The organism is Pseudomonas sp. FW300-N2F2 (assembly GCF_017351655.1).
Taxonomy (GTDB): domain Bacteria; phylum Pseudomonadota; class Gammaproteobacteria; order Pseudomonadales; family Pseudomonadaceae; genus Aquipseudomonas; species Aquipseudomonas fluorescens_AA.
Genome location: NZ_JACNDQ010000001.1, coordinates 2,912,196 through 2,969,866 on the forward strand (window position 1 = coordinate 2,912,196; position 57,671 = coordinate 2,969,866).

The window sequence follows — 57,671 nt, forward strand, 5'->3', positions numbered from 1 at the left end:
CATCGAGCGTCTGCGCAAGGAAATGCCCAAGGTGCCCGGCGGCCAATTGATGCTGATGGCCGACCAGGACCTGCAATTCGGTGGCGGTCGCGAGCAGACCACTTCGCAGTATTCCTACATCCTGCAAAGCGCCGACCTGGCGACGCTGCGCACCTGGTACCCCAAGGTCGTGGCCGCCTTCCGGGCCTTGCCGGAGCTGACCGCCATCGACGCCCGCGACGGTGGCGGGGCGCAGCAGGTGACGCTGGTGGTGGACCGCGACCAGGCCAAGCGCCTGGGTATCGACATGGACATGGTCACCGCGGTGCTCAACAACGCCTACAGCCAGCGGCAGATTTCCACCATCTACGACAGCCTCAACCAGTACCAGGTGGTGATGGAGGTCAATCCCAAGTATGCCCAGGACCCGAGCACCCTCGAGCAGGTCCAGGTGATCACCGCCGACGGCGCGCGGGTGCCGCTGTCAGCCATTGCCCATTACGAGAACAGCCTGGAGGACGACCGGGTCAGCCATGAAGGCCAGTTCGCTTCCGAGGGCATTTCCTTCGACATGGCCGAAGGCGTCACGGTGGAGCAGGGCACCGCGGCTATCGAGCGGGCGATTGCCAAGCTCGGGATGCCCGAGGATGTCATCGCGAAAATGGCCGGTACCGCCGACGCGTTCGCCGCCACCCAGAAGAGCCAGCCGTTCATGATCCTCGGCGCGTTGCTGGCGGTGTACCTGGTGCTGGGCGTGCTGTATGAAAGCTATATTCATCCGCTGACCATCCTGTCCACCTTGCCATCGGCCGGGGTCGGCGCCTTGTTGTCGATCTACGCACTGGGCAGCGAGTTCAGCCTGATCTCGCTGTTGGGGCTGTTCCTGCTGATCGGCGTGGTGAAGAAAAACGCCATCCTGATGATCGATCTGGCGCTGCAACTGGAACGTGCCGGGCAGACGCCGCTGGAGTCGATCCGCAGCGCTTGCCTGCTGCGATTGCGGCCAATCCTGATGACCACGCTGGCGGCGATCCTGGGGGCCTTGCCACTGCTGCTCGGCGCCGCCGAAGGCGCGGAAATGCGCCAGCCGCTGGGCCTGACCATCATCGGTGGGCTGGTGTTCAGCCAGGTGCTGACGCTCTATACCACGCCGGTGGTTTACCTTTATCTCGACAAGCTGCGCCATCGCTTCAACCGCTGGCGTGGCGTGCGCACTGATGCTGCCCTGGAAACTCCGCTATGACCGATCGTTCGCCTTTCAATCTTGCCGCAACGTTGGCGACCGCCCGTGGCTCGCGGGTGCTGAGCCTGGTGCTGTGCGTGGCGATGCTCAGCGCCTGCGCCGTCGGCCCGGATTACCAGCGCCCTGCGGCGGCCGCCCCGGTGCAGTACAAGGAGGCCCAGGGCTGGCGCCAGGCCAACCCCAGCGATGCGCTGGCCCGGGGCGCCTGGTGGGAGCTCTACGGCGATACGCAACTCAACGGCCTGGTGGACAAGCTCAACGCCTCCAACCAGACCGTGGCCCAGGCCGAAGCCCAGTACCGGCAGGCCCGGGCACTGGTGCGCAATGCTCGTGGCGCGTTTTTCCCCACCGTGGACCTGACCGTTGGCAAGACGCGCTCCAGCCAGGGCACCGGCAGCAGCAGTTCGAGCTTGAGCAGTTCCTCCAGCGGCATTCGCGACACCTACAACGCCCAGGCTGGCGTCAGCTGGGAGGCGGACGTGTGGGGCAAGTTGCGCCGCACCCTGGAAGCCGACGAGGCGAGCGCACAAGCCAGTTTCGCCGACCTGGCGGCGATGCGACTGAGCCAGCAATCGGAACTGGTGCAGAACTACTTGCAGTTGCGGGTGATCGATGAGCAGAAGCGTTTGTTGCAAACCACCGTCGACAACTATCAGCGCTCGCTGAAAATGACCGAAAACCAGTACCGTGCCGGGGTCTCCGGCAAGGACGCGGTGGCCCAGGCGCAAAACCAGCTCAAGACCACCCAGGGCGACCTGATCGACCTGATCTGGCAGCGAGCCCAGTTCGAAAACGCCATCGCCGTGCTCATCGGCCTGCCGCCGGCGGAGTTCAACCTGGCCGAGGTCCAGGACATCCCAACACTGCCGCAGATCCCGGTGGCGCTGCCCTCGCAACTGCTCGAGCGCCGGCCGGACATCGCTTCGGCAGAGCGCTCGGTGATGGCCGCCAATGCCAACATCGGCGTCGCCAAGGCCGCGTATTACCCGGACCTGACCCTGAGCCTCAGCGGCGGCTACAGCAGCAGTACCTACGACAACTGGGTGAGCGTGCCGAACCGCTTCTGGTCGGTAGGGCCGCAACTGGCGATGACGCTGTTCGATGGCGGCCAGCGATCGGCGGAAGTCGACCGCACCGTCGCGGCGTATGACCAGACCGTCGCCACCTATCGCCAGACCGTGCTCGATGGCTTGCGCGAGGTGGAGAACTACATGATCCAGCTCAAGGTGCTGGAAGACGAAGCCCGCGTGCGCCAGGAAGCCCTGGACGCCGCCCGGGAATCCTTGCGCCTGACGCAGAACCAATACCGGGCCGGATTGATTGCCTACCTCGACGTGGTCACTGTCCAGGCCACCGCGCTGAGCAACGAGCGCAGCATGCTGAGCCTGCAACAGAGCCGCTTGATTGCCAGCGTGCAACTGATTGCGGCGTTGGGCGGTGGTTGGGATGGGCAGTTACAGGCGGGCGAGTAGCCGCGGGTATTTCAAAGGGAGTGTCTCCATTGAAAACTCCTGTGGGAGCGAGCTTGCTCGCGATGACGGCAGTACATTCGCCATCTCTGCAAGCTGAGCCACCGCTATCGCGAGCAAGCTCGCTCCCACAGGGGGGATTCTCGCGCTGTAAGTCCCGCTTTTGGCCGATGCACTGCCTACGTCCTGTCGCGATGGCTTGGTATAGTTCAGGCCTCTTTTCAGCCGGTAAAGGATCACTGCCATGTCGCAATACCAAGCGTTCAACGTCGAACTTGCCGACAACATCGCCCATGTGCAGATCAATCGCCCGGAAAAGATCAATGCGATGAACGCTGATTTCTGGCGCGAGATCATCGAGATCTTCCAATGGATCGATGACACCGATGAGGCGCGGGTGGTGGTGCTCAGCGGTGCCGGCAAGCATTTTTCCTCAGGGATAGACCTGATGATGCTGGCGGGCGTGGCCAACGAGCTGGGCAAGGACGTGGGACGCAATGCACGGCTGTTGCGGCGCAAGATCCTGCAACTGCAAGCCTCGTTCAACGCCGTGGACAATTGCCGCAAGCCGGTGCTCGCGGCCATTCAAGGCTATTGCCTGGGCGGTGCCATTGACCTGGTCGCCGCGTGCGACATGCGTTATGCCGCCGAGGACGCCCAGTTCTCCATCAAGGAAATCGATATCGGCATGGCTGCCGATGTTGGCACATTGCAACGCTTGCCCCGGATCATCGGGGACGGCATGCTGCGTGAACTCGCTTATACGGGACGCACCTTCGGTGCCGAAGAAGCGCGCAGCATCGGCCTGGTCAATCGTGTCTACAGCGACACCGCCAGCCTGCTCGACGGCGTGATGGGCATTGCCCGGGAAATTGCCGCCAAGTCGCCGATTGCCGTGACCGGCACCAAGGCAATGATCAGCTACATGCGCGACCACCGCATTGACGACGGCCTGGAATACGTCGCCACCTGGAACGCCGCCATGCTGCAATCGACCGACCTGCGCGTGGCCATGGCCGCCCATATGAGCAAACAGAAACCCGAATTTCTGGATTGACTGACCATGATTTCACGCTGGACCACCGCAGTACTCGATACCGATCTTCCTGGCGGCTGGGCCGTGGCCCGTAGCCCGGAAGGCTTTCTGTTCGATGACAACGGCGCGCTGTTCCCCCGCGAGTGGCTCAAGCGCCAAGACCTGTCGATCCTCGCCGAACACGGCATCGGTCACCTGGATGGCGAGCCGGTCTACCTGTTGGAGTTGCACAGCCCGCTGGACATTCCCGGCTGCAACTGGAAAGGCCTGCGGGCGTTCATGCTCGAGGACGACCACACGCTGTACAAGGTGTTGGGCTATGCGGCGCAGATCGGCACCTGGGCTCGGGAGCATCGCTTCTGTGGCAGTTGCGGCAAGCGCATGAGCCAGATTCCGTTGGAGCGGGCCATGTATTGCGACGCCTGTGACCTGCGTCACTATCCGCGGATTTCACCGAGCATGATCGTGTTGATTACCCGCGGCGATGAAGTCCTGCTCGCCCGTTCGCCGCGTTTCGTAACAGGCGTCTACAGCACCCTGGCGGGGTTTGCCGAGCCCGGCGAGTCGGCTGAGGATTGCCTGATACGGGAGGTGCGTGAAGAAGTCAGTATCGAAGTGAAGAACATCCAGTACATGGGCAGCCAGTGCTGGCCGTTCCCCCATTCGATGATGCTCGGTTTTCACGCTGAATATGCCGGCGGCGACATCGTGCCCCAGGAAGATGAAATCGAGGACGCCCAATGGTTCAACGTCCACGACCTGCCACCGTTGCCGGCCTCGCGCTCGATCGCCCGCTACCTGATCGACCTTTATGTGGCGCGGCGCTTAGGCCACGCTGAACCAGTGCTGCCAGGCTAGGCGCACGGTCAAGCCCAGCACCACGGTGATGAACACCGGGCGGATGAACTTCGCGCCGCCGCTGATGGCGGTGCGAGCGCCGAAGAACGCGCCGATCATCACCGACAGGCCCATGCTCAGGCCGATCACCCAGTCCACCTGTCCGGAAAAGATGAACACCGACAGCGCCGCGATGTTGCTGACGAAATTCATGCTGCGCGCCACGCCACTGGCTTTCACCAGGTCGATGGGGTAGAGCAGCAGGCTGCTGACCGTCCAGAACGCACCGGTACCGGGACCGGCCACGCCGTCATAGAAACCCAGGCTGAAGCCCTGGGGCGACTGCCAGGTCTTCTTGATCGGTGCGTCGCTGTCCAGAGGCGCCTTGGGCGTGCCGCCAAACAACAGGTACAGGCCGCAGGCGAAGACAATCACCGGCAGCATCTTGTTCAGCCACTCGGCAGGCAGGTAATGGGCGACGATGGCGCCGGTCAAGGCCCCGACCAGAGTGCCGACGAGGGCGTGGGTCCATTGCCTTGGGTGGAACAGCTTGCGCTTGTAGAAGGTGAAGCTGGCCGTCGCCGAGCCGAAGGTCGAGCTGAGTTTGTTGGTCCCCAGAACCAGGTGAGGCGGCAAACCTGCGGTCAGCAGCGCCGGTGTGGTCAGCAGCCCACCACCACCGGCGATGGCATCGATGAAACCGGCAATGAAGGCGACAACGGCAAGGATAGCGAGGGTAGTGAGGTCAACGCTGAGTTCGAAAGGCATGGAATGGGCTTATTTGGCAGGTCGCAGAAGGGCTGCGGGAAGGCCGGTATGTTACCCATAATGGTGCAGGGCTGCGACTGTCTCTAAGGCCTGTGACGTTCCCCGTGGCGAGGGAACTTGCTCCCACTGGGTTGCGCAGCGACTCCAAAAGCCTGCCACCTTCCACCTGGCACCCCAATGCAACTGTCTGGCGGAAGCTGGCCGTTGGACGAATTTTTTTTGAAATCAAGGGGTTGTCAGCCTAGGCAAATGAGTACATAATTGCGCCCATCGAACGCACTGGGACGTAAAAAATCTCAATGTTTTCAAGGAGATAGCGCTGAGTCAGTGGCTTGTTTCCTGATCAGGTTTGTACCGCGGTTGATGTGGCTGCATCGCATCAAGCGTCTTGAGGCCGAATAGCAAAATGGTTATGCAGTGGATTGCAAATCCACCTACGCCGGTTCGATTCCGACTTCGGCCTCCACTTTTAAAAAGCTCTGTAGATCTATGATTTACGGAGCTTTTTTATTTTCGAAGCATTGAAAGGTTTTGTCTTGAAAAGGGCATAAGCTACCTTGCTTCACAGGGGAGGGATGTATATATTCCCCCTCTTGCTGCACCAGCCAGGACTTCGGCCATTGGATTTTGCCGACGTTCCCATGGCTAACCGCGCTACCGCCCGAATGGCGAAACTGGTAGACGCATGGGACTTAAAATCCCCCGCTCGTAAGGGCGTGCCGGTTCGATTCCGGCTTCGGGCACCATCTAAAATCAAGGGTTTGCGAGCGAAAGCTAATGCAAACCCTTGTTCGTTTCGGTTTCCCGCTTGTACCGGCTCATCACAACCGCCGGCGAAACGCCTCGAGAATATCCCGCATGCCCTTTTTCATTTGCAGTTGGGCAATGGTATCCAACGGGTGCCAGAGGCAATCGCTGATTTCATTCTGTGGCCGGGCCGCCGCCGAGTCGCTGACTGACGCTTCGAACACGTGATGCTCGGTTTGCCCATCATTGATTCGCATCAGGTAGAGCAGGTTCTCGACGTCCAGGCCAGTTTCCTCCGCCAGTTCCCGGATGGCGGCTCCTGCATGGGTTTCCCCGCGCTCGACAGTACCGCCGGGTAGCGTCCAGCGGCTATTGGCTTTGCGAACCAGCAGGACGTGGCGATTGTCCTCACAGATGACGGTCGCTCGAATTTTCATGGTGGTGTTCGATCCGTGACTGTCATTAAACTGAAATATATCTGCAATATTTGAGCATGGCATTAGTCGCTCGTTCAAATATCGCTTTCAGGGTCCTATCCTTACGACCACGACAAGGTGGGAAACACTAGTTCATTTGAGTCTGTCATCGCTCCCGTCGATCTTCCCTACCGTCAGCGCCAGGCTTTCGACCGGCTATCGCCTCAAAGGGAATCAGCTTCGAAAAAAAGAATCCATGTTGGGTGCAATGGCTGCCCCCGGTAGGGGCAAGGACAGACAGATGACCACCGTTGAAGACTTCAAGATCAAGTCCCACGAACTCCTGGTGGAGCTCGATATGGCAACAGCGGAAATGATGAAGCTCATATGTGTCCATCAGATGAGCGGATCGACTTGGGATGAGGCGGTTCAGCGTCAACATGAAGCCTATGAGCGGTGGGTCGCTTATCTGAATGAGCGGGGGTAGCGCAGCCATGCACGCGCCATGGGCGAAAATTCTTTGATTTGCCCCGGTGACTATCCATTTCGAGGCGCAAAAAATGGCCGCGCTCCATCAGTTTTCCAACCGGTAGAACTCAAGGGAAACCTCTGACGTAGCGTGTCAGCGGAACTTGGGCAGCGGTGGGTCGGCGGGCTTGAGTGACGTCAGCGCGCTCTGGATCGACGGAGCGTCTTTTTCGATGTCGTTGAGCCGGTCGCGGATACGCACCGCGGTAGGGTGCCCACCTTGGTGGTCGACCCAATCGGCGATTTCCTTGCAGGCTGCCGTGAGCCTGGCCTGACGTGATTCCAGCAGGGTGAGCAGGGTGGTGATGGACTCTTTTTCGGACATGTCACACCTCCATTCAGGGTTGATGAGGCAGCACGAAACCCGCCAGGGGCGGGTCATGCTGTGGTTTAAGCGTAGTTGAGTTATTTCGGATCTGTCGAAGAATCCGGCGCCCGGCCAGACAACCGGCGCGCCGGAAGCGGTACACGTTATTTCAGCCGGACTCCTTGACCCAGGTCGGCGCGACGCTCGCCCGCCAGCGTACATCGGTAATGCCGTATTTTTCCGCCAGGGGCTTGGAAACCCGCTTGACCTTCTCCCTGCCGAATTTCGGTATACGCCCGACTCCCGCGTCGCAACTGGCCCAATGCCAAGCCTCGGAGTTATTCATCACTTCTGCGCGAATAATGAATGACTTGGGTTCGCCATGGAGTATGTAGTCAATGATGTAAAGCGATGGCCCGCCCATAAATCCTCCCTAATATAGTCCTATACGGATGGATGCAAAGGCATTCGGAAAATTCCATCGAATTTCCAGACGGTCGAATTAATACCGCTCAAGCTCAAGCGCGGGGCAACAAAAAAATTGCGAACAGCCATTGTTTACTGCAAGGAACCAAACCCGGTTACCCTTCTCCAAGGTGGGCTTCAACACCGTCGGCCAGGGATCAAAGGCGAAGCAACGCGGCATCAACTAAAGGCAAAACATGAAAAAAATCGCCAGGGTCCTGTTCATCGCAGCCCTCGCCATCGGTTTATCGGGCTGCATTGGCGCCCCCATCGAACTGACGCCGCAAACCGAACAACGCTTGCTCGCACAACCCCCGATCCGTTTCCTGCTGACATTCGATGATGGTCCCAGCGCCTCGTCTATCTGGAACCCTAGCCTGGAGGTGCTGGACGCACTCGCAGACAACCCGGTACAGCCCGGCATCAAGGCCGTGTTTTTTCTGCAGACCCGCGGGCCGCGGGCCGGCGGCAGTGATATAGGCCGCTCAGTGATGCGTCGGCAGCAGCAGGAAGGTCATGTGCTGGGTTTCCATACGGCGACCTACTGGCACACCAATCATCGGTTCCTGAGCCCTGATGAGCTGGAGCAATCACTCACCCGCGGCGGGAGTGATATTGCCGCCATGACCGGCGCGGCACCGTCCCTGGTCAGGCCACCTTTCTGGAGTTTCGACAGGCGTACCGCAGCTGCCTACCGGCAACATGGCCTGCACATCTTGTTGACCGACCTGAGCGCCAATGACGGCAAGGTCTGGGGCATCACGATGAGCCCTCGGCGGCGGATCAACCTGACCCGACAACTCTCCGAGGTGCGCGAGCGCATCGCCGCCGGACAATTGCCAGCGGTGGATGGTGTCATTCCAGTGGTGGTGACCTTTCACGACATCAATCGTTATACCGCCCGACATGCCCGCGAATACCTGCAGATCCTGCTCGACAGCGCCCAGGCCACCGGCATGAGGACCGCCGCCAGGCCGTTCTATGATGACCACCAGGCATTGGAGCGAGCGGCCTTGGCCCGGACGGTCGATCACAGCGCAGAGCCCGTCCATCTGCCGGGATTGTGGGACTGGTTGTGGGATTCGGATTCCCACTGAAGGCACCACGGGTGCAGTCGGCTTCGCGACGTCCGGTCGGCAGCCGTGGGTAATCAGCGTGTGCACCCTTGTTAAAGTCGGAGGTGATCATGAGTACTGCGATGATGACGAAAATGCACATCAACGGTTATGACGTGCTCAGCGTAAACAGCGGCCCATGGAGAGTCTGTACCCAGGCGGACCGGTTGGGCTCCTTTGCTTCCCGGGAGGAAGCGCTGGCCTACGCGGCGGCATTGCCGACCCGGAGAAGCCGTAGCGGCCGGCCTGGGAACACGAAATAGGGGGTAGCGAGCCTGCTCGCGATGCGGTCAGTACATTCAAAATCTGGGTGACAGCCACACCGCTATCGCGAGCAAGCTCGCTCCCACAGGAGATCTCTGGTGGGCACACTCTTGATGCGCACCCGGGAAAACTGTGGGAGCGAGCTTGCTCGCGATCTCGGTGGGTCAACCTGCAACCTTCGCTGATCGGGCGTGCGCCAACTCCAACGGGATCTCCAGGGTAAACAGCGCGCCTTGCCCGGGGCCGTCGCTATGGACATGGAGGCGGCCGTTCATTTCAACCGCCGCCAGGGCGCAGCTGTGCAGGCCAAAGCCATGACCGTCCTTGCGGGTGGTGAAACCATGGTTGAAGATGCGCGCCAGGTTCTCGGGGGAAATGCCTTCTCCGCGGTCCTTGACGCTCAGGCACAGCTGGGTTTCGTCGAGGATACGGATCCCCAGGGTCATTTCACGCGGATGTTCGCTGATATGCGACATGGCGAATTTGGCGTTGCTGATCAAGTTGATCAGGATCAGCAATAACCTGTGCTTGTCCCCCATGATCGCGGGTACGTGCTGGTAATCCTTGATGACGGTGACGTGGTGCCGGCTCAGGGCGCCCGAGTTCATGCGCAGCGCATCTTCGAACAGGTCGCTGACATTGAGCGGTTCGATCAGCCTGGCAGCCCCTGCATAAGTCTGTTGAGTCGTGACGATTTCCTTGATGTGATCGATGCTCTTGGTCAACTGTGCCAATTCATCGATCAGCAGTTTCTGTTCGGCGGCAATGGAGTCGACCAACTCGTTGAAGTAACGCGGCAGCAACCGGCCTTTTTCATCAAGGGTAATGAACCGGCCAAGGTCCTCGGCATGTTCGTTCATCATGTTGACCGCTTTCGTGAGCCCGAGCGTCTTGCTGCTCCTCAACTTGCGGGTCACCAGCTCGGCGGAAATATTGACGCTGTTGAGTACATTGCCGACGTTGTGCAACACATTCGTCGCGATTTCGGCCATGCCCGCCATTCGGGCCGCATCCACCAGTTCGCGTTCGGCTTCCATCAACTCACGGGTACGCTCCTGCACGCGCTCTTCCAGGCGTTCGTTGGACGATTGCAACGCTTGGTTGATCTGATTGATCACGGCATAGCTGCGAACCAGGCGCACCGCCAGGTAGATCATCAGCAGTGCCATCAGGCCGGCGCACACGGCCAGGTAGATGTGGTATTGACGGTCGGTTGCGGCAGTCCTGCGCTGTGTCTCGTTCAACAGCTCATTGATGTTGTCCAGTTCCTGGGCAACCGGAATGACGCTGATGCGGTCAAGCAGGTCATTGACCACCGGTTGCTCCTGGACAATGGTCTTGACGTGCTGGATGAGGCTGATGAAGGGCGCCTGATAGGCGGCGGGCAGCTGGTGAACGTACGGCTCCAGCTCAGTCAACTTGCCTTGTATTTCCCGGGCTTTGTCCGTCGTGACATAAAGCCCGAACTCCAGTGTCGTCAGGCTCAACTCAAGCACATTGGACGCCACGGTCAGGCGCTCCGTGGGGCTTTCGATATGCATGTCCTTGAGCAGCGTTTGAATCTGGTCTTCGGCCTGCGGCAGCGCATCCAGGGACGTGCGCAGCCGGGCGTTGTGTTGTTCGAATTGCTCCACCAGCAAGGTCTTGTTCTTGACGGCATCCACATAACCGTTGCGCCGGGACGCCCAAAGCGCCGCCAAGGGGCCGGAGTTATTGAGGCGTTCCAATTGCTGCCAGCGACTGTCGGCCTCCGGGGGCGGGGCCAGTGACAGGTTGTTGTTGATGCCGATCTTTTTCCTCAGGATCTTGCCGTTCCAGTTCGCGTCGGATTGTTTGAGTTGACGAATGAAGTCGCGGGACTCGAAGTAGGTCGATGAGTCGTACGTGTATGACTTGATCAAAAAGAATATCAGTGCGGAAAACACAATAAGCGCGACGGCCAACAGGGCGGGCCATTTATATTTTTTGATAAGAGTGGTCACGCGACTCTCCTGTCCAGGGTGCTTATCGAATGCGTCGGTGAATTGCCGAGGGGAGGGAGTTGCTCAAGGCATGAGCCGAAGGGGAGGCGAGATAAACGTCGTACGGTGGAGCGTGTCGGTCTGCTTTTGCCTGGGTACACGTTGAGCTCCCTGCTAACGATGAACGTCGGGTTCATTGCCGAGTGTAGCGCTAACGAGAGGGGCGGTGCTTGGTGAGGGCGCTTCGGGATGAAGCAGGCGCGGCCAGGCAGGCCGCGCCAGGGGGATTACTTGATGTCGATGAAGGGCATGGCGCTGTTCGGCAGCACGGTGGTGGGCAGCACGCCATTCCAGCGCTCGGCCTTGGTCAGCTCCACCAGGTTCTGGTTGCTGGCCAGGGCCTGGGCCCGCGCCTTGATGGCCTCGGCTTCGGCTTTGCCGCGCAGCTCGGTTGCCAGTGCGTCTGCCTTGGCCTGGGCCACTTGCGAATCGGCTTCCGCCTGGGCCTGGGTCACCCGGATCTGCGCCTGGACCTGCTCGGTGGCGAGTTGCTGTTCGCGGGTCTTGACCTGGACTTCCGCGGCCATGCGCGCTTCGATGGCTTTTTCGTAGGCATCACTGAAATCGATGTTTTCGACCTGGACGCTGTCGATGATCACGGGCCCGGTAATGGTGGCCTTGATGGCCGTGGAAATATCGTTGACCAGTTGGACGCGGTTCTGCACGGCAGCCACGGCGTTGAACTTGCCAAAGACGTTTTCCACCTGGGTCGGCACCTGGCGGCTGATCATCCGGTCGCGGATGCCTTCAAGGTCCTTGAACTGGGTATAGACCTTCGCCACATCGGAAGGGGCGATATGCCAGGACACGGACACCTTGAGCTGGGCGGATTGTTGATCCTTGCTGTAGGCCTGCAGGTCTTCGTAAGCGGTGACTTGGCTCTGGACGCTGATCATGCGTACGGATTCGATGAAGGGCGTCTTGAAGGACAATCCCGGTTCAACCACCCCGACCAGTGCCCCGTTGCGCAGCAGCACGCCGCGCTCGGTCTCGTCGACCGTGTACCAACTGCCGAACAGTACGCACAACAAGACGATGCCGATGATTGCAGCACCGATGGAGCCGATGGTTTTACTGGTCACTTTTCTTTCCTTGATTGGCTTGGGAGGGTTTGCCATAGCGGTGTCCAATGTTGAAGCTGCAATTGGCGTTCTGAATGCCAGACACGAAAAAGCCCTGAATAATCAGGGCTTTAACGTTAGAAGATGGCGGAGGCGATGGGATTCGAACTCATGGACCTGTTACAGTCGACGGTTTTCAAGACCGTTGCCTTAAACCACTCGGCCACACCTCCGTATTGCGTTGCGGGCGCCATAATACCCGAATGAAACACACTGTCAAACTCTCTACGTAGCTTGTTACAGAGCGTCTGTTATGATCCTTGCCACTGAATGTTTCAAAACCGGAGGAGTGTCGCCATGCGCGAACAGGATTACGCAGTGAACAACAGCGTGCAGGCTGAGCAGCTAGAGGTTAGCCGCGTCCTGCGCAACACTTATGGCCTGCTGGCACTCACACTCGCTTTCAGCGGTGTGATGGCCTACGTCGCACAACAGATGCGGGTGGGTTACCCGAACATCTTCGTCGTGCTGATCGGTTTCTATGGCCTTTTCTTCCTCACCAACAAACTCCGTGATTCGGCCTGGGGCCTGGTGTCGGCTTTCGCCCTGACCGGCTTCATGGGCTTTTTGCTCGGCCCGATCCTCAATCGCTACCTGCAAATGCAGGGCGGCGCCGAAGTGGTCAGCTCGGCCTTTGCAATGACCGCCCTGGTATTCGGTGGCCTGTCGGCCTACGTGCTGATTTCCCGCAAGGACATGAGTTTCCTCGGCGGTTTCATCACCGCAGGTTTCTTCGTCCTGATGGGGGCCGTGCTGGCCAGCTTCTTCTTCCAGATCAGCGGCCTGCAACTGGCGATCAGCGCCGGCTTCGTGCTGTTCTCGTCGGTCTGCATCCTGTATCAGACCAGCGCCATCATCCACGGCGGCGAGCGCAACTACATCATGGCGACTGTCAGCCTGTATGTATCGATCTACAACCTGTTCGTCAGCCTGCTGCAGCTGTTCGGCCTGATGGGTCGTGACGACTGATTGCATCCACGATGAACGAAAAGCCCGCTTCGGCGGGCTTTTTTTCGCCCGTGTTTTGAGTTGTGGCCAATGGCCAACAAAAAATCTGAAACAGATGGCACCTTTGAATAAATGATCTACACCTAGGAAATGGAAGCGTATTGCCATGGGAGGCAAGAAGTGGATCGCTTGGTTACCTACCTGAACTTCCCCCATTACGTATTCGGCCACCGAGCCCGGTCTGGTCGTGGCCGTTCGTTGGGATTGAGAGGCTATCAAGGCGACTCCGCAGGACCGTGAGCAGGCTTGGGCATCGTGCTGCAGCCTGATAACAGAAGGAGGCCCTGCACATCGGCCAGGAATCCGATGCGATAGCAGGCGTTTCCCTATAAGGAGATATTGATGAAGCAGCCTCAAGGAAAGATCATCGCGTGGCTGGCCCTGACGGGGGCATTGTCCACCGCTAGCGTCCATGCCGGAGTCTTCCCCGATTTCGGCTACGCCCCGCCCAAGAGTGCATACTCCGGAGCGCCGTTCCAGCTCAGCCAGGATTATCCGAAGGTGGCCCCGGGCGCAGCGTCGGTACCGGCATTCTTCCAACATTTGCCCAAGACATTCTCCAATGACTTTGAAACCTGGCGCCCGTACATGGAGGAAGTGAAAAAGTATTGCTTGGAAGGCAATACTGAAATTGGCTGGAAGGTACAGAAGAACAAGGTTCGCCAGTGGTATCACATGCCTTGGCAGCATTACGGTCCCAACGGTCGTGAAGGCATCAGCGGGCTGACCAAGGAGGCACCGATTCAGCCCGGGCAACTGGCAAGTACGCAGACCGACAGCGGGCAGACCTACGCAGTGGGGATCTATAACGATATAGGGGCCTACACCATCGGCCAGGTCTGGAAAGACCCGGATAATCCAGACCCAAGCCATACCTCCAAACCCAAGAGTTTTGCCAACGGCACGGTGGTCTGCAAGGCGCTGTTCGCCGATATAGACGTCAAGACGGTGCCGTTCCTGGCGAACCCATTGCTCTGGAACGCCTACACCGCCGAAACCTTCACTTCGACCAAACGGCACGTCACTAAGGTGGCGTTGATTCAGATGGACATTGCCGTGCGCGACACCCGTGTGAGCGATACCGGCTGGCTGTTCGGCACGTTCCAATACAACGGCGCCAAGACCGGCAAGGCGAACTGGAACAACCTGGTGCCGGTGGGGATCATGTGGGGCAATGATCCCAAGGTAACCGGCAACGACTTTACCAACCCCAAGCCGGTGGTCACCAAGATCAACCCGGCCCTGAAACAGACCGCGATCAACGCCAACACCCAGGAACTGCCACCGACCCACCTGGGTTGGAACGGGCGACTCAATGGGCCGGTGGACAACCCCCAGGCGTCCTGCCTGAGTTGCCACATGACCGCCGAGTACCAGCAACTGGCGATCATGAACCCGACGTTCCAGGCCAACCCGCCACCTGTGGGAGGCGATGTCTGGATGCAATGGTTCCAGAACATTCCAGCCGGCCAACCGTTCAGCCCGGGCACGCAAAGCACGGACTACAGCCTGCAACTGTCCGGAGCCCTGGCCAATTTCTATGATTGGAAGTGCAACCACAGCGGCGTCTATGCCGATGGCGTCAATGCCTGCACCAAGCTCCAGACGCTCAGGTTGATCAAAGCGAGCAACGCGCCTGAGGAACAAGTGCACAAAGTGCAGCGCAGTCCCGAGTTGGAAGAGCTCGAGTAACACGCTTTCCCGGCCTCGGGCGATCCGAGGCCGGTTTCCACTCACGCCATCGGCGGCAACCGCCGCTTGACCGGGGTCTTCTTGACGATGGCCGTACTGGTTTCGGCGTGGACATTGAGCTTGTCCAGCAAGGTATCCAGCTGTTCCATCGAGCGCACATGCAGGCGCGCGATGAAACAGTCGTCGCCGGTGACCTTGTCGCATTCGGTGAATTCAGCGATGGCCTGGATCTGCCGCTCCACTTCCTGCAACTGTCCCGGTAGCGGGCGGATGCGCACGATGGCCTGGAGTTGATAGCCGAAGCACTTGGGGTCCACTTCGACGGTGTAGCCCCTGAGCACGCCGCGTTCCTCGAGCCGGCGAAGACGTTCGGCGACACTGGGGGAGGACAGGCCGCTGAGGTTTGCCAGGGCCTTGAGGGAGCGTCGGGAGTCTTCCATCAGGGCGCTGATGAGGATCTGGTCAATGTCGTCAGTCATTTCAGCTCCATTAGGCGAATGCGTGAAGTTGCCTTGATAAAAAAGGTTGAAACCCAGTTTAGCCTTTTTCAAGCCATGGAGAAGGCCCCGGTCGGCTCGGCATACTGTGCCCACTTGCTGAAGGAGCCTGAAGATGGACAAGACCTTGCGCCGTGGTTCGCTGGAAATGACCGCCGCCATGCTGATCTCCGGAACCATTGGTTGGTTCGTGCTGGTTTCCGGTTTGCCGGTGCTGGATGTGGTGTTCTGGCGCTGCGTGTTCGGTGCCGTGACTTTGCTGCTGATCTGCGCCGGTTTCGGCTTTTTGCGGCCCGGCATCCTCACCCGTACCACCTTTCTACTGGCGGTGCTCAGTGGTGTGGCGATCGTCGGCAATTGGGTATTGTTGTTTGCTTCTTATTCCCGAGCTTCGATTGCCATCGGCACGGCGGTGTACAACGTCCAGCCGTTCATGTTGGTAGGGCTGGCGGCGTTGTTCCTGGGGGAGAAGATCACCGCGCAAAAAGTGTTCTGGCTGGCGGTGTCGTTTCTCGGAATGCTGGCCATCGTCAGTGCCCATGGCGAGCAGGGGCAGGGCGGCGGTGACTATCTGCTGGGCATTGCGTTGGCGTTGGGGGCTGCGTTGTTGTACGCCGTCGCGGCCTTGATCATCAAGCGCCTGACGGGCACGCCACCCCATCTGATCGCCTTGATCCAGGTCAGCACCGGCGTGTTGCTGTTGGCGCCCTGGGCGAACTTCTCGGCGTTACCGCAACACGCCCAGGCCTGGGCCAGCCTGTTGACCCTGGGCATGGTACACACCGGCGTGATGTACGTGCTGCTGTACAGCGCCATCCAACGGTTGCCGACCGCGTTGACCGGGGCTCTGTCGTTCATCTATCCGATCGCGGCGATCTTCGTCGACTGGTTCGCCTTCGGCCATCGCCTCGAACCGCTGCAATGGCTGGGGGTGGCGGCGATCCTGCTGGCGGCTGCCGGCATGCAACAGGGCTGGGGCATCAAGTGGCGTCGCCCAGCCCTGTCGTAGCCCTCCGGGCGTGGATCAGAAGATGTAGTCCGTGGTCAGGAAGTTGGAATCCCGCTCACGGATGATGTCGCTGATCAACGCCTTGTTGCTCTCCTGGAACTTGGTCGCCACCAGCGTGCGGATGGAAAAGGTGCGCAGCGCATCGTGGACGGACAAGGTGCCCTCGGCCGAGTTCTTCCGGCCATTGAACGGGAAGGTGTCCGGGCCACGCTGGCACTGGGCGTTGATGTTGATGCGGCCAACCTGGTTGGCGAAGGTGTCCACCAGCTTGCCGACTTGTGCCGGGTCGGTGCCGAAAATGCTGAGCTGCTGGCCGAAGTCGGACTCCAGTACGTAATCGACCACGGTGTTGAGGTCGCGGTACGGCACGATGGGCACGACCGGGCCGAACTGTTCTTCGTGGTAGACCCGCATCGCCGTGTTCACCGGATACAGCACCGCCGGATAGAAGAACGAATTGCGCGATTCGCCACCGTGGGCATTCTTCACTTCCGCGCCCTTGGCGACCGCATCGGCGACCAGTGAATGCAGGTAGTCGACCTTGCCCGCCTCGGGCAGCGGCGTCAGCGCCACACCAGCTTCCCACGGCATGCCGGGTTTCAGGCCGGCCAGCTTGGCATTGAATTTCTCGATGAATGCCGGTGCGACGTCTTCATGGACAAACAGGATTTTCAGCGCCGTGCAACGTTGGCCGTTGAAGGACAGCGAGCCGGTCAGCGCCTCGCTGACGGCGTTGTCCAGGTCCACATCCGGCAGCACCAGCCCGGGATTCTTCGCATCCAGCCCCAGGGCGGCACGCAAGCGGTGCGGGCGCGGGTGGAGTTTCTTCAGGTCGCTGGCGGCTTTGTTGGTGCCAATGAAGGCGAAGATGTCGATCTTGCCGCTGGCCATCAGCGCGCTGACGGTTTCCCGGCCGCTGCCGTAGATCACGTTGATCACACCCGCCGGGAAGCTGTCGCGGAAGGCTTCGAGCAGCGGCCGTACCAGCAGCACACCGAGTTTGGCCGGCTTGAACACGACGGTGTTGCCCATGATCAAGGCCGGGATCAGGGTGGTGAAGGTTTCGTTCAGCGGATAGTTGTAGGGCCCCATGCACAAGGCCACGCCCAAGGGAACGCGACGGATCTGCCCGAGCGTGTCCTGTTCCAGCTCGAAACGGCTGGAGCGGCGGTCCAGTTCCTTGAGGGCATTGATGGTGTCGACGATGTAATCGCAGGTGCGGTCGAATTCCTTCTGGGAGTCCTTGAGGTTCTTGCCGATCTCCCACATCAGCAACTTGACCACGGCTTCGCGCTGCTCGCGCATGCGCGCCAGGAAGGTTTCCACATGGCGGATGCGCTCGGCGACGCGCATCGTCGGCCACTGGCCCTGGCCGCGATCGTAAGCCCGGACGGCGGCGTCCAGGGCGGTGAGGGCGGTCTCGGCATCCAGCAGGGGCGTGCTGCCGAGAATCACTTGTTCATCACCCAGCTCGCCGGTCAGGTAGACGGGGCTGCGGACGACGGCCAGCGGCCCTTGCCAGGTTTGCAGGACGCCGTCGACCAGGTATTCGCGCTGCTCGATCCGACCTTCGAGGCGGTAGGCGTCGGGGATGTCGGCGGCACCGGGGAACAGGTTGGCGAGGAAGGGGGCTGTGGTCATGTCGTTACTCCATCAATGAAATGAGCCATGGGCGAACGGCTTGCAGGCATGAAACGCTTTTAGCGTTATACGCCTTAATGGAGGTGTTTTTTAAGTGGCAGCAGATCGCTTGCGCCGGACGACGTCGTAAGAGCTATGTAGGACCTATGTAGGAGCTGACGAGTGAAACGAGGCTGCGATCTTCCCCCCAGACACTTGAGTACCCAGCGAAAGATCAAATGATCGCAGCCTCCGGCAGCTCCTGCACAAGGAGATCGACTACAGAGTTGACGTCACCAGCGCATCCGCACCCCCATGCTGGTAATGATGCCGTTGAGATCGTTGTCGTCGACGTCACTGCTGTAATCGGCGCTGACATACAGGCTGACCGCCGGCGTGACACGGGCCACCAGGCCCAGGCCGACTTCGACGGTGGAGGATTTTCGGCTGCTGCTGATCTTGTCGACCTTATCCAGGGACACCGTGCCGGCGCCCTGGACGGTGTGCCACAGGTTGGTTCGCAGGTAAGGCTCCACACCGAGGCCGTTGACCTGGTAGTTACCTTTGAGGCGTGCGCCAACGCGGCCGCTCCAACTGCTCAATTCATCGCCGGTGCCGCTCTCGGCATTCGGCGTATCGAGGGTGACGCGCTGGTTGATCAGTTGCGCCTGGGGTTCGACCACCCAGTGGGTGCTGATGCCAATAGGGAAGCCACCTTCGACCGACAGCGTCACCGCATGGCCTTCGGTGGCCTGGCGCTGGCCTTGTTCGGTGCGGCTGTAGCCGTTGACCCGGCCGCCGCTGGCGCTCAGGTCGACGTGCCAGCCCGCGGGGCCGGTCAGGCTCCAATAGGCGCCGAGGCTCGAACCTTTCAGGTTGAGGGCATCTTTGTCCGGGTCGGCCAGCGCGGGCATCACCAGCAGGCCGCCACCGGTTGAAATGATCTGGTGTTGCCCACTGATCAGTCCCATGCGCTGGGTATGACCGTCGCCGTGGCGCAACGTGAACAGGGCGGGGCTTTTGCCGGAAGGAGGTTCACTTCCAACAAGTGCGGTATCGAGGTGGGTGGATGATGTTCGGTCGTACCAGGGCTGCACGGTCTCCTCGGCAGGCCAGGCCTGGACCTCCATGGATGAAAGCAGCAGCAACGATGTCGAGACGGTATGGAAAGTGGTGGTGAACTCTTGTGGACGGAGAGAAGTTTTCATGGGGGCCTGCCTTGCAATCGCATGCGTTTCTCGCTTTTTCTGGCGTCTCTCCTACCCCGAATGAGGGGCGACCGAATGGATTGGGGCAAGCCTCTGGCGGCCCGTCCTGACGGGTTCCAGAGGCCTGCCCCTGACTGTATTTCCGGGGGTAGTATGGTGTAGTCAAGAAGACTGATGGCGGCGCGTCAAGAAAATGAACGATGAATGGCATGGGGAAATCAGCGCTAATAAAGCGCTGATTTCAATTGGTTATTGTGGTGGATATTCGGGCGTCAAGCCTCTGTCGTAGACCCTGCCTACCAACTGATCCGAAAACCGACGTTGCCCATGACACTGTGTTGCTGGTTGCTGTCGAGGTTTTGGCTATAGTTCGCGCCGGCGTACAGGGCGACGCTGGGCGCCAGGCTCACGGTGACGCCAATCCCGAGGTCGCCGGTGGAGGCGCGCTGCTGGGTCTCGACCCGTTCGGTGTCGTCGAATATCACCGAGTCGGTGCCGGAAAACGTATGCCAGAGATTGGCGCGCAAGTACGGTTCCACAGGCATGCCGCTGACCTGGTAGCGGCCCTTGAGCCGCGCACCGAGGCGGCCGGTCCAGGCACCGTCGGAATCGAATTCGACCTTGGAGACCCCATCGTTTTGCGTATCCAGGGAGACCTTTTGGTAGATGATCTGGGCCTGGGGTTCAAAGTCCCAGCCAGTGGTCACCTTAAAGGGGTAGCCGGTCTCTGCCGAAGCGGTCAAGGCGTGCCCGCGATTGTCGATTTTCAGGCCGCGCACGGAACGGTTGTCGCCGTTCAATCGCGTGCCCATCACCACGGTGTCGACGTAGCCGCCGTTGGGGTCGGTGAGCGTCCAGTAGAGCCCGTAGCTGTCGCCGTCGAGTTCGATCTTGCCGGCGTGCCGGCCTTCGAACCCCAGGTTGAAGCCTTTGACATTGCCGTTCAATTCCGTGTGCCCGACGAAGAAGCCAATGCGCTGGGTCTGGCCGCCGGACAGAAGCGAGCTGTACAAATCGTTGCCCACCTGGAACCCCTTGATCGACCCATCGAACTGCGGCGTCACCGTACCGGCCCAGGTTTTATCCAGGTCTACGCCATAGGCCCGGCCCCAACCCGCGCCGAACGCGCCGGTTTCCGTGAGCAGGCGCTGTTCACCCTGACGGTCATGGAACGTACCGAGGGCCATCAACGTCAATTGCGCCGCCGCCGGAGGCAGTACCGACCAGGTCGGCACTTCCGGGCGATACAACGGGATGGGGGCCGCGCCGGGCACTGCGGTTGGCAAGGGCGGCAGCGTCGGGACGGGGGGCGCGCCCGGCGCGGGAGGCGCCGTCGGGATGGGCGCCGCTACTGGTCCGGCGACCACGGTGGAGCGCAGGTACCAGTTGTTTTGATTACCGCTCACGCCGCCTTTGAACAGGCGGTAATCGAACGCGCCGGCCGAGACGGACTGCGCCAGGGAAAAGGCATCGATGTTACTGACCGCGCCTCCCTGGGCCTGGACCACTTCGATGCCATCCTGAGTCGTCAGTGCGCCCGTGCCGCCCAGGTTCGTGACCGTGATGGCGGTATTGCCGGTGAGTGTCCCGCCATTGACCACCAGTTTGTCGCTGGCGGAGCCATCGGCGCCGACGGCCGTTTGCACGTGCAACTGGCCGTTGTCGCCGACGTAATTGCCCTGGACGGTAAGTGTGTCGTTGGTGCGGGTGTTGCCCTGGGTAAGGTCTATCGTGCCGGCATTGTTGAGCGTCGCCAGTTGACCGGCAGTAAAAGGGGCGATAACGCCTTGGGTCGCCGTCAGCGTACTGCCGCTCTCGATGTTGAGCGTCCCGGTGCCGGTGACGCTGTCACCCAGCGTCAGCGTGTCGTTAAGGTCCAGTTGCGAGCCTTGGGTGAGGTTGACCGTTTCCCAATTGAGGTAGCGGGCGCCGGTGCTGGAGGTGCTGCCTTCAAAGGTCAGGACGTCTTGGCCCAATCCGCCATTCACGCTGGGGGTGATGCTCAGTCCGGTTTCGTCGAGGTTGCTCAACAGCGCCGTGTCGCTGCCTTCGCCCATCAGGATGGCCGAGTGAATGAGGCCGCCGCTCCACTGAAACTGGTCATCGCCGGCACTGGCCCGGACCTCGCCGAGGATTTCGCCGCCGCTGACGGTAATGCTGTCGTTGCCGCCGCTGACACTGACATTGCCGCCGATGCGTCCGGCGGAGAGGATGATGGTGTCCTGGCCGAAACCGGTCACCAGGTTGCCGATGATATTGCCGCCGGACATATCGAAAACGTTGTCATCGAGCTTCATGTCGACCCGGCCGATGGTACCGCCCGTCATCTTGGCGATGTCGCCGTCTTCGAATGCATCGAAGATGGTGCCACCGGTCATCAGGAACTCATCGAGGCCGTCGCCTTGAGCCAGGGAGAGGATCCTGCCGCCGTTCATGACGAAAGAGTCGGCTTCCGAGCCTTGCTCGACATCACCGTCAATCACGCCGTTGGCGTTGATCTCTATGGTGTCGACGCCGGTGCCGAACGTGACATCCCCGGTAATGACGCCGCTGCCGTTGGCGGGCATGGTCAGGCTGTCGTTGCCTGAAAGGTCCGTCAGCCCGGGGCTGGTGCCGCTGTCGCAGACATAGGTGTCATCGCCTGCGGTTGGCGCCAGTGTGCAGGCTGCCATGGCGGCGGGTGCGGGTAACAGGAAGGGAGCCGATACCCACAAAGCGTTGAACAGCCGATTGAATCCTTTATCGTGCCGAATCATGTGCTATCCCTCTGCATCGGCATCCCCATGGACACCGGTTTCAGCATCGGTTGCACAACAGATGGCACACAGGGCCTGGCAACGCTCGCTGTATGGAATGGCACGCTAGCAACGAATAAAGGGCGTCGCTACTGTCAGAACTTACAGGTCCACGGGCAGCAAGCCTGGGGAAGGCCCGCTCTACAAATGCACTTCCACCGAAAGCGGCAGATGATCGCTCAGGTGGGTCCAGGGTTTGTTGCCCAGTATTTGCGGGGAATGACTGCTGGCGTTGCGCAGGTAGATGCGGTCCAGGCGCAACAGCGGGAAGCGGGCCGGATAGGTCCTGGCGGGGCGGCCCAGGTGGTGCTCGAAGGCCTCGTGCAAGTAACCTCGACGGGCGAGGGCGAGGTTGCCGCGCAGTTGCCAGTCGTTGAAGTCACCGGCAATGATCACCGGGGCATCCTCGGGGAGCGAATCGAGCAATTGGCAGAGCAGTTTGAGCTGTAACTGGCGATGGCTTTCCAACAGGCTCAAATGCACGCAGATTCCGTGGACCGCGGCGTGGCCTGGCACATCCAGCACGCAATGCAACAACCCGCGCCGCTCGGGGCCGGTGATGGACACGTCGAGATTGCGGAACTGGCGGATCGGGTACTTGGAAAGCAAGGCGTTGCCATGGTGGCCATCGGGGTAGACCGCATTACGGCCGTAGGCGAAGTCGCTCCACATGCTGTCGGCGAGGAATTCGTACTGGGACGTCTGGGGCCAGTTGTCATAGCGTGATGCGTGGCGGTCATGTTCGCCGAGCACTTCTTGCAGGAACACCAGATCGGCGCCGGTACTGCGCACCGCTTCGCGCAATTCGGGCAGGATGAAGCGCCGGTTGAGGGCGGTGAAGCCCTTATGAGTGTTGACCGTCAGGACCCGCAGCCGATGAACCGCCGCAGGCGCGTCCGATGGCATTGGTTCGACAGCTCGCCAATCGGGATCTTGAGTCACGTTCACTCCTGAATCAGACGTACTTGTTCATGCGACTGATCCAAGGCATCGGCAGTTCCGGATTTTTCGTGTCCCTGCCGGGTTCGTCGAACCTGGCCTGCCGCTATCGCGAGCAAGCTCGCTCCCACAGGGGGAGGTGCAAATCCAATGTGGGAGCGAGCTTGCTCGCGATAGCGGTGTATCTGAACCACCGCCATCGCGAACAAGTCCAGTTCCTACAGGCAGGCGTTCAGATGAAGACAATCTCATAGGGCAAGCCCATCCGGTCAAGGATGACCCTGGGCAACAGCGGGGCGATGCCGCTTGCCGGTTCGCCGCTGAGTTGGCTGACGTAGGCGTGCATGGCGTGACGTTTGCGGGCGGTGGTCCAGACGTCGAGGCGCAGTTTGCGGGCCCGGTGCCAGGGGATTTTATTCTGCTCGCGGACCGGCCAGTGCCAGGCCCATACCGGCAGCTCGTTGAACGCCACTCCGATCCTGTCGGCGGCCAATGCTCCAGCGCGTCCGACAGTGTCGTGGTCGCTGTCGCCGTCCTGGCGCCAGGTGCTGAACACCACGTCACCGGGGCGCAGGTGACGGGCAATAAACGTGGCCAGTTCGGTTTCGTGTTCGGCCAGGTTTTTTTCCGGAAAACCGCCGCGCACCCATTGCAGGCCATGGGCAGCGATGCCCAGGCGATGCAGGGCGTCGACGCTTTCCTGGGGATGAGGGCGGTGCGCACGCAGGCGTTCGTCGTTCCACAGCGGTGAGCCGGGGTGGGCGAGGGCGCCATCGGTGACCGAGATCAGCAGCATGGGCTGGTCCAGGTTGTTCAGCAACTGCAGCAATCCGCCACAGGCCCCGATCTCATCGCCCGGGTGTGGGGCAAGGATGACGGCGCGAGCGCCGGCGGGAATGAGTGTCTGGGTACTGATGATCGGAATATCGGCCAGTTGCGCGGCACTGTTCCAGATTTGCGGGTGCTGCCGGCCAGGCAGGCGAGAGGCGGGCTTCATAAGCGACATCCTTGTGTGTATTCAATCTTTCAGCCATGCACCGGGCCTACTGTCCGATGGCGCCGATGGGGCATGACTGCGATTCACAGCGCTCCGAATCCTGGAGACTACCGCAGGGGGAAGTATTGACCATGTCAGCCGATCCGTCTCGTGACATGTGCATCTGAGCTGCATTTTTTTCTTGAAACTGGACGGTGTGGAATAAAAAACCGCGTCCTTGCGGTTCCTTATGGCTGTTTACAGCAGGTATTTCAATCCTCTTCTTCGCGTTGCAGTTCGAATAGCAGCAGCGAGCGTCCGGTGACGGAGTATTCGGAATCGAAATCGAAGCGCTCCTGCCCACGAACGGTCGGCTGGTTGGTGTCGACCATGCAGGTCCAGAAACTCCCCTCCGGGACTTCCGGCAAGCGGAAGTTGACGATGTCATGATGCGCGTTGACCACCAGCAGCAGCGTCGCATCGCCCCCTTTGCGCCGAATACCGGTTTCCTGGGCGCGGCCATCCATCAGCATGCCGAGACAGCGACCATGGCTGTCCTGCCATTGTTCGATGGTCATTTCGCTGCCGTCCGGGGCCAGCCAAGTCACGTCCTTGACGCCGATGTCCTCGTTGTAATTACCCACCAGAAAGCGTCCGCGTCGCAGGATCGGGTAGGTCAGGCGCAACTTGATCAGGCGCTTGACGAACTTGAGCAGCGTCGCGCCATCCTCGCTCAGGTCCCAGTTGACCCAGCCAATCTCGCTGTCCTGGCAATAGGCGTTGTTGTTGCCGTGCTGGGTACGGGCAAACTCGTCGCCGGCGACGATCATCGGCGTGCCTTGGGCCAGCAGCAGGGTGGCGAAGAAGTTGCGCATCTGCCGATGGCGCAGCGCATTGATTTGCGGATCATCCGTCGGGCCTTCGACACCATGGTTCCAGGACAGGTTGTTATTGCTGCCGTCCTGATTGTTCTCGTCGTTGGCTTCGTTGTGCTTGTCGTTGTACGACACCAGGTCATGCAAGGTGAAACCGTCGTGAGCAGTGACGAAGTTCACCGAGGCATACGGCCGTCGGCCACGCTGGTTGAACATCTCGCCCGAGGCGGTCATTCGGCTGGCAAAATCGGCGAGCTGGCCGTCATCACCCTTCCAGAAGGCGCGTACCGTGTCGCGGAACTTGTCGTTCCACTCGACCCAACCCGGCGGGAAGTGTCCCACCTGGTAGCCCCCGGGGCCACAGTCCCAAGGCTCGGCGATCATTTTCACCTGGCGCAGTACCGGATCCTGGCGGCAGGCGACGAGGAAGCTGTGGCGCTCGTCGAATCCGTCATGGTAACGGCCGAGAATGGTCGCCAGGTCGAAGCGGAAGCCATCGACGTGCATTTCCGTGGCCCAGTAGCGCAGGGAGTCGGTGACCATCTGCAGCACGCAGGGATGGCTCAGGTCCAGGGTGTTGCCGGTTCCGGAGTCGTTGATGTAATAGCGCTTGTCGTCGGGCATCAGCCGGTAGTAGGAGGCGTTATCGATGCCGCGCATGGACAGGGTGGGGCCCTGTTCGTTGCCCTCGGCGGTGTGGTTGTAGACCACGTCGAGGATGACTTCCAGGTTGGCCTCGTGCAAGTGGGCGACCATCTCCTTGAACTCGGCGATCTTGCCGCTGGCCAGGTAGCGCGGGTCGGGCGCGAAGAAGGCAATGCTGTTGTAGCCCCAGTAATTGGTCATGCCTTTGTGCAGCAAGTGCTGGTCATTGACGAAGGCATGGATGGGCAGCAGTTCCACCGAAGAGACACCGAGCTTGCGGATATGCTCCAGCACATCGTCGACCATCAGCCCGGCGAATGTACCGCGCAGGTTTTCAGGCACCGACGGGTGACGCATGGTGAGGCCGCGCACATGGGTTTCATACAGGATGGTCTTGTCCCAAGGTACGCTGACGCGCTGGTCGTGGCCCCAGGTGTGCGCGGGGTCGATGACTTTGCACTTGGGAACGAACGGGGCGCTGTCGCGCTCATCGAAACTGAGGTCGCCGTCGGGGTGGCCGATGGTATAGCCGAACAGGGCTTCGGACCACTTCAACTGGCCGACCAGTTGTTTGGCGTAGGGGTCGATCAGCAGCTTGTTCGGGTTGAAGCGATGACCGTTCGCCGGATCATATGGGCCATAGACCCGGTAGCCATAGATCAATCCCGGGTGGGCATCCGGCAGATAACCGTGGTAAATCTCGTCGGTGTACTCCGGCAGCTCGATGCGTTCGAGTTCGACTTCGCCGGCATCATCGAAAATGCACAGTTCGACCTTGGTGGCATTGGCTGAAAACAGCGCGAAGTTGACCCCGAGGCCATCCCAGGTTGCACCCAGTGGAAAAGGCAGCCCTTCACGAATCCGCGAAGCCTCGATAACGGGCGGCGGCGTGGTTTTGTTTGGACGGGTCATAGTTGCTCCTGCAAAAAAACAGACAGATACAGCGATGCGGTTCACTTGAAAGGGATGGCATCACCCTTCACCTGTGGCGAGGGGTATTTATCCCGTTACGTGGGACAAAGTTGCTTCTCTGTGAGAGCAAGACTGGCCCGCGACGAAGCGATGCGTTCCTCCGGACATCGAGGCGCCTGTTTCGCGAGCAAGCCTTGCTCCCACCTGACGAGGAGATCGATAGGACGAATCAAACCGCCGGCGGCTTGCGCGGTGCTCGAGGTTTTTTGTCGGCGGCCTTGTTCGCCGGTGGCACGACCGCTGCGGTCGCCGCGGAAGGCTTGGCCGCTGGCTTGACCTTGGGCGTGGTGCTTTTCGCGGCGCTCTTGGCCGTGGTGCCCTTGGTTGCAGCAGGCTTGGCGCCATCGGTCTTGCTGGCCGCCGATTTACTCGCGGCCTTGGGTGGCTTGCTCGGCGCCAGCGCTTCGGCTTCAGCCAGTTTGCGCGCCATCTCCCAGTGGCGTTTTTCCTGCCCTGCAGGCTTACCTTCGGACTCCCAGATCTGATAGGCGAATTCGCGAATGCGTTTATCGTCGGTACTCATCGCAGTGCTCCTGATTCAACTCAAGGTTGGATAAAGACATTGACCGGGAAATCCCCCAGCGCGGTGCTGATCAGCAGCTCCCTTTGGGGTGTGACTGTTGCGCTTGAAAAAAGTCCCTTCAGTTTTTCATCCTTGGCGGCGAACGGTAACGATACGCGGGTATCGCCCCAATCCGACGCAGCCACCAGCGGCACGGCACTGTTTTCCAGCAAATGCGCCGCATGGACAGGTACGACAACGATCGCCCGATGTTGCGAGTCCTCACGCATGAAGGCCAGTACCCGATGGGCCTGCTCACCGAGCACTTCCAGCGGTTGGTAGCGGCCCTGGCGCCACAACTGCGGATACTCGGCTCGCACGGCCAGCGTCCGGGCGATCAATGCCTGTTTGATCCGGCCGTCACGCCAATCGCGTACCAACGCGGCTGGGGTGTTGTCGGCCTGCATCGCTTCGCGGCGTGCCTGGAAATCCACCGGGCGGCGGTTGTCCGGGTCCACCAGGCTGAAGTCCCAGAACTCGTTGCCTTGGTACAGGTCCGGTACGCCGGGTACGGTCATGCGCAGCAAAGTTTGCGCCAGACTGTTGAGGGCACCCGCCGGCGCGACGGCCTGGACCGCCTCGGCGATGGCACTGCGCAAGGGCAGCCCCTCATCGCCCAGCAGCAGGCGTTCGAGGAACATCTGGGTGGCTTGCTCATAAGCGTCGTTGACCGCCGCCCAGCTGCTTTGCAACTTGGCTTCGCGCAGAGCCTTGCGTTGCCATTGCCACAGGCGCTCGTTGTAGGCGGCCAGCGCCTGGTGGTCCTGGAGGTCGAGGTCCAGCGGCCAGCTGCCGAGCAACGCCTGGTACAGGATCAGTTCATCACTGGCCGAGGGCGCCGCCGGGTCGCTGTGCAGCGAAGGCGAGAGGATGCGCCATTGTTCCACGCAGGCGGCGTACCAGTCGGCGCGCTCGCTGAGCACGGCCAGCCTGGCGCGGGTGTCTTCGCCGCGCTTGTGGTCGTGGGTGGCGGTGGTCATCAGGTTGTCGGGAAAGTGCTCGAGGCGTTCGACGCACACCTGGTGGAACGCCTGCGCCGGGGCGCTGAAACGCTCGGTGTCATAGCCCACGTCATTGCGCGACAGCAGCACCGCCGAGCGATAGAGAGCGGTGTCCTCCACGGCCTTGGCGGCGGCCGGCGAGGTCAGTTGCTGGAAGCGTACGCAGGCGTGGCGCAGGCGTTTGCGCTGGCTGCCGCGGGGGCGTTGCCGCCAAGGCATTCCACCGAGCCAGCCGGCCAGGCAGTCGAGCACCGGCCAGTCGGCTTCGCTGAGGGTTTGCCGGGCGCCTTCCAGGGCCTGATTGAAAAACACCTCGTCTTCAGCAGAGCGTCCCAACGGCGTGATGTAGGTGCGATACACCGGGAAGTGCACGACCAATTCCTGCAAGGCCCGCCGAATCGCGCCCAGGGTCAGGTCGCGGGTCATCACATCGTCCCGGGCCACTTGCAGCAGGGCCTGGGCAACGCTTTCGAAATCCCCGGCCAAGGAGCCATTGAGTATCTGCTGGCGAGCCAGGCGGGCTTCTTCGATGAAGTGCGCCGACCGCTCACTGTGCCGGCTCCAGAATTCGGCAAGGGGGGCGGCACCGGCCGGGTCATGCTGCAACAGCGAGACCTGGTTCATGAACTCGTAACCGGTACTGCCGTCGATGTTCCAGTCCCGCCGCAATGTCTCGCCATCGCCGAGGATCTTCTCGACGAATATCGGCAGGTGCCGGGTCGGCGACAGCGAATTCACGCGTCGGCGCAATTTGCGGCAGTAACCACGAGGGTCGGCAAGACCGTCGATGTGATCGATCCGCAGCCCATCCACCAGCCCTTCGCCGATCAATTCGAAGATCTTGGCATGGGTGGCTTCGAATACCGCCGGACGCTCGACCCGCAGCCCGCCCAGTTCATTGACATCGAAAAAGCGCCGCCAATTGATGTCGTCCGCCGCGGTGCGCCAGCTGGCGAGCCGGTAGCTCTGGCGCTCCAGCAACTGATGCAGGCGTTCGAAACCCTGGGGCTGGGTAGAGTCGTAGCCAGCCAGGTTGGCCTCGATGGCGGCCAGGATGCCCGCGGGTGCCGCCAGATCCCGCAACTCCGTTTGCAGCGGGCGAGCGAGGGCGTGGGCATCGGTCTGGTAATTCAGCGTGGTGAAGCGCTCAGCCAGGGTCTTGAGCGATTCGGCCTGTTCGACGGGCAGGGTTTCGGCGGGTTTGAGCAGCTCGCCGTAGTGCATCGGGCAAATCGGGAAGCGGTGTTCATAGTGCTCGACGTAGAAGCTGCCGTGGGTGGCATCGAAGCGCAGTTGCAAGGTGCCTTCCTGCAAGGCCACGCCGTAGTCGCTGCCCAGGAACGGCAGCAACAACTGGCCTTCCATCAGCGGGTCGGGGGAATGCCACTGGATGTCGAAGAACTCGCCGTACGGGCTGAGTCGACCCCATTCCAGCAGATCCAGCCACCAGGGATTGTCATTGCCGCCGACGGCCATGTGATTGGAGACGATGTCGAGGATCAAGCCCATCCGGTGCTCGCGCAAGGCTGCAACCAGACGCTTGAGCGCGGCTTCGCCACCCAGCTCGGGGTTGACCAGGGTCGGATCGACCACGTCGTAGCCGTGCATGGAGCCGGCCCGGGCCTTGAGCAGCGGAGAGGCATAAATGTGGCTGATGCCCAGCGCAGCGAAGTACGGCACCTGGGGTATGGCATCGTCCAGGGTGAAGCCTTTATGGAACTGCAGGCGCAACGTTGCCCGCAGAGGTTGGATCAATGGCTGTTTCATCGGTCACGCTCGTTCGCCTGAAGTCTGGCGCAGGCGAGTATTTCCAGACGCCGGGCGGCGTCCGGGTGATCCAGCAACGCCTGGCTCTGCTGGGCCAGGCGGCGGCGCCAATTGGGATGGGTATCGATGGTGCCGGGCAGGTTGGCCTGTTCATCGATCCCCAGCGCATCTTCGAGCGGCAGCAACACCAGCGGTGCGCGGGTGTGACCGAGGAAACGCACGCTGGCATCCAGCACCTGGTCGGTCTCGCGGTGTTCTTCGCGAAAATTCTGCGGGTCCTGATTCAGCACTTGGCGCAGACCTTCGCGTTCGCGCTCGCGGTGCTTGCGCCAGTCGATTTCGGTGTGGGAGTCGATCAGGTCCAGCCGGGCGTTCCAGTCGATGTCGTGACCGTGCCACCAGCCGTTGAGCGTTGGCAAGTCATGGGTGCTGGTGGTGGCGAGGGCGTTGTCCGGCCAGTCGAGAATGGGTTTGAAGTGGGTGTTGTCCTGTTCGAACAGCAGCACGCGCATGCCGAGGATCGAGCGGGCGCTGAGTTTGTCCCGCAAGCCATCCGGCACGGTACCGAGGTCTTCACCCAGCACGATGGCCTGGTGCCGATGGGATTCCAGTGCCAGCAAGCGCAACAGGTCGTCCACTGGGTAATACAGGTAGGCACCGTCGCTGGGTGGGGCGTCGTTGGGAATCACCCAGAGCCGTTGCAAGCCCATGACATGATCGATGCGCAAGCCACCGGCGTGGGCAAAGTTGGCCCGCAGCATTTCAATGAAGGCGCGAAAGCCGTTGCGCACCAGGCCTTCCGGGGAGAACGCCGAAATGCCCCAGCCTTGGCCGGAGCGATTGAGAATGTCCGGCGGCGCGCCCACGGTCAACGAGGCGAGCAGTTCGTCCTGCCGGCTCCAGGCCTGGCTGCCAGCGCCATCGGCACCTACCGCCAGGTCGGCGATCAGGCCGATGCCCATGCCGCTGGATTTGGCAGCGCTCTGGGCGCGTTCCAGGCAGCGGGCGATCAACCATTGGCAAAAGGCGTAGAAACCGATTTCGTCGGCATTTTCTTCGGCGAAATGGGCCAGGACCGCGCTGCGCGGATCGCGCCATTCTTCCGGCCAGTGCCGCCAGTCGAGGCTTTCGCCACGGGCGGCGCGTTCGGCCTGCAAGGCCTCGAAGCGGCAATGGTTTTCCAGGGCTTCGCCGCTGGTGTGGCGGAAACTGCTGAAGTCTTCATGCAGCGGGTGCGCGCCCTGGCTGAACCCGTCGTACAGGGCGCGGAGGATTTTCTGCTTGGCCTGGGCGGCGACTGGCCAGTTGATGAGCGGCTGCTCTTCCAGGCTGCGCAGTTGGTTGGTCAAGCCGGTGGCGTCGATGGCGGTGCGCAGGGCGCGTTCGCCGAGAATAGTGCCGGGGGCGGCGTACAGGCTGTTGAGGAACAGTCGGCTGGACGGCGAGTAAGGGCTGTAGCGCCCGGTGTCGCTGCTGAACATCGCATGCATCGGGCTGATGGCAACGGCGTCGGCGCCGCGTTCGCCGGCCACCCGCACCAGTTCCTCCAGGGCCTGGGTATCACCGAAACCGCCGTCCCCAGGGCGTCGCAGGGCATACAATTGTGCGCTCAGGCCCCAGGCCCGGGGCGTCGGGTCGTCCACCGCATCGGCCACGCTGTAGCAGCGGGCGGGTGCGACGGCCAGGGTGAAATGCTGGTCCCGGATGTGGACATGCTGATAGCCCACCGGGACCATGCCCGGCAGCTTGCCGTCGGCATCGAGGTTCAGATTCAGTGTCGCGCCGTCTTCGAGTTTGATTTCGCAGGGGGTCCCTGGCTCGAAGTAGCGGCTCAAGTCCAGGCTGGCCCCGACATCGGCGGTGATCAGCGGTGGCAGTTGATGGTTCTGTTGATCTTCCTGCAGCTGCAGCAGGCTGGCGTCGATTTCCTGGGCACTTCCTGCGGGGTGGCCCAGGCCCGTGAGGACTGAGCGCAAGACCGCCGCCGAGACCTTCTGGGCCCGGCCATTGGCATCGATCCAATCCACCGCCAGGCCCGCTCGGCTGGCGAGGATTTCCAGTTGCGCATCGCTCATAGGCGCTCTCCAGTGATGTTGGGCAAGGTTGTCGCCTGCGTCAGACTGACCAGCGCGCTGTAGGGCGCAAGGACGCCCTGTTGCAACAGACCCACGACCTGCTGCGGATGTTCGAAAAGAATGCGTGCCTCTTCCGGGGCATGGTGTGCGACGGGCTGGTCGCCAAGGTTCAGGTCGATGCGCAACACACTGCCATCGCCCAGTCGCCAGCGTGCGCTGACAGCACCATGGCCCAGCACATCGGCCCCCAGGGCCTGGGCACCGGGCAGGCGCGGGACGATCTCTTCACGGCGGATTTTCAGCAGTTGACGATACAGCGCCTCGCTGGCCTGCTGCTCCACGCGTTGCGATTCCAGGCTTGGACGTGAAACCTCGAAGGTGCTGGCCGCGTTGGGGTCGGGAATCCGCTCGCGTTTCTGCGGATCGGCAAAGGCACTGAACGCCTTGAACTCGTTGCGTCGGCCTTCGCGCACGAGTTCCGCCAGTTCGCCGTGATGACTGGTAAAGAACAGGAACGGTTGTTCGGCTGCCACCTCATCGCCCATGAACAGCAGCGGGATCATCGGTGACAACAGCAACAAGACTGTCGCCGCTTGCAAGGCCTGGGACGGGGCGAGCTGATGCAGGCGTTCGCCCAGGGCACGGTTGCCGACCTGGTCATGGTTCTGCAGGAACAGCACGAATGCGCTCGGTGGCAGGTGACCGCTGGGTTCGCCCCGGGATTCGCCGTGGCGATTGGTGTGGCCCTGGAAGACGAAACCCTGGCTCAGGCAACGTGCCAGTTGTTCCGTCGGCTGCTCGGCATAGTCGGCGTAGTAGGCGTCGGTCTCGCCTGTCAGCAGTACGTGCAAGGCATTGTGGCCATCGTCGTTCCACTGGGCGTCGTAGCCCTGTTCCAGCAGGGTGGCCTGGTTGTGTTCGTTTTCCACGGTCAGCCAGACATGCCGGGCCGGGTCCACCTGTTCGCGCACCCTGGCCGCCAGTTCCTGGAGAAAGTCCGGAGCTTCGATGGCGTGTACTGCGTCGAGGCGCAGGCCGTCGAAGCGGTATTCAAGCAGCCACATGAGCGCATTGTCGATGAAGAAGTCCCGCACTTCCCGGCGGCGGAAATCGATCGCCGCGCCCCAGGGCGTGTGCTTGTCTTCGCGAAAGAAGCTCTTGGCATAGCGGTGCAGGTAGTTGCCGTCGGGGCCGAAGTGGTTGTAGACCACATCCAGGATGACGGACAGCCCATGGCCGTGGGCGCTGTCGATCAGATGCTTGAGCTGCTCAGGCGTGCCGTAGGAGGCTTGGGGCGCGTAGGGCAAGACCCCGTCGTAGCCCCAGTTGCGATCGCCGGGAAACTGCGCCAGCGGCATCAGCTCGATGGCGGTGACGCCCAGCCCGGCCAGGCGGGCCAAATGCTGTTCGACACCGTTGAAACCGCCCAGGGCGCCCACGTGCAATTCGTAGATCACGGCTTCGTGCCAGGGACGGCCACACCATTGGGTGTGTCGCCAGGGGTAGGCATGGGGGTCGACCACCACGCTGTGACGGTCGATGTCGCCGGCCTGGGCGCGGGAGGCCGGGTCCGGCACCTCCAGCTCGCCATCGATGTTGTAGCGGTAGCGGGTGCCGGCGGGGCAACGGGTCTGGATCATGAACCAGCCGTCGGCCTGGGGCAGTAGCGGTATCGAATCTCCAGTGTCGAGCTCGACACTGACAAAAAAGGCATCCGGGGCCCAGAGGGCGAAGCGGGTGTGCTCGTCATCCAGCATGACCGCCCCGTGGGTCCATGTCTCAGGCGTCCTTGACGTCATTGTTACCTCATTGTCTGGCCGATTTTCCCAGTGACTTCGCCACCAGCTGTTCGTAGAGTTCGGCGTAGGGTTCCACGGCCTGGCACCAGTTGAACGGTGCCGACATGGCCCGGCAGCGCATGGCGTTGAGCAGGCCGGGGAACTCGAAGACCTTGAAGGCCCGGCTCAAGGCCTGTTGGTAGCTCTCCACGGTGGACTCATCGAACAGGAAACCGGTGACGCCATCTTCGATGGTGTCCGCCAGGCCTCCGGTATTGCGCGCCACCGGCAGCGAGCCGAAACGTTGGGCGTACATCTGGCTCAAGCCGCAGGGCTCGTAGCGCGACGGCATCAGCAGGAAATCGCTGCCGGCGAACATCCGCCGCGCATCGGTTTCGTTGAAGCCGATGCGCACGCCGATGCGGCCGGGGAAGCGCAGTGCCAGTTCGCGCATGGCCTGTTCTTCCTCCGGCTCGCCGCGGCCGATGATGGCGATCTGGCCGCCGGATTCGACGATGAACTCGGCGACCGCTTCGGTCAGGTCCAGGCCTTTCTGGTAGACCAGGCGCGACACCACGGCGAACAGCGGGCCAGTGGAGTCGTCGAGGCCAAACAGTTCACGCACATGGTTGGCGTTGACAGCCTTGCCTTCCCAGTCGCCCATGGCGAACTGACGGAACAGGTGGGTGTCGGTGGCCGAGTCCCAGCTTTCATCGATACCGTTGGGGATGCCGCTGAGCAAGCCTTGTTGGGTCTTGGCAGCCAGGAAACCGTCGAGTCCGCAACCAAACGCCGGGGTGGTGATCTCCTGGGCGTAGGTGGCGCTGACTGTGGTGATATGGCTGGAGTAGGCCATCCCGGCCTTGAGAAACGACAGTTTGCCGTAGAACTCCATGCCTTCCTGTTGCAGGGCGTGCTCGGGGATGCCCAGTTCCGGGCAGGACGCCAGGCTGACCACGCCCTGGTACGCCAGGTTGTGGATGGTAAACAGGGTCGGGGTGCGTTGCCCGCGCCAGTGCATGTAGGCCGGCGCCAACCCTGCTGGCCAGTCGTGGGCGTGGACCAGGTCCGGGCACCAGTGGATCTGTGCCAGGTTGGCGGCGATGTCGGCGGCGGCCAGGCCCAGGCGGGCGAAGCGAATGTGGTTGTCCGGCCAGTCGCGACCGTTGTTGGCACCGTAGGGAGAGCCTTCGCGGGCAAACAGTTCCGGGCAGATGAGTACGTAGATCACCAGGCCGTCGGCCATGTCCATGCGCCCGATCTTGCAGGGCGGCAGTGCTGCGTGGCCGCCCAGTTCGCCGACGATGTGGATCGGATTGCCGCTGTTCATCACTTGCGGATAGCCAGGGATCAGCACCCGGACATCATGCAGCCCGGCCATGGCCCGAGGCAGTGCCGAGGACACATCGCCCAGGCCGCCGGTCTTGACCAGGTCGGCAATTTCCGAGGTGACGAACAAGACTTTCTTGCGATTGGGATTCTGTCGAACGACAGGAAGCAGTGCCTTGCCGCCGGTGACCAGCACCGGAGCCGTCGGCGATTCGGCCGCCGGCGGTAATTGAGAACGGACTTGTTGTGGTTCCAAGGCAGCACTGATCATAAATATCTCCCATTTTCTCGATCTGTTTCCGGCAAGCGCCAGAGCTGTTGTTTCATTGGCCAAATCCTGCGGCCAGGCGCACAAGCGCTACGCAAGGAAAGCGACGGCTACCCAAACGCGACGAAGCGAATCAGCTGAAGGAGCTGTTGCAATGACCAGTGCAAGGACTGCACCAGTCGCTGTTGCCCTACCTCTAACCTGACCTGTCGCCGTTGCGAAAAGTTTCGACTTTTTTCCGTCTGGATGACCGGTCGGTTTTCTCCCCGGTTTGGCAGTCTAGGTCATATCCTAGAGCGGCGCGTCTCGGTTCGTCGCATTGTCCGACAATCACGTTTTTTGGCGGCAATGTCTTACACGACGAAGGGGAGTACGCACCGACGAAGTGCAGTTTCCTGCAAAGAAAAAAGTGTAGGGGGAGGGCGTTGGTTCATTGGCGTGCGCGATGGAATGGCGTGATGCACCATTGGAGGGCGGGCGGGGTAGAGGCGTTTTGATGGCTAATAACATCCTTGGAGGCACGCTATTTCCTGTGGGAGCGAGCTCGCGATAGAGGTATGTCAGTCACAAACCTTGTAACTGATCCTCCGCCATCGCGAGCAAGCTCGCTCCCACAGAAAAAGTGGGGATGCTCCTCCGGGGTCAGCCCGCCGGCGTCAGCAACCGAATCGGCTGGCCCGCCGCCCAGGCCAGCAGGTCTTCGATCATCAGGGAGTAGAACTGCTGGTAATTCTGTCGGCTGACATAACCCACATGAGGCGTGGCCAGCACGTTCTCCAGGGTGCGGAATGGATGGGCCAGAGGCAAGGGCTCCTGGGCGAAGACGTCCAGGGCGGCACCGGCCAGGCGCCGGTGCTGGAGGGCGTCGATCAGGGCGGTTTCATCGACGATCGGCCCGCGGGAGGTGTTGACCAGCAGCGCCTCGGGTTTCATCCAGCCCAGCGCCTGGGCATCCACCAGGCCGCGGGTGCGTTCGCCGAGCACCAGGTGGACCGAGAGAATATCGGCCTGTTCGAACAACGCCTGCTTGCTGACGTAGGTCACGCCCACTTCGGCGGCCCGTTCGGCGCTGAGGTTCTGGCTCCAGGCGATGACTCGCATGCCGAACACCTGGCCGAACTGCGCTACCCGTGTACCGATGCTGCCCAGGCCGAGGATCGCCAGCGTCTTGCCGTGCAGGTCACCCCCCAGGCCTTGTTGCCACAGACCGGCGCGCAAGGCGTTGGCTTCCTGCACCAGGTTGCGGGCCAGGGCCATGATCAGCGCCCAGGTCAGTTCGGGCGCGGCGTGCTTGTAGCTGTCGGTGCCACACACCTGGATGCCCAGCTCGGCGGCGGCCTTCAGGTCCAGGGCGGCATTGCGCATGCCGCCGGTGAGCAGCAGCTTGAGATTGGGCAGGCGCCGCAGCAGGCCTTCGTCGAACACGGTGCGTTCGCGCATCACGCAGATCACCTCGAAGCGCTGCAAGCGTTCGGCGAGGGTGTCGCGGTCGGCGGGATAGTCGTGGAGAAAGGTCACTTGGCCGACGCTGTCGAGCACCGACCAGTCCACCACACCGCGTGCCACATCTTGCCAATCGTCTATGACTGCTATTTGCACCGCCATGGAACACCTCGTCAGGGAATGGGTTTGTCCAGCCAGCCCAGCAGGGCCTTGTGGAACCGATCCGGCTCTTCCATCTGCGGGGCATGCCCCAGATTGGGGAACTCCACCAGGGTCGAGCGGGGAATCAGCCCGGCGGTCTGCTTGCCCAATACCTCGTAGTGGCCCAGTCTGGCCTTTACCGCAGGCGGCGCGATGTCGCTGCCGATGGCGGTGGTGTCGGAGGTACCGATCAACAACAGGGTGGGTACGGTCAGGTCCTTGAACTCGTAATAGACCGGCTGGGTGAAGATCATGTCGTAGATCAGCGCCGAGTTCCACGCCACTTGTGTATGGCCCGGGCCCTTGTTCAAGCCGGCGAGCATGTCCACCCAGCGGTCGAACTCAGGTTTCCAGCGGCCGGCGTAATAGGTCGTGCGCTCGTAATTGCGAATGCCCTCGGCGGTGACTTTCAGCTCACGGGCGTACCATTGGTCCACGGTGCGGTAGGGCACGCCCAAGGCTTTCCAGTCTTCCAGGCCAATGGGATTGACCATCGCCAGGCGCTCGACCTGATCGGGAAACTGCAAGGCGTACCGAGTGGCGAGCATGCCGCCGGTGGAATGGCCGAGGACGATGGCTTTCTGTACGCCGAGGGCCTTGAGCAAGGCCTGGGTGTTGGTCGCCAGTTGCTGGAAGCTGTACTGGTAATGCTCAGGTTTGCTCGATGTGCAGAAGCCGACCTGGTCCGCGGCGATGACCCGGTACCCGGCTTCGCTCAGCACCTTGATCGAATCGCCCCAGGTGGCGGCGCAGAAATTCTTGCCGTGCATCAGCACCACGGTGCGGCCATTGACCTTGCCCTGGGCCGGCACATCCATATAACCCATCTGCAACGATTGGCCCTGGGACTGGAAGGCGAAGTGCTTGAGGGTATAGGGGTATTCGAAGCCCTCCAACTGGGCGCCGTAGGCCGGGCCTTCCGGCGGGCTGGCGGCCTGGGCGAGCAAGGGCAGGGCGGCGCTGAGCAAGAGGCTGGGCAACCAGCGCGTGGGGGTTCGGGACATGGTCAATCTCCTTGTGGCCGCCGCCGATCCTGGCGCGACCCGATTATGGCGACATTAACCACAGGCAACCGAACGGCCCGAATGTTCAACCCATCCAGCCCAGCGTGGCCAGGGCGAGGACGCCATAGCGCAAGCCTTTGGCAACGGTCACGATCAGCAGGAAGCGGCGCCATGGCTCGCCCATTACCCCGGCCACCAGGGTCAACGGATCGCCGATGATCGGCAACCAACTGAGCAGCAGCGACCAGCGGCCGAAGCGCTGGTAATGCACGCGAGCCTTGTCCAGGTGTGTCGGGCTGACCGGAAACCAGCGCCGGTCCTTGAAGTGTTCCAGGCGCGTGCCCAGCCACCAGTTCACCAGCGAACCCAGGACGTTGCCGAGCGTGGCGACCCCCAGCAACAGCCAGACAGCATAGTGCTCGCTGAGCAACAGGCCGACCAACAAGGCCTCCGATTGCAGCGGCAGCAAGGTCGCCGCGCCAAATGCCGCCAGGAACAAGCCGATATAGGCTTGGCCCATCAGTGGGCGGGGTAATCCGCCACCACGGTTTGGGTCCCGTCTTTTTTCAGGCCGATCACTTGATAAGCGTCGCTCATGCCGTCCATTTCCATGCCGGGTGAGCCCATGGGCATGCCCGGTGCGGCCACACCGAGCAAGTCATCGCGCTTGCTCAGTGCCAGCACCTGGTCGGCCGGGACATGGCCCTCGACGAATTTGCCGTTGATTTCGGCGGTGTGGCAGGAGCGCAGGTTTGGCGCCACGCCGAGGCGTTGCTTGACCGAACTCATGTCGGCTTCGACATGGTCGTTGACCTTGAAGCCGTTTTCTTGCAAATGCGAGATCCACTTTTTGCAGCAGCCGCAATTGGCGTCACGGTGCACATCGATGGTGACCGGTTCGGCGGCCTGGGCCAGGGTGGTCATGAACAGGGCGCTCAAGGCGAGCAGGTGCAGGGGATTGGCCATGAAGGAGGTCTCGTGTCGAACGGTTTGGCGCAAGGATAACAGAGTAGCGAGCACGAGCTGACAGGGGGCTGAGGCGGGGATTACAGAATTGTCAGGTTGGGAGGGCGAATGCAGTCCTGTGGGAGCGAGCTTGCTCGCGATAGCGGTTTGTCAGTCACTACTTTGTAGCTGATCCGACGCTATCGCGAGCAAGCTCGCTCCCACAGGGGGATGGTGAGGTTTTAGCGAACCTTGAACCGCCCCATGATCGCATTCACCCGTGTGTTGGCTTCCAGCAGTTGCCGGGTGTTGGTTTCGCTGGCCAGGCCACTTTCCACCAGTTCCTCAACCATGTGGCGGATTTGCACCATGCTGCGATTGATCTCCTCGGTCACCGCGCTTTGTTGCTCGGCGGCCGTGGCGATCTGGGTGCTCAGGCTGTTGATCTGGCTAACCGAGCCGGCCATTTCGTCCAGGCCCGAGTTGACGCGGGCGGTCGCGTCGGCGGCCGACTGGCAACTGGCCTGGGTGTTTTCCATGGCCGAGACCGACGAACTCACGCCTTGGGTCAGGCGGGTCAGCATTTCGTTGATTTCCGAGGTGCTGGCCTGGGTGCGGGCGGCGAGGGCGCGGACTTCATCGGCCACCACGGCAAAACCACGGCCTTGCTCGCCAGCACGGGCGGCTTCAATGGCGGCGTTGAGCGCCAGCAGGTTGGTCTGCCCGGCGATGGCGCCGATCACACCGAGGATCTCGGTGATGCGCTGAGCGTCCTGTTGCATGCTCTCGACCTTGCGGGTGGCGCTGGCCACTTCATCGATCAAGGCCACCACACTGTTGGAGGCCTCACCGACCACCACGCGGGAGCGATCGGCATGCTCGTTGGCGCGTTGGGTGAACGCCGCAGTCTCGGCCGCGTTTTGCGCGACGCTTTCAGCCGTGGAGCTCATCTGGGTGATGGCGGTCACGGTCTGGTCGGTTTCCGAGGCGTGGCGCATCAGGATTTCGCTGGTGTGGGCCGAGGTCCGCTGCAGATCGCCCAGGCTCGACGCCATGGCGCCGGTGGCCTGGGTGACTTCACCGATCATGCCTTGCAGGTAAGCGATGAAGCGGTTGACCGAGTGCCCGATCGCCCCCAGTTCATCCTCGGCCCGGATGGTGATGCGTCGGGTCAGGTCGGCATCGCCAGTGGACAGGGCGTCGATGTTGCCTTTGAGGACCTTCATGCGATGGGTCAACTGGCGGATCGCGTAAAGCTGCATCAAGACCAGCAGGATCACCATCGGGATCTGCAGCAGGCTCAGCGTGCTCAGTACATCATCGCGCTGGGCCGTGATCAGGCGAGTCGGCAATGCGGTGGCAAGGAACCACGGCGAACCTTCGATAGGGCGCATGAAGAAGGTACTGGCCTCGCCCTTGTTGTCGAACTCCACACGTTGCAGCGGCTGATCGCGCTTGGCCAGGCCCGCCTTGACCTGGGCGGCGAATGGCGAGGTGGCCGCCAGTTCACTGATGTTCTTCAGCACGATCGGACCGCTGATGCGCGAACTGTTGCTGATGATCTTGCCGTCGCCTTCGACGATCAGCATCTCGGCGCTCAGGTCGGCTTCCTTGCGTGCCACCAGCTCATTGAAGAAGCCCAGGGTCACGTCGATGGTGGAAACACCGTAAGGCACGCCGTTTTTCTGGATGGCCATGGCGCAGTTGGTGCGTGGTTCGGCGCTGGCGTCGTCTTTATAGGCCGCGGCCCAGGCGCATTTGCCCGGTGGGGTGGCCATGCCGCCCTTGTGCCAGGGTTGTTCGTAATAGTTGGGCGCGGCGTCACTGTTCCAGAAGGTATTGACCACCAGTTTGCCGGACGCATCGCGGTGCCAGAACGTGCTGAATTTACTGCGTCCCTCGGCCCGCTGGTTGGGCAAGGGCCAGATCCCGCCGCCGAAGACTTTCAGCTCGCCGTACTGGTCCACCAGCCCCGGCAACACTTTGTCGATGGCATCGCTGTCGAGCAGCGGGATGGTCTGGGTAATGCTGCGTTGTTGCGCCTGCACCTTGTTCAGTTCGCCCTGGATCTGCTCGGCAACCTCGGCGATGCGGTTAAGTGCCACTTGCTCTTCCGTCTGGCGCAGCTTGGGCGCGACCAGGTAACTGATGCCCACCACGGTCAGGAGGGACAACACCAGCATGAAAATAACCAGAAACAGGGTATAGCGAGCCTGGATCGTTCGGAGTGAGGGCATACGAGGAATCCTTGCACGAAGGCGATTTTCTGGAACTGGCGAATGGGCAGTTCCGTATATATCGGCCTGGCGGGACGCAGCTTTAGGTGTCGGTAGCCAAGGAATAAAACGAGCGGATTGCACGAAGACGCGCCTTCGGCTGTACCATGGGGCCCCGTTGGTGAGTCGTCATTCCGGTAGATGAGGTATGGATCGGCAAGCCTTCGGATACAGAACGGATACATTCAGGAAATTGGCAATGACTCATTCGCAACGTTTGAAATACTCGATTCTGATCGTCCTCGTCGTCCTGGCAATCATGCTCGGGTTGTCCTGGATGCAGGGCAAGGGCATGATCAGCGAGCAGCTGTTTCAATACATCGCCATTGCCGTGGCGGTCATCGTGGTGGTGATCAACGGCGTGATGCGGCGCAAGGTCAAGCCCTGAGCGCCGCTTTCATTCCTCGGCCTCGAGCACGGCCATCGCGCTGGGGTGCAGGCGGTAGCTTTTATCGGGGTTGAGGGTCACGACGCCCTCGCTGCACAGGCGCTTCAGCACCTCGCGCACGCTGAGAAAGGACAACGGAATGTCCAGCCCCAATAACTGGCTGTGCACACCACGCACGCCCAGGCAGCGGTTTTCGTGTGCGGCCTTGAGCAACGCGTCGATGACTTTGAGGCGAATCAGGCTGGTCCTGAGCCCGAAGCTCTTGAGCAGGCGCCTGATGTGGTCATTGCCGCCGCGCTCTGGCGGCCTCTCGAATTCACGGTGGGTGGCGCTCAGCGAGACGCCAGTCGGCCTTGGCTTGCCCTCCATGGGCAGTTGCGCGTTACGCATGCAGAAACTCCTTACCAGCCAGATCAGAAAAGGTCACGAATACTCTCCTGTTATAGGACGAACGAGGATGCGCAATCATGAGGGCGGTGATGTGAAAAAATTGCCCCTGCTTCGTCAAACCCCCGTATTCAAGCGGCATCCGGCCATTAATTTTTTTTCATCCGGTTCGTTTTCAAGGTAGGCACATTCCGGTTCAGCACACGGCGTGTGATTTCCCAGGCGGGCCGAGTGCTTTTCTACTGGCGCACCGGTAGCCGTCCTGGTTTCTGCAGTTTTCATCAGGAGTGAACGTGAGAATGTCCGGGCAGTTATCGAGGGTTGGCCTTGCAGGTGCTTTTCTAGGGATCGCCCTCGGGCTCAGCCCCGTGGTCAGCGCACAGGACGATGGGCAACAGGCCAGTGCCGAGATCCGTCGCACCCGTTTTGGCGTGCCACATATCCGGGCTCAGGACGAGCGTGGGCTGGGTTATGGCATCGGGTATGCCTACGCCCAGGACAATCTGTGCCTGCTGGCCAATGAGATCGTCACGGTCAATGCCCAGCGCTCGCGTTATTTCGGGCCCGAGCAGGTCACGGTCGAGCAGCGGCAGAACCGCGTCAGCGATCTGTTTTTCAGCTGGCTCAACACGCCGCAAGCGGTCTCCGGTTTCTGGCAGGCCCAGACGCCTCAAGTGCAACAACTGGTCGAAGGTTATGCGGCGGGTTACAACCGCGCGTTGGCCGAGCGCAAGGCCAAGGGCCTGCCCGAGCAATGCGCCAGCGATTGGGTGCGGCCGATCACCGCGCTGGACCTGGTCAAATTGACCCGTCGGTTGTTGGTGGAAGGCGGCGTCGGCCAGTTCGCCGAAGCCCTGGCTGGGGCGCAACCGCCCCAGGCGACGGCACGCGCGGACGCCCCGGTCGCCGGTTTCGTCGCCGCCGCCACCCGGCAGCAGCGTTTTGCCCTGGAACGCGGCAGCAATGCCCTGGCCATCGGCAGTGAGCGTTCGTTCAACGGTCGCGGGATGCTGCTGGCGAACCCGCATTTTCCGTGGGTGGGCGGCATGCGTTTCTACCAGATGCACCTGACCATCCCCGGCAAGCTGGACGTCATGGGCGCGGCGCTGCCAGGCCTGCCGATGATCAACATCGGTTTCAGCCAGCACCTGGCCTGGACCCACACCGTCGACAGTTCCAAGCATTTCACCCTGTACCGGCTGCAGCTCGACCCGAAGGATCCGACCCGCTACCTGCTCGATGGCAAATCCGTGCCGATGAGCCAGCAGACGGTCGCGGTGGACATCAGGCAGCCCGACGGCCAGGTACAGACGGTTTCTCCCGTGGTCTATGGCTCGCAGTTCGGCCCGATCGTGCAATGGCCCGGCCGGCTGGACTGGGATAACCAGTTCGCCTACAGCCTGCGGGACGCGAACCTGGAAAACGATCGCGTGCTGGCCCAGTGGTACGCCATGAACAAGGCCGTCACCCTCAAGGATTTGCAGGACGCTGTCCATAAGATCCAAGGCATTCCCTGGGTCAATACCCTGGCGGTGGACGACCAGGGGCAAAGCCTCTACATGAACGTGTCGGTGGTGCCGAACGTCGACGCCGACAAGCTGGCCCGGTGCAGCGATCCCAGGGCCGGATTGCAGCTGATCGTGCTGGATGGCAGCCGCAGCGAATGTGCCTGGGGCAGCGATTCCAACGCAGTGCAAAAAGGCATTTATGCCGCCGACAAGCTTCCGCAGTTGCTGCGCCGCGATTACGTGCAGAACTCCAACGATTCGGCCTGGATGGTCAACCCTGCGCAGCCGTTGTCCGGTTATTCCCCGGTGATCAGCCAGCAAGGCCAGCCGCTGGGCCTGCGGGCGCGTTTTGCGCTGGAGCGGGTGGGCCAGTTGGCCAAGGATGGGCCGGTGAAGGTGGAGGATTTGCAGCGCATGGTCATGGACGATCAGGTTTACCTGGCTGACCAGGTGATGCCGGACCTGCTCGGCGTTTGCACCGGTGACCTGGGGGGCGATGCGTCGGCATTGGCCGAGGCCTGTGCCAGCCTCAAGGCCTGGGATCGCAAGGCCGGCCTGAACAGCGGTCTGGGGTTCGTGTATTTCCAGCAGATCATGGAACATCTGCAGGCGGTGCCGGATTCATGGCGCGTTGCGTTCGATCCCAAAGACCCGCAACGCACACCGCGCGGCCTGGCGATCGAGCGACCGCCGGTGCTCAAGGCTGTGCGCGAGGCCATGCTGGCTTCGGTGGAGGCGGTGAAGGTTGCGGGGTTGTCGAAGGACAGCCTATGGCAAGACGTCCAGGTGGCCAGCAGCGGCAGCCGACAGACGCCGATCCACGGCGGCCCCGGGGAGTTGGGCATCTATAACGCGATCCAGAGCGTGCCAGGAGCGAACGGCAAGCGGGAGGTGGTCAGCGGTACCAGCTACCTGCAAGTGGTGACATTTGACGGTAAAGGTCCGCAAGCCCAGGGGTTGCTGGCGTTTTCCATTTCCAGCGACCCCGCTTCACCGTATTCGACCGACCAGACCCAGGCGTTTTCGCAGAAGCAGTGGAGTGTGCTGCCTTTCACCGAACAGCAGATCAAGGCCGATCCGCATTATCAGGCCGTGATTATCCGTGAGCGTGATGAGGCGGGCAGGGTGGCGACGCAGTAACCGCTGTTGTGCTTGCGGGCGTCATCGCGAGCAAGCTCGCTCCCACAGGGGGGGGCGGCCCACACGTCCAATGTGGGAGCGAGCTTGCTCGCGATGAGGGCGGTACATTCCAGAACGAGGCAGATCTATCCACCGCTATCACGAGCAAGCTTTGCTCCCACAGGGAGACTTTCAGTTATTGGACCGGCCGCTGCCCGATGGAATTGAGCACCGGGTTGCCGTCCTTGTTCTGGGTCAGGTAGACCGGCAGGACTTTGGGCAATGAAGTCACGAGGTTCTGTACTTCGCTGATGTTGTAGACACCGCCGACACGCAGGCCGCCGGTGCTGTTGTCAGCGAGCATGACGGGACGCTCGAGGTAGCGGTTGATCAGCGGCAGCGCATCGCTCAGTGCGAGGTCATCCAGCACCAGCTTGCCGTTGCGCCACGCCAGCGAGCTGTCGTTCGGGGCTGTCTCGCGGACTTGGGGCTGATGGTCGCCCGCCTTGTAGCTCGCCTGCATGCCTGGCGAAAGTTGCAGGCCGTTACGCGTGAGGGCTTGGTTGCTGGTGACCCTGACCGAGCCTTCCACCAGCGTGACCCGCACCTGGTCCTGGTACATCCAGACGTTGAAGCGAGTACCGGTCACACGCACCTGGCCTTGGCCCGCGCGCACGACAAACGGATGCTGTTTGTCATGGCTGACGTCAAAAAACGCCTCGCCCTTTTCCAGGGTTACCCGGCGCTCGTTCTTGTAGTTGGCGAAGGTCAGCTCGCTACCCAGGTTGAGTTCCACCTGGCTGCCGTCGCTCAGGGTGATATGGCGCACGCTCGTGCCGGCTTCGAACCGCTGGTAGGAGTTGGCGATCCAGTCCAGGTTCCAGCCGGTGTAGGCGGCCAGGGGCAGGCCGACGACGAACACTGCGGCAGCGACAGCCAACCGGCTCCAGCGCGACCGGGGCCTGGGCGCTGGAGTGGCGGCTGCGGCCTCGACACGCGGCAGATGATCGGCAACATCCCAGATTTCCAGCATGGCTTCATATTCGAACGCATGCAGGGGATCGGCATCGTGCCACTGCTTGAATGCCTGCCGTTCGGCATCGGTGCAGTCGACGGCATGCAATCGCATGCACCAATGGGCTGCGGCATCGGTAATGGCGTCGTATTCGGCTTCCGAGAGGGTATGTTCGGTCATTGATTCGTCCTGGTTTGCCGCATTCTAACCTTCGGCATGAGCTGCCGAGAACTGCCGTCATGGCGTTTGCGCATCAATGAGCCTGTTTTTTTCGCTCAAACATCAGTCGTAGCCTAGCGTCGCATACTTTGCGTGAAAAAAAGATCAACAACCCCCTCTTGTGCAACTCACGGCACGGCAAGTTGCCGGGAGGGACTCGCATCGAGTTGCCGTCCTAATTCACAAATCAATAGCGTGATCGAGTCGGCGTTGCGGAGTATGACGTCGATGCGCTTGCCCGGCAAAATCGGATCCAGAAAATCATCGCGGGCGATGTCCATGGTTTTGGCGCCAGTGATCTTCAGGATCTCCCGGGTTGTTTCTTTGTATAAAGGCAGCAGCTCCAACTTCTTGTAGGTGTTTTCTGCGCTATCCCATTGCGTGAACAGTTTGGATTTTGGGGTGGTCAACGAAAGTCCGTTGAGTTGCAGGTCATTTTGCTTGGTGTATTGCACTTGCCCTGGATAAGTCGCTGTTGAAATCAAGTCGAGGAATGGCAGTACCGCGTCCAGATAGATGATATCGAAGGTATCGAGCAGCTGATGGGAGATTTCATGGATGAAGGTCGCTGCCTGGGCATGGGCGTCGACATTAAAGGTGTCGGGGACGACGGCCTTGTACCAATCCAATCCCATGTCGAAGAAGAATTGTGTGAGGTAGATTCTTCCAACGGCGGCCGGTTCGAGCACGAATGCAGTGGCTCTGTCCTCCAGGTGTTTGAGGTGGCCGACAACGATGCGGTTCGCGTTTTGCAGTTCCCAGGTGGGATCGGCCAATGCCTGGCATATTGGCGAGATCGCCGTCTCTATTTTGCGGATAAGACTGGCGTCGACGCTGCTGACACCAAAAAACAATTTCAGGTAGTGGTCCAGTCGAGAGCCCGGAAAAACCTGTTGCTTGAGTTGATGGAGGTTGTGGAGGGCATTGAACGAGTAGAACCGTGCGGTCTCCAGGGCCTGCACGATCGCATTTGCCCGATGCTGATATTTCCGGCGTATTTCCGTCATGCCTCGCGCTTCAATATTCAGTGAACCTTTGGCTTTGAAGTCGCTATAGGTGATGGCCATCTTCGACCCGGCCTTGCCAAAGCGGATGGCTTGGCGTTGTGGGTCGATCCCCCATGTCCGGCCATCCGAGGACTTTTTCAATAACGGCCCTTCACCGTGTTCATGAATGATTCGCCAGGTTTGGCCGGCTTTTGCCACTTGAAAGACTTTGCCGGCCAAGGGGATATAAAGCTTGCCGTTTTCCATGGCCTTGTAAGTTCCATCAACCAGGTTTTTTTGCAGGTTGGACAGACTGACGCCCGTGGCTCCGAAGACGCCCAGGTCGGTACGCGGTTGGCCGGTGGAAGCGATGTCCTTCCAGTTGAGCGTCGACGGGACACTTGGCAAGGCGGGTTCAACGGGATCGAGCAGACCGAATGTATCGTCGCGATTGAGCAGGCCCAGCGAGACCATCTCGGCGGCGCCGGCGATGAAGTTGTGCAAGCCGGCTTGCCAGTCACGCGCTTGCAGGGCCTCGGAAGAAGCCTTGAAGTCCTGGTAACTGTCCCACAGCGTTTCTATGAACGTCAGTTTGCCTGGCAACTGTCTTCCCACTAACCGGATGCCCGAGCTGAACAGGTGCAAGACGGTACTCCAGTCGAATTGGCGCTTGTCCTGTGCCTGGGAACCCAACAACTCTGCCAGCAACCTCGTGTTGTCATCGAACAATGTGTCGAGCAGGTTTGTTCGAACAGGGTTGGAACCCAGGGTGATTTCCGAAAGGCGCCCGAGTGTCGAAGCGAACAGGTTCTTGAAAATGGCTTGCTGGTCCTCGGGAAGCCGGCGGACCAGCAAATCCTGGAGCGCGCCGGGCGTGTTGAAGGCCGCGACCACACTCGCTTCGTCCTTGAATTCGGCAAAGCAATGACCGGAGTGATAAGGGGCGTACAGGACAAGGGGGGTGGTTGCCTGGGCGCTCGAACCCACCAGGTAAAGCCCAAGGGCCTTGACCGCTGCCGCGCCGCCGGTCTTGATCAGTTCCACTGGGCGAAACACTGCGCTGGCGCCTTCGACCGCGCTACGGGCGATGGCGTCCGGCATGTCCAGTACCTGGCGAATCAGGTCGAATGCCTTGCTGGAGAGATGTTGCTGCAGGTGCCGGGCGTGAGCGTGTTGCAGCAGTTGCCAGGGGAGTTGTCGGCGGAACCGTCGTTTCCTTTGCAAGACCGGCGCGGCAGAGCCGGACAGCGTGTCCATGACCTGTGCTTTATAGGCGGTGGAAATATCCAATGACGATAATATTTGCCTGACCGCCATCTCGTTCAAGCCGTCAGGCAGTTTGTGCGTGGAGGTTGACGAAATCTTGAAGCCGTTTCGGGTCACATCGACATGATGCAAGGCAAAGTCGGTCAACGCGCTGGCCGGCCCCACGACGGCAAGGTTCGGTGTGATCTGGAGGGTGTCGGGGTCGAGGTTTTTTCCAGGGAAACGTGCGTCCAGCAACGCTTTGAGCTTTTTATGCACGTAGGTGCGCAATGGCTCGATACCGTCGAGATAGTCCTTGGCATCGACCACGCTGTTCTTGTACTGCTCGAGCAGTTCGATATGCAGGCGTCGATCTTCCAGGGACGCCGTCCCGAGCCAGGCGGGCAGTGTCTGTTGTCGCCGGTTGGCTTGGGCGATGTCCACGGCGCGCTTCAGATTGGTGGGCGCGCCTTTGGCCAGCAAGGCGTCGAGGCTGTTGCGCAACGCCGATCCGCTGAGTTTCCAATCCCCGACCTTCAATGTGCTCAAGTAATTGCGCTCGGTCTTGAACTGTTCGATGAACGAATTCATCCGATTCACCAGCACATTGTCTTCCAGCAGTTCATAGGCCTGGAGTTGGTAGCGTCCGTGGGGTATGCGGTGAGCGGGCGCCAGGTTCGAGAGCCAGGCAAAGCGTTTGCCAGTGTCCAGCAGGTTTTTGTTCAATTGCTCCGTGGCCAGGTCGACGTTCGCAAAAGCCTGCAGGCCGCCGGCGGGGGACCAGAGGATGGCCATGCCCGAGTAGGGGGTATCCAGGCCGCCGCGCTCGGTCATTAAAAAACAGTTGGCCAGGCGTAGGGAAATCACGCGCTCTTCAATACGACACGTCAGCTTCAACGAATAGACATCCGGTCGAAAGCCTCTGACGCCCGGGCGCTGGGTGCGGTCCGGGTAGTCGGCGTCGTAGGCGAAAACGTTCCTGATCAAGTCATGGGCGGCGGCCGGCAGCGTTGCGTCACGCTCCCTGAGTTCGGCCTCGGCGCGCAGGCCCAGTGAGAAGACGTTGGTCAGTTCAGGCAGCAGCTTGTCCAGCCCGCTGTGCAGCGAGGCCGTGTTGGCGGGCGGCAGCTTGATGAAGTGGGTGTGAAAAGCGTCTTCGACATCGGTGTAGCTCTTGATCTTCCTTTCCAGTTGGTCGGCCATGAAGTTGGACGGTCGCAGGTCTCCGTAAAACACCGGTCGTGTGCCCCAATGCCCATCGGTTTTCTGATCCAGCAGGCTTTTGTTGATCAAGGCGCGGATATCCAGCGTCTTGTCGATGAGTGAATGGAGGTTGACGTCGCCCTGGCGGGACATTTCCAACGCGTAGTGCAAGTTGTCCAGCTGTTTGGCAATGATCGCGTCAGCCAGGGATTCGGCCACTGGCAAGTTCACCGATTCGCCCGACACTTGCGGTTGGTCGAAGCGCAGAAAACGGTTGCGTTCTTCCAGGCTCAAGAGGTTGTAGAGCGCTTGCCCGGGCTCGACTGTGGCGGCGGGCTTGAGCAGCGCATCCTTGAAACCCAGGTAGTTGGCGACCTTCTGCAGGCCGTGGCTGGGGGTGTAGAGATAATGATCCTTGCCGCTGATCATCAACGAACCCGCCAGCTCGACAAAACGCGGTGCATATTCCCAGAGGCGAATCGTTTCGATGAACAGCAGTGGCTCTTCCCGGCGCGAAGGCCTGAACAGTCGAAGCAGCTCCTGGCTTTGGGCTTGGGTCAGTTGTCCTTTTTCGCGCTCGATCAGGATCGCGGCCCGCAGCGCGTCACGAATGACCCGGGCAAGAAAGTGGCGGCGCGACAGGTGGAAGGGGCTGTTCGCCTCCCAGTAGGCACTGATGCATTGGCTGAGTTTGGGGATCAGGTTCCTGGCCGTGGCCTTGATGATGTCTTCCCATTGTTGCGCCGTGTGCGCGCTCGTACCGGGGTGCGTCAGGTCGACGTCATGGCCGGCAGGCCAACCCTGATGGTGGAAGTACACCAGCACGGCGTCGCTCAGCGCAATGCTCTCAGTCACCGGGATTGCCAGGGTGTCGCCCAGTGGGGGCCCCTTGCGCAACGCCACGCGGGCCTGTCGTTGATCGAAGTTGGGAAGCCGCTCGTTCAATGCCTGGTCAAGCATCGAGGTCAGTGTGGGCAGTTTGATCAGCTCATCCACCATGGCCAGGGCATTGAGGCGCTGGGCGTATTCGATGGATTCGATCTGCGCCTCGAAAACGTCTTCGTTGATGATCTGGCTGGTTCGTGTGATGTCGGTCGTGCTGTTCAGTTCGCTGCGCTGGGAAATCGACAGGTAGCGAAACAGATCGTCGCGCCCCGCGGTGTCCTGCAGCATTTCATCGATCTTGTTTTCGAGGGCTTGCGGGTCGTTGAACTGGGTGATCCCCCCGTCCGGCGTGTAAAGGAACGCAGGCTTGTGGTCGGTTCCGTCGGTATCTGGCAGGGCCTTGAGGGTAAAGCAGCCGGCCAATGGAATCGGCGCCTTGTTCTCGGCCTGGAGCAGAATCGTTTCGGCGGACATCGGCGGTATCTGCGCCGCGCGTTGCGCATGGCTGGGCAGGGAGACATGGTGCAACCAGTCGAGATCGGCCTGGGTCAGCCCGTGGGGAGTGGTCAATTGGTCCAGGCGAGTGGCGTTCAATACCTCGGGAAATAGCAGTGGCGTGGTTTCAGTGGTCATCGTTGCTTCTCGATCAAGGCGCCGTGAAAGGGGCGCAAGCGCTCAGACTAGGCAGCGATGGATGGGCAAAGGTGGTACATAGTTATTGCACGCCGGGCTTCTTTGATCGGCAGTGGGGAAGGATTGACAGTGCGCGCCTGAAACAGTGTTTAATCACCGGGCGGGTCCTTTACGCTGTTGCTACCTCCAACAATCATTCCGGAGCTTCAGATGTCTGCGCCATCCGATCATGCCGCTTCTTGCACCCTGTCCTTCGATGCTCTGGTGAGCTTGCTGGAGAAAATTTTCCTGCGTCATGGCACGTCGACCGAAGTCGCCCGGTGCCTGGCTGAAAACTGCGCCGGGGCCGAGCGCGACGGTGCCCATAGCCATGGGGTGTTTCGCCTTCCCGGTTACGTCTCGACGCTGAACAGCGGCTGGGTCAACGGCAAGGCCGTGCCGGTAGTCGAAGACGTGGCGTCAGGGTTCGTCGCGGTGGATGCCGGGAATGGCTTTGCCCAGCCAGCCCTGGCTGCCGCGCGGCCACTGCTGGTGGAAAAGGCCCGCAGCGCCGGTATCGCTGTCCTGGCCATTCGCAACTCCCATCACTTCGCGGCGCTCTGGCCGGATGTCGAGCCGTTTGCCTACGAAGGCCTGGTGGCGTTGAGCGTGGTCAACAGCATGACCTGCGTGGTGCCCCATGGCGCGGACCGGCCACTGTTCGGCACCAATCCCATTGCCTTCGCCGCACCACGGGCCGACGGTGAGCCGATTGTCTTCGACCTGGCCACCAGCGCCATCGCCCACGGTGACGTGCAGATTGCTGCGCGCAAGGGCGAGTTGTTGCCGCCAGGCATGGGCGTGGACAGCCTTGGCCAACCGACCCGCGACCCCAAGGCGATTCTCGAAGGCGGAGCGCTCCTGCCGTTTGGCGGGCACAAGGGCTCGGCGCTGTCGATGATGGTCGAGTTGCTGGCGGCGGCCCTGACCGGGGGTAATTTTTCCTTCGAGTTCGACTGGAGCAATCATCCGGGCGCCAAGACGCCGTGGACTGGCCAGTTGTTGATCGTGATCGACCCCAGCAAGGCCGCCGGGCAAGACTTCGCCGAGCGCAGCCGGGAACTGGTCAGGCAGATGCATGGCGTCGGGTTGCGGCGGTTGCCGGGAGATCGTCGTCATCGCGAGCGCAGCAAGGCCAATGAGCAGGGGATTAGCCTGGACGAGCAGACTTTGGCGCAGTTGCGGGAATTGGCGGGCATTTGAACCACTGGCTTTTATCAAGGCCTTGCACTGCCGTGACACGTTGCGCCAGGCCTTCTACTATGACGGCTTCTTTTCTCTGGAATCGCCTGGATGAGTAAGCCCGGCCAAACGGTGCTGGTTGCGCTGCGCAAGATGATCGCCTCGGGTGAGCTGGCCGCTGGCGAGCGCTTGATGGAAATTCCCACGGCTGAGTTGTTCGGCGTGTCGCGCATGCCGGTGCGCATGGCGTTTCGCACCCTGGAGCAGGAAGGGTTGCTGGTGCGCTTTGGCGGGCGAGGTTTTCAGGTGCGTTCGGTCAGTGCCGAGCAAATCGCCGGGGCTGTGGAGGTACGTGGCGTGCTGGAGGGCCTGGCGGCACGGCAGACGGCCGAGCATGGCTTGTCTGAAGAAGCGCGCGCGATACTCGAGCAATGCCTGGTGCAGGGGGATGAACTGTTCGCCAAAGGTTATGTGACCGAGGATGACCTGGAGGTCTATCACGATCTCAACATGCGCTTTCATCAGGTGATCGTCGAAGGTAGCCACAACCCGGCGATCGCCGACGCCCTGGCTCGCAACGATCATCTGCCTTTCGCTTCAGTCACCGCCCTGGCGGTGGATCGCCAGAACATGGCCGGCGAGTTTCGCCGCTTCAACTATGCCCACATGCAACACCATTCGGTGTTCGACGCACTGATCAATCGCCAGAGCGGCCGTGCCGAGGCGATCATGCGCGAGCATGCCAATGCGACCCTGCGTTACGCCGAAGTGTTCGGCTCGACGCTGGCTGACGAGCGGATGACAGTGATTCTGCGTTCGGAGTAGCTCGCCCGGCAGAATTTCTCTTACCCAGATCCCTTGTGGGAGCGAGCTTGCTCGCGATAGTGGTGTGTCAGCCGCCATCAATGCTGCTGAGCCAACGCCATCGCGAGCAAGCTCGCTCCCACAATGGTTTTTCGGGTGATTGCAGGATTTTTACTCACCACAACTCCCCTGTGGGAGCGAGCTTGCTCGCGATAGTGGCGTGTCAGTCGCCACCAATGCTGCTGAGCCGGCGCCATCGCGAGCAAGCTCGCTCCCACAATGGTTTTTCGGGTGATTGCAGGATTTTTACTCACCACAACTCCCCTGTGGGAGCGAGCTTGCTCGCGATAGTGGCGTGTCAGTCGCCACCAATGCTGCTGAGCCGGCGCCATCGCGAGCAAGCTCGCTCCCACAATGGTTTTTCGGGTGATTGCAGGATTTTTACTCACCACAACTCCCCTGTGGGAGCGAGCTTGCTCGCGATAGTGGCGTGTCAGTCGCCACCAATGCTGCTGAGCCGGCGCCATCGCGAGCAAGCTCGCTCCCACAATGGTTTTTCGGGTGATTGCAGGATTTTTACTCACCACAACTCCCCTGTGGGAGCGAGCTTGCTCGCGATAGTGGCGTGTCAGTCGCCACCAATGCTGCTGAGCCGGCGCCATCGCGAGCAAGCTCGCTCCCACAATGGTTTTTCGGGTGATTGCAGGATTTTTACTCACCACAACTCCCCTGTGGGAGCGAGCTTGCTCGCGATAGCGGTGTATCAGTCGCCACCAATGCTGCTGAGCCGACGCCATCGCGAGCAAGCTCGCTCCCACAGTATTCGGCGTCAGAGATCCAGCACCAGCACCGGGGTCTTCGATCTGGAGCAACACGGTGTGAACTGGTCGTTGAGGGCCTGTTCAGTCTCGGTCAGGAACATGTCCCGATGCTCCGGCACGCCTTCCAGCACGCGGGTCAGGCAGGTGCCGCACACGCCTTGTTCGCAGGAGATCGGGATCTCGATGCCATGGCTCTCCAGCACCTGCACCACACTGCGGTTCGCCGGCACTTCGAAGACCTGGCCAGTGCGGGCGAGCTTGACTGAAAAGCTGCCGTCGGCACGGGTGTCGGCAGGGGCGGCGGCGAAGTATTCGCGGTGCAGGCGGTCTTCCTCCCACCCCTGACCCTTGGCGGTGTCGAGGATATGCTGCATGAAACCACCGGGCCCGCACACGTAGAGGTGCAGGTCGTTATCGGGTGTGGCCAGCACGCTGGCGGCGTCCAGCAGGGTTTCTGGCTCTTCATCGAAATGCAGGAACACCCGGTCAGCGTAAGGGGCCTGGCGCAGGCGTTCGACAAAGGCAGCACGGTCTCGGGAGCGGGCGCAGTAATGCAGCTCGAACGCTGCACCGCTCTGGGCCAGGTGCTCGGCCATGCACAGGATTGGCGTAATACCGATGCCTCCGGCAAACAGCAGGCTGCGCCGGGCGTGGGGCGCAAGGGAGAACAGGTTGCGTGGTTCGCTGATGCGCAAGCGCACGCCTGGCTGGATCAGCTCATGGAGGCTGCGCGAACCACCGCGGGACGCCGGGTCCTTGAGCACGCCAATGAGGTAGCGATGCCGTTCTTCGGGATGATTGCACAGCGAGTATTGGCGAATCAGCCCGTCGGGCAAGTGCACATCGATATGGGCGCCAGCGGTGAAGGCCGGCAATGGCTCGCCGTCGACGCGGGTCAACTCGTAGCTGCAGATATCGAGGGCTTCGCGGTGTCGCGCCGTGACCTGGACTTCGATCATGGCCGTTGCTCCGCCAGTTGCGGCTGCTGGCTGCTGGCGATCAAGCCGGCTTGAGGTTCGCGCTCACGTGCGATCCAGCGTTCCAGCACCCGCCGGGACTGCACGCCGCCCGCATCGATGTTGAGCTTGAGCAAGTTGCGCTGCGGATGGTCCAGCAGGTTGCGCTGCTGGCGCTCGAGCATTTCCAGGTCTTCGCTGAAAATCTTGCCTTGGCCTTCGCGAATGGACGCGGTGAGGGCTTCATCCTGCGGCTGGAAGTGCCGGGCCATACCCCAGAAATACCAGATCGAGGTCTCGGTTTCCGGTGTGATGAAATCCACCACGATGCTCGACGCCTTGAATTGCGGCGCAGCGTGATAACCGCCGTTGCCGGCATGGGCCACGCCCACTTCGATCAGCACATGGCTGGGCGGGGTGAAGCGGCAGATCTGCCAGCGGTCCACCGGCACGTCATCGGCCAGGTTGTTGCCGCGCAGGGCCATGCGCCAGAACGGCGGGGCCATGATGTTTTCCATATGGCGGGCGGTGACCACTTCATCGCCTTCGACGGTGGTCACTGGTGGCGCCTCGTCGATTTCCTTCTGGCCGATGCTCGAGGCGTGGACGTAGGTTTCGTGGGTCAGGTCCATCAGGTTGTCGATCATCAGGCGATAGTCGCACTGGATGTGAAACAGGCCGCCACCGTAGGCCCATTCATCGCTTTCAGCCCATTCCAGATGATGGATCAGTGCCGGGTCGGCCAGCGCCTGGTCACCGGGCCAGACCCAGATGAAGCCATACCGTTCCTGCACCGCGAAGGTCTTGTTGCAGGGAAATCCCCGTACCCGTTGCCCCGGCATTTCGACGGTCTTGCCATCAGCGCCCATCACCAAGCCGTGATAGCCGCACACCAGGTTGCCGTTTTCGACGTAGCCCAGGGAGAGCGGGGCGCCGCGATGGGGGCAGAAGTCTTCCACGGCTGCGACCTTGCCTTCATGGCCCCGGTAAAAAACCAACTTTTCACCGCAAATCTGCCGGCCCAGGGGTTTGTCGGCGATTTCATCGGGGGTGCAGGCAACGTACCAGGCGTTTTTGGGGTACATGACGGATCTCCAGGCGGATGTTGTTCTTGTCTGTGGATCCATTAACTCTCTTAACTAATTTCCTTGTCAACGGTTTTGCTGGATAAATGGATGATTGGCTTCTTCAGTGGATCCATTGATTGCCGGTTTACGAGCGCGTCAGAACCGGTAGGCCGCCGGCACCTGCGCCTCAATGAATCGCTGCATGTGCTCCAGGAAGCTGGCTTGCAGCCTGGAAACCGGCCCCTGGATGGGCAGGAGCATGCTGAAGTCCATTTCTATCGCTGGTTCGAAGGCCCGGAAGACGATGCCCTGGCCGCGGTACTCGACGGCACTGATGGCGTCCACCAATGCCACGCCCAAGCCTTGTTCGACGAATGCGCACATAGGCAGCGAGAGTTGGGTTTCCAGCCGCAGCTCTCGGTCTACGCCATGGGCGGCGAAGATCGCATCGATGTGTTGGCGCGAGGCAATCGACTGCGGGTAGGAAATGAACGGTTCGCCTTGCAAGTCTTCCGGGCGGATCGTCGCCTGGTCCTGCAAGCGATGGCCAGCGGGCAGGGCGCAGAGCATGCGCGTTGCCAGCAGTTTTTCGGCGCGGGGGCTTGGGTACGTATTAGGCAATACGATCAGGCCCAGGTCGCAGCGCTGACCCACCACCAGGTCCACGACTTCCCGGGACGAATGCACCACCAGCGAGATCTGTACCTGATCGTGTTCGGCCATGAACGCGGCAATCGCCCGAGGTAGGAATGACAGGCCCATGGCCGGTGCACAGGCAATGTGCAGCGAACCGCGCTTGAGCGTGCGAATGTCCTGGGCGGTGCGCGCGATGCGTTCCACGCCCAGTAACGAACGTTGCACTTCCTGATACAGCGTCATGGCCTCGGCGGTAGGTTGCAACCGTCCCTTGACCCGGTCGAACAGGCTGAAACCGATGTCCTCTTCCAGGCTGGCGATCAGCCGGGTCGCCGCCGGTTGTGAGATGTGCAGCATTTCGGCGGCGCGGGTCACGGTCTGGCCCAGGATGACGGCGCGAAAGGCTTCCAACTGACGGAGATTCATGGTGCGGACCAACCCATAACAAAAAGACATGAGGTTGCCAAAATAAAGCATTTTTCAAGGCGTTGTCATCGCCCTAGGATCGACCGAAAGCACTTGAACCAGCCATGGGCCGGCACCTGATTGAGTCAGTGGCGCCGAAAACAGCGATCCCAAAGCCATGCTAAAAACTGATGTCATTGTCGTAGGGGGTGGCCTGGTGGGCATGTCCATCGCCTATGGACTGGCTTTGCTCGGGCGCCAGGTGAGCGTGCTCGACGAGGGCGATGACGCTATTCGCGCCGCCCGGGGCAACTTTGGTTTGCTCTGGGTCCAAGGCAAGGGCTACCGCATGAGTCCGTATGCCCAGTGGACGCGGGAATCGGTGGCGCTCTGGCCTCGGTTTGCCGCGGCGTTGCAAGCCGATACCGGCATCGACATTCATCTGCGCCAACGGGGTGGCTTCCAGTTGTGCCTGAGCAACGCGGAAATGGCCGAAGAAAGCCGTCGGCTGGATTGGCTGCGCGATGCCTTTGCCGGCGACTACCCCTTTGAACAGCTGGACGCCGCGCAACTGCGCGCGCGCTTACCCGGCATTGGGCCGGATGTGGTGGGCGGCTGTTTTTCACCCATGGACGGTCACGTCAACCCGCTCAAGCTGCTGCGCTCGCTTTTTGCCGCCTGCCAGTCTCGCGGGGTCAGGCTCATCAACGGCCATCGTGTCGATGCGATCGACGCGATTGCCAAGGGGTTCGAGCTGCGGGCTGGAGCGCAGCGCTGGTCTGCCCGCCAGGTCGTGCTGGCCGCCGGCCTCGGCAATCGGGCGCTGGGGGCCATGGTGGGGTTGGATGTACCGGTGCAGCCGAACCGTGGCCAGATCCTGGTCACCGAACGGCTCGAGCCATTTCTGCATTACCCCACCACCTATGTCCGCCAGACCGACGAGGGCACGCTGCAGCTGGGTGATTCTCACGA

At 61.3% G+C, this 57,671-nt stretch carries 45 protein-coding genes and 3 tRNA genes (2 of these 48 cut by a window edge); 17 read left to right on the forward strand and 31 right to left on the reverse strand.

Annotation, left to right across the window (positions count from 1 at the left end; all coding sequences use genetic code 11):
* From J4E63_RS12575 to nudC, 4 genes are all read left to right on the forward strand, one after another.
* Positions 1–1,222 carry the 3' portion of an efflux RND transporter permease subunit gene (locus J4E63_RS12575; RefSeq protein ID WP_207282162.1) on the forward strand. 1,883 nt of this gene lie to the left of the window's left edge, so the window shows 1,222 of its 3,105 coding nt (coding positions 1,884–3,105); the start codon falls outside the window, past its left edge; the stop codon is at positions 1,220–1,222.
* Complete coding sequence (locus tag J4E63_RS12580) at positions 1,219–2,694, forward strand: efflux transporter outer membrane subunit (RefSeq protein WP_207282163.1); 1,476 nt, start codon at positions 1,219–1,221, stop codon at positions 2,692–2,694. Before J4E63_RS12575 ends, J4E63_RS12580 begins: the two co-directional genes overlap by 4 nt.
* 241 nt (positions 2,695–2,935) lie before the next feature.
* The gene (locus J4E63_RS12585; RefSeq protein ID WP_207282164.1) at positions 2,936–3,748 is read left to right on the forward strand and encodes a crotonase/enoyl-CoA hydratase family protein; all 813 of its coding nucleotides are present in this window, start codon (positions 2,936–2,938) and stop codon (positions 3,746–3,748) included.
* 6 nt (positions 3,749–3,754) lie between these two features.
* The gene (gene nudC, locus J4E63_RS12590; protein WP_207282165.1) at positions 3,755–4,585 is read left to right on the forward strand and encodes an NAD(+) diphosphatase; all 831 of its coding nucleotides are present in this window, start codon (positions 3,755–3,757) and stop codon (positions 4,583–4,585) included.
* On the opposite strand, the gene J4E63_RS12595 is transcribed toward nudC, so the two are convergent.
* Positions 4,553–5,332 (reverse strand): TSUP family transporter, encoded by a 780-nt coding sequence (locus J4E63_RS12595; protein ID WP_092143641.1) that lies wholly within the window; start codon positions 5,330–5,332, stop codon positions 4,553–4,555. The two genes, nudC and J4E63_RS12595, sit on opposite strands and share 33 nt — an antisense overlap.
* A 392-nt stretch (positions 5,333–5,724) precedes the next feature.
* Here J4E63_RS12595 and J4E63_RS12600 point away from each other — a divergent pair.
* Positions 5,725–5,798 (forward strand) — tRNA-Cys (locus J4E63_RS12600).
* A 193-nt stretch (positions 5,799–5,991) separates the two neighbouring features.
* Positions 5,992–6,078, forward strand: a tRNA-Leu gene (locus tag J4E63_RS12605).
* A 75-nt stretch (positions 6,079–6,153) separates the two neighbouring features.
* On the opposite strand, the gene J4E63_RS12610 is transcribed toward J4E63_RS12605, so the two are convergent.
* A complete protein-coding gene (locus J4E63_RS12610; protein ID WP_207282166.1) occupies positions 6,154–6,516 on the reverse strand; it encodes an NUDIX hydrolase in 363 nt (120 codons plus the stop codon).
* Between the two features lie 280 nt (positions 6,517–6,796).
* On the opposite strand from J4E63_RS12610, the gene J4E63_RS12615 reads away from it, so the two are divergent.
* Positions 6,797–6,982, forward strand: a complete 186-nt coding sequence (locus tag J4E63_RS12615) for a hypothetical protein (RefSeq protein ID WP_092330377.1) — start codon at positions 6,797–6,799, stop codon at positions 6,980–6,982.
* Between the two features lie 135 nt (positions 6,983–7,117).
* Here the strand turns inward: J4E63_RS12615 and J4E63_RS12620 are convergent, their stop codons facing one another.
* Both J4E63_RS12620 and J4E63_RS12625 read right to left on the reverse strand, forming a co-directional pair.
* The gene (locus J4E63_RS12620; protein ID WP_207282167.1) at positions 7,118–7,348 is read right to left on the reverse strand and encodes a hypothetical protein; all 231 of its coding nucleotides are present in this window, start codon (positions 7,346–7,348) and stop codon (positions 7,118–7,120) included.
* 151 nt (positions 7,349–7,499) lie between these two features.
* Entirely contained in the window at positions 7,500–7,754 is a 255-nt protein-coding gene (locus tag J4E63_RS12625) for a DUF6555 family protein (RefSeq protein ID WP_060742222.1), read from the reverse strand.
* 238 nt (positions 7,755–7,992) lie between these two features.
* Here J4E63_RS12625 and J4E63_RS12630 point away from each other — a divergent pair, with 238 nt between their 5' ends.
* Positions 7,993–8,892, forward strand: a complete 900-nt coding sequence (locus tag J4E63_RS12630; protein ID WP_207282168.1) for a polysaccharide deacetylase family protein — start codon at positions 7,993–7,995, stop codon at positions 8,890–8,892.
* A gap of 89 nt (positions 8,893–8,981) precedes the next feature.
* Positions 8,982–9,173, forward strand: coding sequence for a DUF2188 domain-containing protein (locus tag J4E63_RS12635; RefSeq protein ID WP_072405740.1), 192 nt, complete (start codon positions 8,982–8,984; stop codon positions 9,171–9,173).
* A gap of 165 nt (positions 9,174–9,338) precedes the next feature.
* Here the strand turns inward: J4E63_RS12635 and J4E63_RS12640 are convergent, their stop codons facing one another.
* The 3 genes from J4E63_RS12640 to J4E63_RS12650 form a co-directional block, all read right to left on the reverse strand.
* The gene (locus J4E63_RS12640) at positions 9,339–11,156 is read right to left on the reverse strand and encodes a DAHL domain-containing protein (RefSeq protein WP_207282169.1); all 1,818 of its coding nucleotides are present in this window, start codon (positions 11,154–11,156) and stop codon (positions 9,339–9,341) included.
* A 266-nt stretch (positions 11,157–11,422) separates the two neighbouring features.
* Positions 11,423–12,277 carry a prohibitin family protein gene (locus J4E63_RS12645; protein ID WP_081015426.1) on the reverse strand — a complete coding sequence of 285 codons (855 nt, stop codon included), beginning with the start codon at positions 12,275–12,277 and terminating at the stop codon, positions 11,423–11,425.
* Positions 12,278–12,401: 124 nt separating this feature from the next.
* Positions 12,402–12,489, reverse strand: a tRNA-Ser gene (locus tag J4E63_RS12650).
* Between the two features lie 124 nt (positions 12,490–12,613).
* On the opposite strand from J4E63_RS12650, the gene J4E63_RS12655 reads away from it, so the two are divergent.
* Both J4E63_RS12655 and J4E63_RS12660 read left to right on the forward strand, forming a co-directional pair.
* Positions 12,614–13,285 (forward strand): Bax inhibitor-1/YccA family protein, encoded by a 672-nt coding sequence (locus J4E63_RS12655; RefSeq protein WP_025213780.1) that lies wholly within the window; start codon positions 12,614–12,616, stop codon positions 13,283–13,285.
* Between the two features lie 381 nt (positions 13,286–13,666).
* Positions 13,667–15,016: a hypothetical protein gene (locus J4E63_RS12660; RefSeq protein ID WP_207282170.1), complete on the forward strand. Its 1,350-nt coding sequence runs from the start codon at positions 13,667–13,669 to the stop codon at positions 15,014–15,016.
* 41 nt (positions 15,017–15,057) lie between these two features.
* Here the strand turns inward: J4E63_RS12660 and J4E63_RS12665 are convergent, their stop codons facing one another.
* On the reverse strand, positions 15,058–15,495 hold the full coding sequence (locus tag J4E63_RS12665) for an Lrp/AsnC family transcriptional regulator (protein ID WP_192260184.1): 438 nt from the start codon (positions 15,493–15,495) through the stop codon (positions 15,058–15,060).
* Between the two features lie 133 nt (positions 15,496–15,628).
* Here J4E63_RS12665 and J4E63_RS12670 point away from each other — a divergent pair, with 133 nt between their 5' ends.
* Positions 15,629–16,522, forward strand: a complete 894-nt coding sequence (locus J4E63_RS12670; RefSeq protein WP_207282171.1) for a DMT family transporter — start codon at positions 15,629–15,631, stop codon at positions 16,520–16,522.
* 15 nt (positions 16,523–16,537) lie between these two features.
* Here the strand turns inward: J4E63_RS12670 and J4E63_RS12675 are convergent, their stop codons facing one another.
* The 16 genes from J4E63_RS12675 to J4E63_RS12750 form a co-directional block, all read right to left on the reverse strand.
* Positions 16,538–18,163 (reverse strand): NADP-dependent glyceraldehyde-3-phosphate dehydrogenase, encoded by a 1,626-nt coding sequence (locus J4E63_RS12675; RefSeq protein WP_207282172.1) that lies wholly within the window; start codon positions 18,161–18,163, stop codon positions 16,538–16,540.
* A 272-nt stretch (positions 18,164–18,435) separates the two neighbouring features.
* Positions 18,436–19,350: an autotransporter outer membrane beta-barrel domain-containing protein gene (locus J4E63_RS12680; RefSeq protein WP_192260187.1), complete on the reverse strand. Its 915-nt coding sequence runs from the start codon at positions 19,348–19,350 to the stop codon at positions 18,436–18,438.
* 296 nt (positions 19,351–19,646) lie between these two features.
* Positions 19,647–22,106, reverse strand: coding sequence for an autotransporter outer membrane beta-barrel domain-containing protein (locus J4E63_RS12685; protein WP_207282173.1), 2,460 nt, complete (start codon positions 22,104–22,106; stop codon positions 19,647–19,649).
* Between the two features lie 180 nt (positions 22,107–22,286).
* Entirely contained in the window at positions 22,287–23,051 is a 765-nt protein-coding gene (locus J4E63_RS12690) for an endonuclease/exonuclease/phosphatase family protein (protein ID WP_219738694.1), read from the reverse strand.
* Between the two features lie 265 nt (positions 23,052–23,316).
* Positions 23,317–24,081: a PIG-L deacetylase family protein gene (locus J4E63_RS12695; RefSeq protein WP_092199433.1), complete on the reverse strand. Its 765-nt coding sequence runs from the start codon at positions 24,079–24,081 to the stop codon at positions 23,317–23,319.
* 251 nt (positions 24,082–24,332) lie between these two features.
* The gene (glgX, locus tag J4E63_RS12700; protein WP_192260189.1) at positions 24,333–26,492 is read right to left on the reverse strand and encodes a glycogen debranching protein GlgX; all 2,160 of its coding nucleotides are present in this window, start codon (positions 26,490–26,492) and stop codon (positions 24,333–24,335) included.
* Between the two features lie 229 nt (positions 26,493–26,721).
* A complete protein-coding gene (locus tag J4E63_RS12705) occupies positions 26,722–27,075 on the reverse strand; it encodes a DUF2934 domain-containing protein (protein WP_207282174.1) in 354 nt (117 codons plus the stop codon).
* 20 nt (positions 27,076–27,095) lie between these two features.
* Positions 27,096–29,882, reverse strand: coding sequence for a malto-oligosyltrehalose synthase (locus J4E63_RS12710; protein ID WP_207282175.1), 2,787 nt, complete (start codon positions 29,880–29,882; stop codon positions 27,096–27,098).
* Complete coding sequence (malQ, locus tag J4E63_RS12715; protein ID WP_207282176.1) at positions 29,879–31,957, reverse strand: 4-alpha-glucanotransferase; 2,079 nt, start codon at positions 31,955–31,957, stop codon at positions 29,879–29,881. The genes J4E63_RS12710 and malQ overlap by 4 nt, the downstream gene beginning before the upstream one ends.
* Entirely contained in the window at positions 31,954–33,756 is a 1,803-nt protein-coding gene (treZ, locus tag J4E63_RS12720; RefSeq protein WP_207282177.1) for a malto-oligosyltrehalose trehalohydrolase, read from the reverse strand. Before treZ ends, malQ begins: the two co-directional genes overlap by 4 nt.
* Positions 33,757–33,763: 7 nt before the next feature.
* Entirely contained in the window at positions 33,764–35,335 is a 1,572-nt protein-coding gene (gene glgA, locus J4E63_RS12725) for a glycogen synthase GlgA (RefSeq protein ID WP_207282178.1), read from the reverse strand.
* A 639-nt stretch (positions 35,336–35,974) separates the two neighbouring features.
* On the reverse strand, positions 35,975–36,937 hold the full coding sequence (locus J4E63_RS12730) for a D-2-hydroxyacid dehydrogenase family protein (protein WP_207282179.1): 963 nt from the start codon (positions 36,935–36,937) through the stop codon (positions 35,975–35,977).
* A gap of 11 nt (positions 36,938–36,948) precedes the next feature.
* Positions 36,949–37,980, reverse strand: a complete 1,032-nt coding sequence (locus tag J4E63_RS12735; protein ID WP_207282180.1) for an alpha/beta fold hydrolase — start codon at positions 37,978–37,980, stop codon at positions 36,949–36,951.
* Positions 37,981–38,065: 85 nt separating this feature from the next.
* A complete protein-coding gene (locus J4E63_RS12740) occupies positions 38,066–38,500 on the reverse strand; it encodes a YqaA family protein (RefSeq protein WP_092164390.1) in 435 nt (144 codons plus the stop codon).
* On the reverse strand, positions 38,500–38,946 hold the full coding sequence (locus J4E63_RS12745) for a DUF411 domain-containing protein (RefSeq protein WP_060742242.1): 447 nt from the start codon (positions 38,944–38,946) through the stop codon (positions 38,500–38,502). Before J4E63_RS12745 ends, J4E63_RS12740 begins: the two co-directional genes overlap by 1 nt.
* 221 nt (positions 38,947–39,167) lie before the next feature.
* A complete protein-coding gene (locus J4E63_RS12750; RefSeq protein ID WP_207282181.1) occupies positions 39,168–41,162 on the reverse strand; it encodes a methyl-accepting chemotaxis protein in 1,995 nt (664 codons plus the stop codon).
* 238 nt (positions 41,163–41,400) lie between these two features.
* Here J4E63_RS12750 and J4E63_RS12755 point away from each other — a divergent pair, with 238 nt between their 5' ends.
* Positions 41,401–41,589, forward strand: a complete 189-nt coding sequence (locus J4E63_RS12755) for a hypothetical protein (RefSeq protein WP_042731964.1) — start codon at positions 41,401–41,403, stop codon at positions 41,587–41,589.
* Between the two features lie 9 nt (positions 41,590–41,598).
* Here the strand turns inward: J4E63_RS12755 and J4E63_RS12760 are convergent, their stop codons facing one another.
* Entirely contained in the window at positions 41,599–41,979 is a 381-nt protein-coding gene (locus J4E63_RS12760) for a hypothetical protein (RefSeq protein ID WP_060742244.1), read from the reverse strand.
* A 296-nt stretch (positions 41,980–42,275) separates the two neighbouring features.
* Here J4E63_RS12760 and J4E63_RS12765 point away from each other — a divergent pair, with 296 nt between their 5' ends.
* Positions 42,276–44,624 carry an acylase gene (locus J4E63_RS12765; protein WP_207282182.1) on the forward strand — a complete coding sequence of 783 codons (2,349 nt, stop codon included), beginning with the start codon at positions 42,276–42,278 and terminating at the stop codon, positions 44,622–44,624.
* 175 nt (positions 44,625–44,799) lie between these two features.
* On the opposite strand, the gene J4E63_RS12770 is transcribed toward J4E63_RS12765, so the two are convergent.
* On the reverse strand, positions 44,800–45,798 hold the full coding sequence (locus tag J4E63_RS12770; RefSeq protein ID WP_207282183.1) for a FecR family protein: 999 nt from the start codon (positions 45,796–45,798) through the stop codon (positions 44,800–44,802).
* A 167-nt stretch (positions 45,799–45,965) separates the two neighbouring features.
* Entirely contained in the window at positions 45,966–50,789 is a 4,824-nt protein-coding gene (locus J4E63_RS12775) for a dermonecrotic toxin domain-containing protein (protein WP_207282184.1), read from the reverse strand.
* Positions 50,790–50,999: 210 nt separating this feature from the next.
* Between J4E63_RS12775 and J4E63_RS12780 the strand changes: the two genes are divergently transcribed.
* Positions 51,000–52,031, forward strand: a complete 1,032-nt coding sequence (locus tag J4E63_RS12780; protein ID WP_207282185.1) for an Ldh family oxidoreductase — start codon at positions 51,000–51,002, stop codon at positions 52,029–52,031.
* Positions 52,032–52,121: 90 nt separating this feature from the next.
* Positions 52,122–52,835 carry a GntR family transcriptional regulator gene (locus J4E63_RS12785; RefSeq protein WP_003202123.1) on the forward strand — a complete coding sequence of 238 codons (714 nt, stop codon included), beginning with the start codon at positions 52,122–52,124 and terminating at the stop codon, positions 52,833–52,835.
* Between the two features lie 77 nt (positions 52,836–52,912).
* Here J4E63_RS12785 and J4E63_RS12790 read toward each other — a convergent pair whose 3' ends face one another.
* The 4 genes from J4E63_RS12790 to J4E63_RS12805 all read right to left on the reverse strand — a co-directional run bounded on the left by J4E63_RS12790 (position 52,913) and on the right by J4E63_RS12805 (position 56,720).
* Positions 52,913–53,533 (reverse strand): hypothetical protein, encoded by a 621-nt coding sequence (locus tag J4E63_RS12790; RefSeq protein ID WP_207282186.1) that lies wholly within the window; start codon positions 53,531–53,533, stop codon positions 52,913–52,915.
* 110 nt (positions 53,534–53,643) lie between these two features.
* On the reverse strand, positions 53,644–54,594 hold the full coding sequence (locus J4E63_RS12795) for a PDR/VanB family oxidoreductase (RefSeq protein WP_207282187.1): 951 nt from the start codon (positions 54,592–54,594) through the stop codon (positions 53,644–53,646).
* Entirely contained in the window at positions 54,591–55,676 is a 1,086-nt protein-coding gene (locus tag J4E63_RS12800) for an aromatic ring-hydroxylating dioxygenase subunit alpha (RefSeq protein ID WP_207282188.1), read from the reverse strand. Before J4E63_RS12800 ends, J4E63_RS12795 begins: the two co-directional genes overlap by 4 nt.
* Positions 55,677–55,814: 138 nt before the next feature.
* Entirely contained in the window at positions 55,815–56,720 is a 906-nt protein-coding gene (locus J4E63_RS12805; protein ID WP_060743205.1) for a LysR substrate-binding domain-containing protein, read from the reverse strand.
* A gap of 157 nt (positions 56,721–56,877) precedes the next feature.
* Here J4E63_RS12805 and J4E63_RS12810 point away from each other — a divergent pair, with 157 nt between their 5' ends.
* Positions 56,878–57,671, forward strand: partial view of an FAD-binding oxidoreductase gene (locus tag J4E63_RS12810; RefSeq protein WP_207282189.1) — the 5' portion only. The gene runs 331 nt beyond the window's last position; 794 of the gene's 1,125 nt are visible here — the first part of the coding sequence; it begins with the start codon at positions 56,878–56,880; the stop codon falls past the right edge of the window.

Coding starts and splice junctions, on each gene's coding strand:
- J4E63_RS12685 (WP_207282173.1), bottom strand. CDS start 22,106: ATGATTCGGCACGATAAAGGATTCAATCGGCTGTTCAACGCTTTGTGG.
- J4E63_RS12765 (WP_207282182.1), top strand. CDS start 42,276: ATGTCCGGGCAGTTATCGAGGGTTGGCCTTGCAGGTGCTTTTCTAGGG.
- J4E63_RS12695 (WP_092199433.1), bottom strand. CDS start 24,081: ATGAAGCCCGCCTCTCGCCTGCCTGGCCGGCAGCACCCGCAAATCTGG.
- J4E63_RS12770 (WP_207282183.1), bottom strand. CDS start 45,798: ATGACCGAACATACCCTCTCGGAAGCCGAATACGACGCCATTACCGAT.
- J4E63_RS12735 (WP_207282180.1), bottom strand. CDS start 37,980: ATGTCCCGAACCCCCACGCGCTGGTTGCCCAGCCTCTTGCTCAGCGCC.
- J4E63_RS12635 (WP_072405740.1), top strand. CDS start 8,982: ATGAGTACTGCGATGATGACGAAAATGCACATCAACGGTTATGACGTG.
- J4E63_RS12610 (WP_207282166.1), bottom strand. CDS start 6,516: ATGAAAATTCGAGCGACCGTCATCTGTGAGGACAATCGCCACGTCCTG.
- J4E63_RS12620 (WP_207282167.1), bottom strand. CDS start 7,348: ATGTCCGAAAAAGAGTCCATCACCACCCTGCTCACCCTGCTGGAATCA.
- glgA (WP_207282178.1), bottom strand. CDS start 35,335: ATGATCAGTGCTGCCTTGGAACCACAACAAGTCCGTTCTCAATTACCG.
- J4E63_RS12580 (WP_207282163.1), top strand. CDS start 1,219: ATGACCGATCGTTCGCCTTTCAATCTTGCCGCAACGTTGGCGACCGCC.
- J4E63_RS12740 (WP_092164390.1), bottom strand. CDS start 38,500: ATGGGCCAAGCCTATATCGGCTTGTTCCTGGCGGCATTTGGCGCGGCG.
- J4E63_RS12665 (WP_192260184.1), bottom strand. CDS start 15,495: ATGACTGACGACATTGACCAGATCCTCATCAGCGCCCTGATGGAAGAC.
- J4E63_RS12625 (WP_060742222.1), bottom strand. CDS start 7,754: ATGGGCGGGCCATCGCTTTACATCATTGACTACATACTCCATGGCGAA.
- J4E63_RS12615 (WP_092330377.1), top strand. CDS start 6,797: ATGACCACCGTTGAAGACTTCAAGATCAAGTCCCACGAACTCCTGGTG.
- J4E63_RS12745 (WP_060742242.1), bottom strand. CDS start 38,946: ATGGCCAATCCCCTGCACCTGCTCGCCTTGAGCGCCCTGTTCATGACC.
- malQ (WP_207282176.1), bottom strand. CDS start 31,957: ATGAGCGATGCGCAACTGGAAATCCTCGCCAGCCGAGCGGGCCTGGCG.
- J4E63_RS12780 (WP_207282185.1), top strand. CDS start 51,000: ATGTCTGCGCCATCCGATCATGCCGCTTCTTGCACCCTGTCCTTCGAT.
- J4E63_RS12585 (WP_207282164.1), top strand. CDS start 2,936: ATGTCGCAATACCAAGCGTTCAACGTCGAACTTGCCGACAACATCGCC.
- J4E63_RS12655 (WP_025213780.1), top strand. CDS start 12,614: ATGCGCGAACAGGATTACGCAGTGAACAACAGCGTGCAGGCTGAGCAG.
- J4E63_RS12705 (WP_207282174.1), bottom strand. CDS start 27,075: ATGAGTACCGACGATAAACGCATTCGCGAATTCGCCTATCAGATCTGG.
- J4E63_RS12760 (WP_060742244.1), bottom strand. CDS start 41,979: ATGCGTAACGCGCAACTGCCCATGGAGGGCAAGCCAAGGCCGACTGGC.
- J4E63_RS12595 (WP_092143641.1), bottom strand. CDS start 5,332: ATGCCTTTCGAACTCAGCGTTGACCTCACTACCCTCGCTATCCTTGCC.
- J4E63_RS12755 (WP_042731964.1), top strand. CDS start 41,401: ATGACTCATTCGCAACGTTTGAAATACTCGATTCTGATCGTCCTCGTC.
- J4E63_RS12690 (WP_219738694.1), bottom strand. CDS start 23,051: ATGCCATCGGACGCGCCTGCGGCGGTTCATCGGCTGCGGGTCCTGACG.
- J4E63_RS12730 (WP_207282179.1), bottom strand. CDS start 36,937: ATGGCGGTGCAAATAGCAGTCATAGACGATTGGCAAGATGTGGCACGC.
- J4E63_RS12805 (WP_060743205.1), bottom strand. CDS start 56,720: ATGAATCTCCGTCAGTTGGAAGCCTTTCGCGCCGTCATCCTGGGCCAG.
- J4E63_RS12660 (WP_207282170.1), top strand. CDS start 13,667: ATGAAGCAGCCTCAAGGAAAGATCATCGCGTGGCTGGCCCTGACGGGG.
- nudC (WP_207282165.1), top strand. CDS start 3,755: ATGATTTCACGCTGGACCACCGCAGTACTCGATACCGATCTTCCTGGC.
- treZ (WP_207282177.1), bottom strand. CDS start 33,756: ATGACGTCAAGGACGCCTGAGACATGGACCCACGGGGCGGTCATGCTG.
- J4E63_RS12710 (WP_207282175.1), bottom strand. CDS start 29,882: ATGAAACAGCCATTGATCCAACCTCTGCGGGCAACGTTGCGCCTGCAG.
- J4E63_RS12795 (WP_207282187.1), bottom strand. CDS start 54,594: ATGATCGAAGTCCAGGTCACGGCGCGACACCGCGAAGCCCTCGATATC.
- J4E63_RS12630 (WP_207282168.1), top strand. CDS start 7,993: ATGAAAAAAATCGCCAGGGTCCTGTTCATCGCAGCCCTCGCCATCGGT.
- J4E63_RS12750 (WP_207282181.1), bottom strand. CDS start 41,162: ATGCCCTCACTCCGAACGATCCAGGCTCGCTATACCCTGTTTCTGGTT.
- J4E63_RS12785 (WP_003202123.1), top strand. CDS start 52,122: ATGAGTAAGCCCGGCCAAACGGTGCTGGTTGCGCTGCGCAAGATGATC.
- J4E63_RS12800 (WP_207282188.1), bottom strand. CDS start 55,676: ATGTACCCCAAAAACGCCTGGTACGTTGCCTGCACCCCCGATGAAATC.
- J4E63_RS12670 (WP_207282171.1), top strand. CDS start 15,629: ATGGACAAGACCTTGCGCCGTGGTTCGCTGGAAATGACCGCCGCCATG.
- J4E63_RS12675 (WP_207282172.1), bottom strand. CDS start 18,163: ATGACCACAGCCCCCTTCCTCGCCAACCTGTTCCCCGGTGCCGCCGAC.
- J4E63_RS12680 (WP_192260187.1), bottom strand. CDS start 19,350: ATGAAAACTTCTCTCCGTCCACAAGAGTTCACCACCACTTTCCATACC.
- J4E63_RS12775 (WP_207282184.1), bottom strand. CDS start 50,789: ATGACCACTGAAACCACGCCACTGCTATTTCCCGAGGTATTGAACGCC.
- glgX (WP_192260189.1), bottom strand. CDS start 26,492: ATGACCCGTCCAAACAAAACCACGCCGCCGCCCGTTATCGAGGCTTCG.